General features: G+C 76.6%; 54 protein-coding genes (1 of these 54 running past the window's edge). 34 read left to right on the top strand and 20 right to left on the bottom strand.

From position 1 onward, the window contains the following. Together ACRYMN_RS09465 and whiG are read left to right on the top strand one after the other, a co-directional pair. Positions 1-420: the 3' portion of a tyrosine-type recombinase/integrase gene (locus ACRYMN_RS09465; protein WP_432494364.1), read on the top strand. It extends 570 nt beyond the left edge of the window; only the last 420 of its 990 coding nucleotides appear in the window; its start codon lies off the left edge, out of view; it ends in the stop codon at positions 418-420. 110 nt (positions 421-530) lie between these two features. Continuing rightward, positions 531-1,397: an RNA polymerase sigma factor WhiG gene (gene whiG, locus ACRYMN_RS09460; protein WP_432494362.1), complete on the top strand. Its 867-nt coding sequence runs from the start codon at positions 531-533 to the stop codon at positions 1,395-1,397. Between the two features lie 34 nt (positions 1,398-1,431). On the opposite strand, the gene ACRYMN_RS09455 is transcribed toward whiG, so the two are convergent. Beyond that, on the bottom strand, positions 1,432-2,007 hold the full coding sequence (locus tag ACRYMN_RS09455) for a peptidoglycan DD-metalloendopeptidase family protein (RefSeq protein ID WP_432494311.1): 576 nt from the start codon (positions 2,005-2,007) through the stop codon (positions 1,432-1,434). Between the two features lie 177 nt (positions 2,008-2,184). Between ACRYMN_RS09455 and ACRYMN_RS09450 the strand changes: the two genes are divergently transcribed. After that, complete coding sequence (locus ACRYMN_RS09450; RefSeq protein WP_432494309.1) at positions 2,185-3,009, top strand: GPP34 family phosphoprotein; 825 nt, start codon at positions 2,185-2,187, stop codon at positions 3,007-3,009. Between the two features lie 59 nt (positions 3,010-3,068). Here the strand turns inward: ACRYMN_RS09450 and ACRYMN_RS09445 are convergent, their stop codons facing one another. Both ACRYMN_RS09445 and ACRYMN_RS09440 read right to left on the bottom strand, forming a co-directional pair. Next, entirely contained in the window at positions 3,069-3,458 is a 390-nt protein-coding gene (locus ACRYMN_RS09445; protein ID WP_432494307.1) for a TraR/DksA family transcriptional regulator, read from the bottom strand. Beyond that, complete coding sequence (locus ACRYMN_RS09440; RefSeq protein ID WP_432494360.1) at positions 3,455-4,621, bottom strand: pyridoxal phosphate-dependent aminotransferase; 1,167 nt, start codon at positions 4,619-4,621, stop codon at positions 3,455-3,457. Before ACRYMN_RS09440 ends, ACRYMN_RS09445 begins: the two co-directional genes overlap by 4 nt. A 263-nt stretch (positions 4,622-4,884) precedes the next feature. Between ACRYMN_RS09440 and rpsB the strand changes: the two genes are divergently transcribed. The 7 genes from rpsB (at position 4,885) to ACRYMN_RS09405 (ending at position 11,066) form a co-directional block, all read left to right on the top strand. Continuing rightward, positions 4,885-5,820, top strand: a complete 936-nt coding sequence (gene rpsB / locus ACRYMN_RS09435) for a 30S ribosomal protein S2 (RefSeq protein ID WP_432494305.1) — start codon at positions 4,885-4,887, stop codon at positions 5,818-5,820. A 94-nt stretch (positions 5,821-5,914) separates the two neighbouring features. Next, entirely contained in the window at positions 5,915-6,742 is an 828-nt protein-coding gene (gene tsf, locus ACRYMN_RS09430; protein WP_432494303.1) for a translation elongation factor Ts, read from the top strand. A 193-nt stretch (positions 6,743-6,935) separates the two neighbouring features. Next, positions 6,936-7,682: a UMP kinase gene (gene pyrH / locus ACRYMN_RS09425; protein WP_432494358.1), complete on the top strand. Its 747-nt coding sequence runs from the start codon at positions 6,936-6,938 to the stop codon at positions 7,680-7,682. Between the two features lie 77 nt (positions 7,683-7,759). Continuing rightward, positions 7,760-8,317, top strand: coding sequence for a ribosome recycling factor (frr, locus tag ACRYMN_RS09420; protein WP_432494301.1), 558 nt, complete (start codon positions 7,760-7,762; stop codon positions 8,315-8,317). Next, positions 8,314-9,183: a phosphatidate cytidylyltransferase gene (locus tag ACRYMN_RS09415; protein ID WP_432494299.1), complete on the top strand. Its 870-nt coding sequence runs from the start codon at positions 8,314-8,316 to the stop codon at positions 9,181-9,183. The genes frr and ACRYMN_RS09415 overlap by 4 nt, the downstream gene beginning before the upstream one ends. A gap of 175 nt (positions 9,184-9,358) precedes the next feature. After that, entirely contained in the window at positions 9,359-10,462 is a 1,104-nt protein-coding gene (rlmN, locus tag ACRYMN_RS09410; RefSeq protein ID WP_432494356.1) for a dual-specificity RNA methyltransferase RlmN, read from the top strand. A gap of 22 nt (positions 10,463-10,484) precedes the next feature. Beyond that, entirely contained in the window at positions 10,485-11,066 is a 582-nt protein-coding gene (locus ACRYMN_RS09405) for a DivIVA domain-containing protein (RefSeq protein WP_432494297.1), read from the top strand. A 61-nt stretch (positions 11,067-11,127) separates the two neighbouring features. Here ACRYMN_RS09405 and ACRYMN_RS09400 read toward each other — a convergent pair whose 3' ends face one another. After that, positions 11,128-11,529, bottom strand: a complete 402-nt coding sequence (locus ACRYMN_RS09400) for a pyridoxamine 5'-phosphate oxidase family protein (RefSeq protein WP_432494295.1) — start codon at positions 11,527-11,529, stop codon at positions 11,128-11,130. Positions 11,530-11,562: 33 nt separating this feature from the next. Beyond that, entirely contained in the window at positions 11,563-12,690 is a 1,128-nt protein-coding gene (locus ACRYMN_RS09395; protein ID WP_432494293.1) for a trypsin-like serine peptidase, read from the bottom strand. Positions 12,691-12,798: 108 nt separating this feature from the next. Between ACRYMN_RS09395 and dxr the strand changes: the two genes are divergently transcribed. The 5 genes from dxr (at position 12,799) to ACRYMN_RS09370 (ending at position 19,647) form a co-directional block, all read left to right on the top strand. After that, positions 12,799-14,064 (top strand): 1-deoxy-D-xylulose-5-phosphate reductoisomerase, encoded by a 1,266-nt coding sequence (dxr, locus tag ACRYMN_RS09390; RefSeq protein ID WP_432494291.1) that lies wholly within the window; start codon positions 12,799-12,801, stop codon positions 14,062-14,064. Beyond that, entirely contained in the window at positions 14,061-15,392 is a 1,332-nt protein-coding gene (locus tag ACRYMN_RS09385; RefSeq protein WP_432494289.1) for a M50 family metallopeptidase, read from the top strand. The genes dxr and ACRYMN_RS09385 overlap by 4 nt, the downstream gene beginning before the upstream one ends. A gap of 152 nt (positions 15,393-15,544) precedes the next feature. Then, positions 15,545-16,705 carry a flavodoxin-dependent (E)-4-hydroxy-3-methylbut-2-enyl-diphosphate synthase gene (gene ispG, locus ACRYMN_RS09380; RefSeq protein ID WP_432494287.1) on the top strand — a complete coding sequence of 387 codons (1,161 nt, stop codon included), beginning with the start codon at positions 15,545-15,547 and terminating at the stop codon, positions 16,703-16,705. Positions 16,706-16,812: 107 nt separating this feature from the next. After that, positions 16,813-17,706 carry a GNAT family N-acetyltransferase gene (locus tag ACRYMN_RS09375; protein ID WP_432494285.1) on the top strand — a complete coding sequence of 298 codons (894 nt, stop codon included), beginning with the start codon at positions 16,813-16,815 and terminating at the stop codon, positions 17,704-17,706. Positions 17,707-17,886: 180 nt separating this feature from the next. Further along, on the top strand, positions 17,887-19,647 hold the full coding sequence (locus ACRYMN_RS09370; protein WP_432494283.1) for a proline--tRNA ligase: 1,761 nt from the start codon (positions 17,887-17,889) through the stop codon (positions 19,645-19,647). Positions 19,648-19,686: 39 nt separating this feature from the next. On the opposite strand, the gene ACRYMN_RS09365 is transcribed toward ACRYMN_RS09370, so the two are convergent. Together ACRYMN_RS09365 and ACRYMN_RS09360 are read right to left on the bottom strand one after the other, a co-directional pair. Then, a complete protein-coding gene (locus ACRYMN_RS09365) occupies positions 19,687-20,568 on the bottom strand; it encodes an endonuclease/exonuclease/phosphatase family protein (protein ID WP_432494281.1) in 882 nt (293 codons plus the stop codon). A 46-nt stretch (positions 20,569-20,614) separates the two neighbouring features. Next, entirely contained in the window at positions 20,615-21,799 is a 1,185-nt protein-coding gene (locus ACRYMN_RS09360) for a DUF4439 domain-containing protein (RefSeq protein ID WP_432494279.1), read from the bottom strand. 144 nt (positions 21,800-21,943) lie between these two features. Here ACRYMN_RS09360 and rimP point away from each other — a divergent pair, with 144 nt between their 5' ends. The 7 genes from rimP to truB all read left to right on the top strand — a co-directional run bounded on the left by rimP (position 21,944) and on the right by truB (position 29,423). Then, positions 21,944-22,597, top strand: a complete 654-nt coding sequence (rimP, locus tag ACRYMN_RS09355) for a ribosome maturation factor RimP (RefSeq protein ID WP_432494277.1) — start codon at positions 21,944-21,946, stop codon at positions 22,595-22,597. Next, positions 22,594-23,595, top strand: a complete 1,002-nt coding sequence (gene nusA, locus ACRYMN_RS09350) for a transcription termination factor NusA (RefSeq protein WP_432494275.1) — start codon at positions 22,594-22,596, stop codon at positions 23,593-23,595. Before rimP ends, nusA begins: the two co-directional genes overlap by 4 nt. A gap of 133 nt (positions 23,596-23,728) precedes the next feature. Then, positions 23,729-24,058 (top strand): YlxR family protein, encoded by a 330-nt coding sequence (locus ACRYMN_RS09345; protein ID WP_432494273.1) that lies wholly within the window; start codon positions 23,729-23,731, stop codon positions 24,056-24,058. 90 nt (positions 24,059-24,148) lie between these two features. Continuing rightward, positions 24,149-27,313, top strand: a complete 3,165-nt coding sequence (gene infB / locus ACRYMN_RS09340; RefSeq protein ID WP_432494271.1) for a translation initiation factor IF-2 — start codon at positions 24,149-24,151, stop codon at positions 27,311-27,313. A 104-nt stretch (positions 27,314-27,417) separates the two neighbouring features. Beyond that, complete coding sequence (locus ACRYMN_RS09335) at positions 27,418-27,711, top strand: DUF503 domain-containing protein (protein WP_432494354.1); 294 nt, start codon at positions 27,418-27,420, stop codon at positions 27,709-27,711. Between the two features lie 22 nt (positions 27,712-27,733). Continuing rightward, on the top strand, positions 27,734-28,297 hold the full coding sequence (rbfA, locus tag ACRYMN_RS09330) for a 30S ribosome-binding factor RbfA (protein ID WP_432494270.1): 564 nt from the start codon (positions 27,734-27,736) through the stop codon (positions 28,295-28,297). 175 nt (positions 28,298-28,472) lie between these two features. After that, positions 28,473-29,423 carry a tRNA pseudouridine(55) synthase TruB gene (truB, locus tag ACRYMN_RS09325; protein WP_432494268.1) on the top strand — a complete coding sequence of 317 codons (951 nt, stop codon included), beginning with the start codon at positions 28,473-28,475 and terminating at the stop codon, positions 29,421-29,423. 10 nt (positions 29,424-29,433) lie between these two features. Here the strand turns inward: truB and ACRYMN_RS09320 are convergent, their stop codons facing one another. Genes ACRYMN_RS09320 through ACRYMN_RS09310 form a run of 3 tightly spaced genes read right to left on the bottom strand, consistent with a single transcriptional unit; the run spans position 29,434 to position 32,145 of the window. Beyond that, positions 29,434-30,207 (bottom strand): SDR family NAD(P)-dependent oxidoreductase, encoded by a 774-nt coding sequence (locus ACRYMN_RS09320; protein ID WP_432494266.1) that lies wholly within the window; start codon positions 30,205-30,207, stop codon positions 29,434-29,436. Then, complete coding sequence (locus tag ACRYMN_RS09315) at positions 30,204-31,277, bottom strand: NAD(P)-dependent alcohol dehydrogenase (RefSeq protein WP_432494264.1); 1,074 nt, start codon at positions 31,275-31,277, stop codon at positions 30,204-30,206. Before ACRYMN_RS09315 ends, ACRYMN_RS09320 begins: the two co-directional genes overlap by 4 nt. Before the next feature lie 52 nt (positions 31,278-31,329). Then, a complete protein-coding gene (locus ACRYMN_RS09310) occupies positions 31,330-32,145 on the bottom strand; it encodes a GolD/DthD family dehydrogenase (RefSeq protein WP_432494262.1) in 816 nt (271 codons plus the stop codon). Positions 32,146-32,235: 90 nt separating this feature from the next. Here ACRYMN_RS09310 and ACRYMN_RS09305 point away from each other — a divergent pair, with 90 nt between their 5' ends. Beyond that, positions 32,236-33,156 carry a sugar-binding transcriptional regulator gene (locus tag ACRYMN_RS09305; protein WP_432494260.1) on the top strand — a complete coding sequence of 307 codons (921 nt, stop codon included), beginning with the start codon at positions 32,236-32,238 and terminating at the stop codon, positions 33,154-33,156. 45 nt (positions 33,157-33,201) lie between these two features. Here ACRYMN_RS09305 and pgi read toward each other — a convergent pair whose 3' ends face one another. After that, a complete protein-coding gene (pgi, locus tag ACRYMN_RS09300) occupies positions 33,202-34,884 on the bottom strand; it encodes a glucose-6-phosphate isomerase (RefSeq protein ID WP_432494258.1) in 1,683 nt (560 codons plus the stop codon). A gap of 165 nt (positions 34,885-35,049) precedes the next feature. Here pgi and ACRYMN_RS09295 point away from each other — a divergent pair, with 165 nt between their 5' ends. From ACRYMN_RS09295 to ACRYMN_RS09270, 6 genes are all read left to right on the top strand, one after another. Next, entirely contained in the window at positions 35,050-36,003 is a 954-nt protein-coding gene (locus tag ACRYMN_RS09295; protein WP_432494256.1) for a bifunctional riboflavin kinase/FAD synthetase, read from the top strand. 138 nt (positions 36,004-36,141) lie between these two features. Next, positions 36,142-36,411 carry a 30S ribosomal protein S15 gene (gene rpsO, locus ACRYMN_RS09290; RefSeq protein ID WP_432494352.1) on the top strand — a complete coding sequence of 90 codons (270 nt, stop codon included), beginning with the start codon at positions 36,142-36,144 and terminating at the stop codon, positions 36,409-36,411. Between the two features lie 286 nt (positions 36,412-36,697). Beyond that, positions 36,698-38,956: a polyribonucleotide nucleotidyltransferase gene (locus ACRYMN_RS09285; RefSeq protein WP_432494254.1), complete on the top strand. Its 2,259-nt coding sequence runs from the start codon at positions 36,698-36,700 to the stop codon at positions 38,954-38,956. Between the two features lies 1 nt (position 38,957). Beyond that, entirely contained in the window at positions 38,958-40,334 is a 1,377-nt protein-coding gene (locus tag ACRYMN_RS09280) for a M16 family metallopeptidase (RefSeq protein WP_432494252.1), read from the top strand. Continuing rightward, complete coding sequence (gene dapB / locus ACRYMN_RS09275) at positions 40,331-41,095, top strand: 4-hydroxy-tetrahydrodipicolinate reductase (RefSeq protein WP_432494250.1); 765 nt, start codon at positions 40,331-40,333, stop codon at positions 41,093-41,095. The genes ACRYMN_RS09280 and dapB overlap by 4 nt, the downstream gene beginning before the upstream one ends. 16 nt (positions 41,096-41,111) lie before the next feature. Next, positions 41,112-41,555, top strand: a complete 444-nt coding sequence (locus ACRYMN_RS09270; RefSeq protein WP_432494247.1) for a hypothetical protein — start codon at positions 41,112-41,114, stop codon at positions 41,553-41,555. A gap of 88 nt (positions 41,556-41,643) precedes the next feature. Here ACRYMN_RS09270 and ACRYMN_RS09265 read toward each other — a convergent pair whose 3' ends face one another. The 7 genes from ACRYMN_RS09265 to ACRYMN_RS09235 form a co-directional block, all read right to left on the bottom strand. Then, a complete protein-coding gene (locus tag ACRYMN_RS09265; protein ID WP_432494245.1) occupies positions 41,644-44,004 on the bottom strand; it encodes a glycoside hydrolase family 65 protein in 2,361 nt (786 codons plus the stop codon). Beyond that, positions 44,001-44,747 carry an HAD family hydrolase gene (locus ACRYMN_RS09260; RefSeq protein ID WP_432494243.1) on the bottom strand — a complete coding sequence of 249 codons (747 nt, stop codon included), beginning with the start codon at positions 44,745-44,747 and terminating at the stop codon, positions 44,001-44,003. Before ACRYMN_RS09260 ends, ACRYMN_RS09265 begins: the two co-directional genes overlap by 4 nt. Positions 44,748-44,905: 158 nt before the next feature. Then, entirely contained in the window at positions 44,906-45,607 is a 702-nt protein-coding gene (locus ACRYMN_RS09255) for an alpha/beta hydrolase (RefSeq protein WP_432494241.1), read from the bottom strand. Positions 45,608-45,642: 35 nt separating this feature from the next. Beyond that, positions 45,643-46,860 carry a zinc-dependent alcohol dehydrogenase gene (locus tag ACRYMN_RS09250; RefSeq protein ID WP_432494239.1) on the bottom strand — a complete coding sequence of 406 codons (1,218 nt, stop codon included), beginning with the start codon at positions 46,858-46,860 and terminating at the stop codon, positions 45,643-45,645. Between the two features lie 41 nt (positions 46,861-46,901). Beyond that, positions 46,902-48,041, bottom strand: a complete 1,140-nt coding sequence (locus ACRYMN_RS09245) for an L-dopachrome tautomerase-related protein (protein WP_432494237.1) — start codon at positions 48,039-48,041, stop codon at positions 46,902-46,904. After that, positions 48,038-49,186 (bottom strand): glutathione-independent formaldehyde dehydrogenase, encoded by a 1,149-nt coding sequence (locus tag ACRYMN_RS09240; RefSeq protein ID WP_432494235.1) that lies wholly within the window; start codon positions 49,184-49,186, stop codon positions 48,038-48,040. Before ACRYMN_RS09240 ends, ACRYMN_RS09245 begins: the two co-directional genes overlap by 4 nt. A 72-nt stretch (positions 49,187-49,258) precedes the next feature. Further along, positions 49,259-49,672 (bottom strand): TIGR03618 family F420-dependent PPOX class oxidoreductase, encoded by a 414-nt coding sequence (locus ACRYMN_RS09235; RefSeq protein WP_432494233.1) that lies wholly within the window; start codon positions 49,670-49,672, stop codon positions 49,259-49,261. Positions 49,673-49,833: 161 nt separating this feature from the next. On the opposite strand from ACRYMN_RS09235, the gene ACRYMN_RS09230 reads away from it, so the two are divergent. Beyond that, the gene (locus ACRYMN_RS09230; protein ID WP_432494231.1) at positions 49,834-50,283 is read left to right on the top strand and encodes a phage holin family protein; all 450 of its coding nucleotides are present in this window, start codon (positions 49,834-49,836) and stop codon (positions 50,281-50,283) included. Positions 50,284-50,426: 143 nt separating this feature from the next. On the opposite strand, the gene ACRYMN_RS09225 is transcribed toward ACRYMN_RS09230, so the two are convergent. Then, positions 50,427-51,620 (bottom strand): TIGR03557 family F420-dependent LLM class oxidoreductase, encoded by a 1,194-nt coding sequence (locus tag ACRYMN_RS09225; RefSeq protein ID WP_432494229.1) that lies wholly within the window; start codon positions 51,618-51,620, stop codon positions 50,427-50,429. A 245-nt stretch (positions 51,621-51,865) separates the two neighbouring features. On the opposite strand from ACRYMN_RS09225, the gene ACRYMN_RS09220 reads away from it, so the two are divergent. Genes ACRYMN_RS09220 through ACRYMN_RS09210 form a run of 3 tightly spaced genes read left to right on the top strand, consistent with a single transcriptional unit; the run spans position 51,866 to position 55,879 of the window. Beyond that, on the top strand, positions 51,866-53,437 hold the full coding sequence (locus ACRYMN_RS09220; RefSeq protein WP_432494227.1) for a DUF8728 domain-containing protein: 1,572 nt from the start codon (positions 51,866-51,868) through the stop codon (positions 53,435-53,437). After that, positions 53,434-54,630, top strand: a complete 1,197-nt coding sequence (locus tag ACRYMN_RS09215; protein ID WP_432494225.1) for a glycosyltransferase 87 family protein — start codon at positions 53,434-53,436, stop codon at positions 54,628-54,630. Before ACRYMN_RS09220 ends, ACRYMN_RS09215 begins: the two co-directional genes overlap by 4 nt. 52 nt (positions 54,631-54,682) lie before the next feature. Continuing rightward, positions 54,683-55,879 (top strand): phosphatase PAP2 family protein, encoded by a 1,197-nt coding sequence (locus tag ACRYMN_RS09210; RefSeq protein ID WP_432494223.1) that lies wholly within the window; start codon positions 54,683-54,685, stop codon positions 55,877-55,879. 64 nt (positions 55,880-55,943) lie between these two features. Here the strand turns inward: ACRYMN_RS09210 and ACRYMN_RS09205 are convergent, their stop codons facing one another. Beyond that, positions 55,944-57,065: a S1C family serine protease gene (locus tag ACRYMN_RS09205; RefSeq protein ID WP_432494221.1), complete on the bottom strand. Its 1,122-nt coding sequence runs from the start codon at positions 57,063-57,065 to the stop codon at positions 55,944-55,946. 164 nt (positions 57,066-57,229) lie between these two features. On the opposite strand from ACRYMN_RS09205, the gene ACRYMN_RS09200 reads away from it, so the two are divergent. Next, positions 57,230-57,526: a DUF6343 family protein gene (locus ACRYMN_RS09200; protein ID WP_432494219.1), complete on the top strand. Its 297-nt coding sequence runs from the start codon at positions 57,230-57,232 to the stop codon at positions 57,524-57,526. Positions 57,527-57,671: the final 145 nt, after the last annotated feature.

Genomic DNA, 57,671 nt, shown 5'->3' with positions numbered 1-57,671 from the left:
GACGTCGACCCCGGCCAGCGCACGGTGCGGGTGCTGGGCAAGGGCGGGCGCGAGCGCGTGGTGCCCTACGGCCTGCCGGCCCAGGACGCGCTGGAGCGCTGGCTGGCGCTGGGCCGCCCGCTGCTGGCCGGGCAGCGCTCGGGGCGGGCGCTGCTGCTGGGCCGGCGCGGGGCGCGCGCGGACCAGCGGCAGGTGCGCGAGGCGGTGGCGCGGCTGGCCGCGCGGGTGCCCGGGGCCCCGGCAACCTCCCCGCACGGCCTGCGGCACGCGGCGGCCACGCACATGCTCGACGGGGGAGCCGACCTCCGTAGCGTTCAGGAGTTGCTCGGTCACGCTACGCTGACGACGACGCAGATCTACACGCACGTCTCCGTGGAGCGGTTGCGGAGATCGCACCGTCAGGCCCACCCGCGGGCCTGACGCACCGGGGGGAGGATGCGGTGGACGCACCATCGGGGCGCGAGCGCGCGGCGACCGCGCCGTCGCAGGGCGGCGTGCAGGTGGTCACCGACGACGCGGCGCCGGGGACGGTGAGCACCGAGGAGGTCCGCGAGGAGGTCCGCCCGGCCGGCCGCCCGCAGGCCAACGCCCGCTTCACCAGCCGCAAGGGCCCGGCCACCCCCGAGCAGGAGGAGGCCGAGGCGCGCCTGCGCGCCATGTGGGAGGAGTTCAAGGCGGGCGCCGACCCGCTGCTGCGCGAGAAGCTGATCATGCACTACTCGCCGCTTGTGAAGTACGTCGCCGGCCGCGTCGGGGTGGGCCTGCCGCCCAACATCGAGCAGGCCGACCTCGTCTCCTACGGCATCTTCGGCCTCATCGACGCCATCGAGAAGTTCGACATCGAGCGCGCCATCAAGTTCGAGACGTACGCCATCTCCCGCATCCGCGGCGCCATCATCGACGAGCTGCGGGCCATCGACTGGATCCCCCGCTCGGTGCGCAGCAAGGCGCGCGAGGTCGAGCGCACCTACGCCGCCCTCGAGGGCGAGCTGCACCGCACCCCCACCGAGGCCGAGGTCGCCGAGCGCATGGGCATCCCGCTCTCGGACCTGCACCACATCTTCAGCCAGGTCTCCTACGTCAACGTCGTGGCGCTGGACGAGCTGCTGAGCGTCTCGGGGGAGAAGGGCGACAAGCTCTCCCTCGTCGACACCCTGGAGGACACCCGCGCCGAGGACCCCGTCGCGGCCTTCGAGGGCGAGGAGACGAAGTTCCTGCTGGCCAGGGCGATCAACCAGCTGCCCGAGCGGGAGAAGATCGTCGTCACGCTCTACTACTACGAGGGCCTGACCCTGGCCGAGATCGGCCGGGTGCTCGGGGTGACCGAGTCGCGCATCTGCCAGATGCACACCAAGGCCGTCCTGCAGCTGCGCGGCAAGCTCAGCGACGTGCGCTGAGGCCTGGGCCGCCGGGCCGCCGGGCCGGGGCCGTTCACCGCGCCCCGCCCGGCGGCAGCAGCACCGGCGGCTCCGCCGCGCCCAGCAGCGCCAGCGGGTCGACGTAGTCCTCGCCGCGGCGCGCCCCCAGGTGCAGGCAGGCCCGCCGACCGCAGTGCCCGCCGTCGGCCACCGCCGCGACTACCTCGCCGGCGGCCACCCGCGCCCCGGCCGGCCGCCCCGCCACGACCGGCTCGAGCGTCGAGCGCAGGCCCCCGGCGTGCTCGAGGACCACGACCCCGCGCCCGGCGACCGGGCCGGCGAAGACCACGACACCCGCCGCCGGAGCCAGCACCGCCTGCCCGGCGCTCGCGGCCAGGTCCACGCCGCGGTGGCCGGGCGCGTAGCGCTCCACCTCGTCGTAGCCGCGCAGCAGCGCCGGGTGCGGGTGCAGCGGCCACGACCACGCCGCGGCCGGTGCCCCGACGGCGGCCGCGGCGGCGGCCACCGCGACGGGCCTCGCCGGGGCGGTGGTGGCGGGGGCCGACGGGCCCGCGGCGGCCAGGGCCGCGACGCCCGCGGCGGCCAGGGCCACGACGGGGACGGCGACGGGCGGGGGTCCGGGGGGCACGTGCCGACGGTGCCCGCCCGCGGGCGCGGCCCGCACCGCGACGGCGCCCGCCGGTGGACGGCGCCCCCGCCCCCCGGCCTGTGGGCACGGCGGCGCCCGCACCCCGGCGTCCGCACCCGGCGCCCGCACCCGGCGCCTGCCCCGACGCCGCGCGCCGTCCCGGCCTACGCTCGGAGCGTGCCCGCCGCCGCGTCCGAGCCCGGTCCCGAGCCCGGTCCCGAGATCCGCGCGGCCCCCTGGGCGGTACCCCGGGACGAGGCCCCTGTCGCCGGTGGCGCCGGTGGTGCCGACGCCGCGCGGCCGGTCGCGGACCCGGGGGCCCTGCCGGCGCGGGTGCTGCTCGTGGCCCTCGGCGAGCGGGCCCGCTACCGCACCCGCGGCCCCGTCGACCTCGTGCTCGCCGGTGCGCTGCTGTGCGAGGAGGCCGCGCAGGGCCGGGTGCCGCCGCCGTCCACCGGCCGCCCCGGGGGCCCGCCCGCCGCCGTGGCGCACCAGCGGCTGCTCGAGCTGCGTGCCGCCACCGCGTTCGCCGAGGTGACCGGCCCGCTGCTCGCGGCCGGGGTGGTGGAGCCGTGCGAGCACCGCGTGCTGCGGCTGTTCACCCGCAGGGGCCTGCGCGCCGTCGACGGGGCGAGCGCCGCCCGCGAGCGCGACGCCGTCCTCGCCGCGCTGCGGCCCGGCGCGCGCCCGGCGCCGCGCGACGCGGTCCTCGCGCTGCTGTGCGCGGTCTCGGGCGTCGCGAGCTCCCTGGCGCCGCCGCCGGTGCAGCGCGCGGCCCGCGCCGAGCTGGCCGCCCACCTCAACGACCTGCACCTGCTGCTGGCCCCCCGCGTCGCCGAGGTGGTGCGGGCCACCCGCGACGCCCACCGCGCCCGGCGCGGCGACGGCCCCGGCGGTGCAGACCTCGTGCCCGCCGACGGCGGCGACGGCTACGGCGACGGGGGCGGGGGCGACGCCGGGGGCGGTGGCGGTGGCGACGGCGGGGGAGGGGGCGGCGACTGACCGCTGCGGCGACCGGCCGCTGCGGCGACCGGCCGCGCCGGCGACGGCCCGGCGGTCCCTCAGCGGCGCGCCGGCCGCTGCCCCGCCGGGCCCCGCGGGCCCGCCGCGGCGCAGGCGAGGCACGTGGTGGCCCACGGCCGGGCGGCCAGGCGCTCGGCGGCGATCGGGCGCCCGCAGCGCTCGCAGCGCCCGAAGCCGGGCTCGTCGAGGCGCCGCAGGGCGTCGCAGAGCTGCGCCACCCGCTCGCGCACCTGCTCGAGGACGGCGGCGACCTGAGCCCGCTCGAACGCCGTCGTCGCGCCCTCGGGGTCGTGCTCGTCGTCGGCGGTGCCCTCGGCGGCGACCTCGAGGGCGCTGGCGAGCTCGCGCTCCAGGGCGGCGGCGCGGGCGCGGGCCCCGGCCCGCTCGGCCTCCAGCAGCGGGCGCAGCCCGTCGTGCGGACCGCTCACCGCGGCCGCAGGGCCCGCAGCCGCTCGCACGCCTCGTGCAGCACGGCGTCGGACTTGCAGAAGGTGAAGCGCACCAGCGGGCGCGCCGCGGCGGCCGCGGGCCCGTCCGGGGTGCAGAACGCCGACACCGGCACGCCCACGACGCCGGCCAGCTGCGGCAGCGCCCGGCACAGCTCGGTGCCGTCCTCGAAGCCCAGCGGACGCGGGTCGGCCACGACGAAGTAGGTGCCCTCGGGGGTGCCGGTGGCGAAGCCCGCCGCGGACAGCCCCTCGCGCAGCAGGTCGCGGCGGCGCTGCAGGTCCGCGGCCAGCTCGCGGTGGAAGTCGTCGCCGAGGTCGAGGGCGCGCGCCACGGCCGGCTGGAAGGGCGCGCCGCCGCTGTAGGTGAGGAACTGCTTGACGGTGCGCGCGGCGGAGACCAGCTCGGCGGGGCCGGTGACCCAGCCGATCTTCCAGCCGGTCACCGAGAACGTCTTGCCGGCCGAGGAGATCGTCAGGGTGCGCTCGGCCATGCCCGGCAGGGTGGCGATCGGCACGTGCCGGGCGCCGTCGAAGACGAGGTGCTCGTAGACCTCGTCGGTGACGACCACGGCGTCGTGCTCGAGCGCCAGGTCCGCCACGAGCTGCAGCTCCTCGACGGTCAGCACGGTGCCGGTGGGGTTGTGCGGGGAGTTGAGCAGCACGACGCGGGTGCGCGGGGAGAACGCCGCGCGCAGCGCCGCCCCGTCCAGGGCGAAGCGGCCGGAGCCGTCGGCGGCCGGGCGCAGCGCCGCCGAGCGCTGCCGGGCGCCGGACAGCGCGACCACCGCCGCGTAGGAGTCGTAGGCCGGCTCGAGCACGACGACCTCGTCGCCGGGCCCGGCCAGCGCGAGCACGGCCGCGGCGACGCCCTCGGTGGCGCCGGCGGTGACCAGCACCTGCGAGGCGGGGTCCAGCTCCAGGCCGTAGCAGCGCCGCTGGTGCCGGGCGACGGCCTCCAGCAGCGCGGGCACGCCCGCGCCGGGCGGGTACTGGTTGTGCCCGGTGCGGATCGCCTCGGCGGCGTCGGCCAGCAGCGAGGCCGGGCCGTCGGTGTCCGGGAAGCCCTGGCCCAGGTTCACCGCCCCGGTGCGCTGCGCCAGCGCCGTCATCTCGGCGAAGACGGTGGGCCCGAAGCCGCGCATCCGCTCCACGACGCGACCGCGGTCGAGACTGGTGCTCACGACCCGTAGACTACGGGGGCACGTCGTGCGCGTCCGGCCCGTGGGCCGGTGCGCTCACCGTGACACCGCGCCCCCGCACGCCGCGTCGCGCGGAGCCACCCCTCCCGGTCCGCCGTCTCCCGGCGGTCGGGGTGCGCTGCCGGGGGCCAGGCGCGCCGGACCGGCCGGTCCGGCGCGGAGAACCGATCGGCCCCCCACCGGGGCCGGCACGAGGAGGACCACCCATGGCCGTCGTGACGATGCGCCAGCTGCTCGAGTCCGGTGTGCACTTCGGCCACCAGACCCGTCGCTGGAACCCGAAGATGAAGCGCTTCCTGTTCACGGAGCGCAACGGCATCTACATCATCGACCTGCAGCAGTCGCTGTCCTTCATCGACCGCGCCTACGACTTCGTCAAGGAGACCGTCGCCCACGGCGGCTCGATCCTCTTCATCGGCACGAAGAAGCAGGCGCAGGAGCCCATCGCCGAGCAGGCCCGCCGCGTGGGCATGCCGTTCGTCAACCAGCGCTGGCTCGGCGGCATGCTGACCAACTTCTCCACCGTCTCCAAGCGCATCGCGCGCCTGCGCGAGCTCGAGGAGGTCGACTTCGACGACGTGGCCGGCTCCGGCCTGACGAAGAAGGAGCTCCTGGTCCTGCGCCGGGAGAAGGAGAAGCTGGACAAGACCCTCGGCGGCATCCGCGACATGGCGAAGGTCCCCTCCGCCGTGTGGATCGTGGACACCAACAAGGAGCACCTCGCCGTCGACGAGGCGAAGAAGCTCGGCATCCCGGTCGTGGCGATCCTGGACTCCAACTGCGACCCGGACGACGTGGACTACCGCATCCCCGGCAACGACGACGCGATCCGCTCGGTCACGCTGCTGACCCGCGTCATCGCCGACGCCGTGGCCGAGGGCCTGCAGGTGCGCCACGGTGGCGGCCCGTCCGCCGACGCCGAGCCGCTGGCCGCCTGGGAGCAGGACCTGCTCGCCGGCAGCGAGAACCTGCAGTCCGGCGGCTCCGAGAGCATCGCCACCGGCGAGGGCTCGGACCGCCCCGAGGCCGCCGCGGCGGCCGCCGCCACCGGCCAGGACGCCGAGGCCGTGGCGCTCTCGGGCGACGAGCCCACCGAGGCCGAGGCCCCCTCGCAGACGGTCGGCGCCTCCACCCAGGCCTGAGCGCGCACGCCCCGGGCCGCCAGCGGCCCGGGGCGTCGCTGCGCCCGGACCACCCACCCCGATTTCGTCCGACACCCCAGGAGGAGAGGGACCGATGGCTGCGTACACCGCCGCTGACGTCAAGGCGCTGCGCGAGAAGACCGGCGCGGGCATGCTCGACTGCAAGAACGCGCTCGTGGAGTCCGGCGGAGACGTCGAGAAGGCCATCGAGCTGCTGCGCATCAAGGGGCAGAAGGGCGTGGCCAAGCGCGCCGACCGCGACGCCTCCAACGGACTGGTGGCCGTGCACACCGAGGGTGGCCTCGGCGTGATGGTGCAGCTCAACTGCGAGACCGACTTCGTCGCCAAGAGCGAGGGCTTCGTCGCCCTGTCGCGGCAGATCCTCGACCAGGCCGTGGCCGTCGGCGCGAGCGACGCCGAGTCGCTGCTGGCCTCCGAGCTCGACGGCCGCACCGTGCAGCAGCTGCTCGACGAGGCCAACGCCACCATGGGCGAGAAGATCCTCGTCCCGCGCGTCGCCCGCCTGGAGGGCGCCCACGTCTCGTCGTACCTGCACCGCACCGCGACGGACCTGCCGCCGACCATCGGCGTGCTCGTCGCCCTGGACGCGGCGAACGACGAGGTCGGCAAGGACGTGGCGATGCACGCCGCGGCGATGAGCCCGACGTACCTCACCCGCGAGGACGTGCCCGCCGAGACGGTCGAGAGCGAGCGCCGCATCGCCGAGGAGACCGCCCGCGAGGAGAACAAGCCCGAGGCCGCCATGGCCAAGATCGTCGAGGGCCGGGTGAACAGCTTCTTCAAGGACAACGTCCTGCTGGAGCAGCCGTTCGCCAAGGACCCCAAGACGACCATCAGCAAGCTGCTGGCCGGGGCCGGGGTGCACGTCACCGCCTTCGCGCGCTTCCGCGCCGGCGCCTGACGCCAGGCACCGCCACGGGGCGGGTGGACCTCGGTCCGCCCGCCCCGTCCGCGCGTCCGGGGCACCTGGCACCCCGTCCGGACGAGCGGCGCGCCCGCACCGGAGACCCCGCGCGCCCCGGTGCGGCACACTGCCCGAGGACCCCCGCCCCGCCGAAGAGGAGAACCGCGTGCCCGACACCACCGAGCCGAGCCTGACCGTCGACCTGGAGGCCGGCACGGTCGAGGCCGCCCCCGCCTACCGCCGCGTGCTGCTGAAGCTGTCGGGGGAGTTCTTCGGCAACGGCTCCGTCGGGGTGGACCCCGACGTCATCGCCCAGGTGGCCCGCGAGATCGCCGCCGGCGTCAAGCTCGGCGTGCAGGTCGCCATCGTCGTCGGCGGCGGCAACTTCTTCCGCGGTGCGGAGCTGTCCCAGCGCGGCATGGAGCGCAGCCGCGCCGACTACATGGGCATGCTCGGCACGGTGATGAACGCCCTCGCCCTGCAGGACTTCCTGGAGCAGGCCGGCGTGGACACCCGCGTGCAGACCGCCATCACCATGGGCCAGGTCGCCGAGCCGTACATCCCGCGCCGCGCCATCCGCCACATGGAGAAGAACCGCGTGGTCATCTTCGGCGCTGGCGCCGGCATGCCGTACTTCTCCACCGACACCGTCGCCGCCCAGCGCGCCCTGGAGGTGCGCGCCGACGCCGTGCTCATGGCCAAGAACGGCGTCGACGGCGTCTACACCGGCGACCCGCGCCGCGACCCGGACGCCGTCAAGATCGACACCATCAGCTACGCGGAGGCGCTGCGCCGGGGCCTGCGGGTGGTCGACACGACCGCCTTCAGCCTGTGCATGGACAACGGCCTGCCCATGGTCGTCTTCGGCATGGAGGGCCAGGGCGTGGCGCGCGCGCTGCGAGGTGAGAGGATCGGCACGCAGGTGACCGCCGGCTGAGCCGCGCCGGGCCCGGGAGAGGGCCCGCCGCTCACCGCGGCCGCCCCGACGCGCCGGAGCAGGACGAAGGGACCACCGTGATCGACGACACCCTCCTCGAGGCCGAGGAGAAGATGAGCAAGGCGATCGACGTCGCCAAGGAGGACTTCGGCGCCATCCGCACCGGCCGGGCCAACGCCGCGATGTTCCACAAGATCCTCGTGGACTACTACGGCGCCCCGACCCCGCTGCAGCAGCTGGCCTCCTTCCAGATCCCCGAGGCGCGCTCGGTGCTCATCACGCCGTTCGACCGCAGCGCCATGGGAGAGATCGAGAAGGCCCTGCGCAACTCCGACCTCGGGGTCAACCCGGGCAACGACGGCCAGGTCATCCGCGTGTCCCTGCCGCAGCTGACCGAGGAGCGGCGCAAGGACTACATCAAGCTCGCCCGCACCAAGGCCGAGGACGCGCGCGTCTCGCTGCGCAACGTGCGCCGCCGCGCCAAGGAGGAGCTGGACCGCATCGTCAAGGACGGCGAGGCCGGCGAGGACGAGGTCGCGCGCGCCGAGAAGGACCTCGAGGCCACGACGAAGAAGTACGTCGAGGCCGTCGACGACCTGCTGAAGAACAAGGAAGCGGAACTGCTGGCGGTGTGAACGCCACCGCACCCACCACCGGCCCGGCGCGCACCCGCCGCGCCGGGCGCGACCTGCCCGCCGCCGTCGGCGTGGGCCTCGCGCTCGGCGCGGTGCTGCTGCTGAGCCTGTTCGTGCGGCCGGAGGCCTTCGTGGTCCTGGCCTGCGCCGCCGTGCTGTGGGGCACGGTGGAGGTCTCGCGCGCCTTCCGCGCCCAGCACCTGCGCGTGCCGGTCGTCCCGCCCGCGGTCGGCACGCTGGCGATGCTGCCCGGCGCCTACCTCGGCGGTCCCGAGACGCTGCTCGTCGCCTACGCCCTGACGGTCTTCGCCGTCCTGGTGTGGCGCCTGCTCGCCACCGGCGGCGACCACGGCACCCCCGTGGGCGTGCCGGCGGTGCGCGACGTGGCCGGCGGCGTCTTCGTCGTCTCCTACGGCCCGCTGCTGGCCTCCTTCGCGGTGCTCATGCTCGCCGCCACCGACGGGCCGCGGCGGGTGCTGCTGTTCGTGGTGCTGGCCGTGGCCAGCGACATCGGCGGCTACGCCACGGGGGTGCTGTGGGGCAGGCACCCCATGGCCCCCTCCGTGAGCCCGAAGAAGTCCTGGGAGGGCACCGCGGGCTCGCTGGCCACCGGCGCCGCGCTGGGGGCGGTGTGCCTGCCGCTGCTGCTGGGCGGTCCCTGGTGGGGCGGGCTGCTGCTGGGGCTGGTCACCGTCGCGGTGGCGGTCCTGGGCGACCTGTCGGAGTCCATGCTCAAGCGCGACCTGGGCATCAAGGACATGGGGGACCTGCTGCCCGGCCACGGCGGCGTCATGGACCGCCTGGACTCCCTGCTGCCCACCGCGCCCGTGGTGCACCTGCTGCTGCTCGCCCTGATCGGCCCCTGACCCCGCCCGGCGGCGGGGCGGGGCCGCTCGCGCGCCTTACCATGGGAGCACCATGCCCACTACCCCCGCCCCCGCCGCCGCGGCGGACGCCCCCCTGGACTTCAGCGAGGACTTCACCCGCGGCGCCGAGCGCCGCCCGCTGCCCCTGGCCCCCGCCGGCCCCGGCGCGCTGGTGATGTCCGCCCCCCGCCGGGGCAAGCCGCCGCGCCACTTCAGCGACCTGGAGCCGGCCGAGCGCGGCCCGGCGCTGGCCGAGCTGGGGGAGAAGCCGTTCCGCGCCCGCCAGCTGGCCGTGCAGTGGTTCGAGCGCCTCGAGGACGACCCCGAGCGCATGACGGACCTGCCGGCCGCGAGCCGCCGGCGCATCGCCGACGCGCTGCTGCCCACGCTGCTGACGCCGGTGCGCACCCTGACCGCCGACGGCGGCACCACCGTCAAGACGCTGTGGCGCCTGCACGACGGCGCGCTCGTGGAGTCGGTGCTCATGCGCTACCGCAACCGCGACACCCTGTGCGTCTCCAGCCAGGCCGGCTGCGGCATGAACTGCCCGTTCTGCGCGACCGGGCAGGCGGGGCTGACCCGCAACCTGTCCACCGCGGAGATCGTCGAGCAGGTCTTGGCGGCCTCGCGCGCCCTGGCGCGCGGGGAGGTCGCCGGCGGGCCCGGCCGCGTGTCCAACGTCGTCTTCATGGGCATGGGCGAGGCGCTGGCCAACTACCGCTCGGCCGTGGCCGCGGTGCGCCGCCTGACCGCCCCCGCCCCGGACGGGGTGGGCATCTCCGCGCGCGGGCTGACCATGTCGACCGTGGGCCTGGTGCCGGCGATCGACAAGTTCGCCGCCGAGGGGGTCCCGGCGACGCTGGCGCTGAGCCTGCACGCCCCCGACGACGAGCTGCGCGACGAGCTCGTGCCGGTCAACCGCCGCTGGAAGGTCGCCGAGGCGCTGGACGCGGCCCGCCGCTACTTCGAGGCCACCGGGCGGCGCGTGAGCATCGAGTACGCGCTCATCCGCGACGTCAACGACCAGGCGTGGCGCGCCGACCGCCTCGGCAAGCTGCTCAACGCCCGCGGGCGCGGCTGGGTGCACGTCAACCCCATCCCGCTGAACCCCACGCCCGGCTCGAAGTGGACCGCCAGTGACCCCGCCGTCGAGCGCGCCTTCGTCGCCGCCCTGGAGGCGCGCGGCGTGCCCACCACCGTGCGCGACACCCGCGGCAGCGACATCGACGGCGCCTGCGGTCAGCTGGCCGCCGTGGCGCCCGAGCAGCCGCGCGCGTGAGCACCCGCCGCGGGGAGGGCCGGTGACGCAGGAGCTGGAGCAGCACGACGCGGCGGCCCTGCTGGCGCGCCCGCCGCGCACCGGCCGGCTGCGCCGCGGCTACCGCACCTCCGACGTCGACGCCTTCCTCGAGCACGCCGAGCGGGCCGTGCCGGTGCACCGCCTGACCTCCGCGCAGGTGCGCGCGGTCGGCTTCGGCACCCGCTTCGGCGGCTACGACGTCGACGCCACCGACGCGGCCCTGGGTGCGCTGGAGGACCACCTGGCGCGCGCCGAGCGGGTGCGCGCGCTGGCCGGCGGCGCGCAGCGGCAGTGGGCCGAGCGCCACGCCGCGCTCAGCGCGGCGGTGCACGGGCGGCTGGACGAGCCGGACGGCGAGCGCTTCCCGCGCGCCCGCGGCCTGCGCCGCGGCTACCGCCCCGCCGACGTCGACGCCCTGTGCGCGCTGCTCGCCGAGCACTTCGCCGGGCGGGCGGCGGTCGGCGGCGAGGACGTGCGCGCGGCGCTGTTCCGCCCGCGGCGCGGGCGGCGCGGCTACCGCGAGGCGCCCGTGGACGCCTTCCTCGACCGGGTCGTGGAGCTGCTCGTCGCGCACGGCGCCTGACGCGACAGCCCGCGCGCCGGCCCGCGCGCCGGCCCGCGCGCCGGCGTCCGGGGCGCGGGCCTCAGTCCCACAGCGGCACCGAGCCGAGCACCCGGTCCACGGCGATCGCCACGACGACGCGCCGCGGGTTCGGCCGCGGCGTGCGGTAGCGCTGCGCGTAGCGCTGCTCGGCGTCGGCGACCTCGTCGGGGCCGGTGAGCAGGCGCGCCGGGCCCTCCAGCGCCAGCCAGCGGCGCCCGTCGACCTGGGCCACCACCGCGCGCGAGCCGGCGCGCACGTGCGCGGCCTTGCGGGAGGTGGCCGAGGTGATCACCCGCACGGTCGCGTCGGCGGCCTCGAAGGTGAAGCCGACGGGCACCACGTGCGGGGAGCCGTCCGCGCGCAGCGTCGTCAGGGTCGCCAGGTGCCGCTCGCGTAGGAACTCCAGCGCGGCGTCGGGCAGCTCGTGCGGGTCCAGGGCCACCCCCCGACCCTACGGGCCGCCCGCGGGCCGGTCTCAGGGCACCGGCACGGCGGCGGCCCGCTCGAAGACCTCGCGCTCGACGGCGCCCAGGCGCGGGCCGTACAGGCGCTCGGGGGCGTGCCCGTAGCTGAAGCTGACCACCGAGGTGACGGTGCCCGTGCCGGCGACGGGGTCGAAGCGCGAGAGCCACGGCCCGCCGCTGGAGCCGCTGGCCATGTCGCACAGCGTGCCCTGGTCGGTGGTGCCGCCCTCGTCGGGGAAGCGCCAGCCGGTGCAGTGCTGCAGCGTCGTGCCGTCGCTGCCCGGCCCGGCGGCGGGGTAGCCGAAGACGGTCACGCGCTCGAGCGGGGCGTCGAAGGCGAGCTCGAAGGCGCCGGCGCGGTCGGCCAGCGCGGCGCCGTCCTGGCGGCCCACCACCACGAAGCCGACGTCGTGGTTGAGCGCGGCCGGGGTGTTCTGGTCCTCCTCGCGCCACTGGGCGGTGGTGAACGTGCGCACCGCGCTCCACCTGCCCAGCGGCGTGGCCGCCCCGTCCAGCCCCGGCAGGTAGACCACGTTGGTGGAGTCGCGGCCGCCGTCGGTCAGGCAGTGCCCGGCGGTGACGAGCACGCTGGCGTTGCCGGCGCGCACGCTGCTCGCGGAGCACTCGTAGGGCGTGCCGCCCTGGGTGAACAGCAGCCTGCCCACCTTTGGGCGCACGGCCGCCCCGCCCCGCCAGGGCGCGGAGACGCTCACCGCCGCGCCGGTGACCTCCCCGGCCGTGCTGCGCTCGCGGCGCGGGACGACCGGGGTGCCGGCGGCGGCGCGCGGCTGCACGGCGCCGCCGCCCGCAGCGGGCTCCTGGGCCGGCTGCTCCACCGGCTGCTCCACCGGCTGCTGCGCGCCCTCGCCGGCGACGGGCCGGGGCGCGGGTGCGGGGCGGGCGGCGGCGATGCGCTCGGGCGTCCAGTACGCCAGGGCGGCCGACTGCGCCGCGGCGTCGAGGCGGGCGACCTCGGAGACCTGCGAGACCTGCGAGAGCCCCGGGGCCGAGGCCCCCCGGAGCGCCTGCGCGGAGCCGGTGCCGGAGGGCGCGGCGCCGGCGGGCGCGGCCGCGCCGGTGAGCGCCGCCAGGGCGGCGACGGCCAGGCCGGCGGTGCGGCGGCGGTGGGTGGCGGGCATGTGGACGTCCTCCCGGGGAGCGGTGCGCTGCGGCCATCCTGGCCGATGCGCGCCCCCGCCGTCGCCACCCGGGCCCGCCGCGGGCGGCGGCGAGGCCAGAATGGCCCGGTGAGCACCCACGCGCCGCACCCCGCTCCCGCCCCGGGCACCGCCGTGCCCGCCGCCGCCGGCGTGCCGTCCGGCGGGGTGCGCGAGGTGGTGCTGCTGGGCAGCACGGGCTCGGTGGGCACCCAGGCGCTCGACGTCGTGGCCGCGGCCCCGGGGCGCTTCCGCGTGGTGGCGCTGGCCGCCGGGGGCGCCGACGTCGACGCGCTGGCCCGCCAGGCCGTCGAGCACGCGGTGGAGCTGGTGGCCGTGGCGCGCCCGGGGGCGGCCGCGCCGCTGCGCGAGGCGCTGGCGGCGCGGGCGCGCGCGGCCGGCCGGCCCGGCTGGTCCCCGCGCGTGCTGGCCGGCCCCGACGCCGCCGCCGAGGCGGCCGCGCACCCGTGCGACGTGGTGCTCAACGGCATGACCGGCTCGGTGGGGCTGGGCCCGACGCTGGCCGCGCTGACCGCCGGGCGCACCCTGGCGCTGGCGAACAAGGAGTCCCTCGTGGCCGGCGGGCCGCTGGTCACCCGCGCCGCCGCGCCCGGTCAGGTGGTGCCGGTGGACTCCGAGCACTCCGCGCTGGCGCAGTGCCTGCGCGGCGGGGCCGCCGGGGAGGTCGCGCGCCTGGTGCTCACCGCCAGCGGCGGGCCCTTCCGCGGCCGGCGCCGCGAGGAGCTGACCTCGGTGACCCCCGAGCAGGCCCTGGCGCACCCCACCTGGTCGATGGGCCCGGTCGTGACCACCAACTCCGCCACGCTGGTCAACAAGGGCCTGGAGGTCATCGAGGCCGCGCTGCTCTTCGGGGTGCCCTACGAGCGCATCGACGTCGTCGTGCACCCGCAGTCGGTGGTGCACTCGATGGTGGAGTTCGCCGACGGCTCCACGCTGGCGCAGTGCTCCCCGCCGGACATGCGCCTGCCCATCGCGCTGGGGCTGGCCTGGCCCGAGCGCGTGCCCGGTGCGGTCGCGCCGGTGGACTTCGGCCGCGCGGCGAGCTGGACGTTCGAGCCGCTGGACGCCACCGCCTTCCCCGCGGTGGACCTGGCCCGCGAGGCCGGCCGGCGCGGCTCGACCGTGCCCGCGGTGCTCAACGCCGCCAACGAGGAGTGCGTCGCGGCCTTCCACGCCGGCCGGCTGCCGTTCCTGGGCATCGTCGACACCGTCGCGCGCGTGGTGGGCGAGCACGCACCGGGGGGCGACCCGCGCGACGTGGCCGACGTGCTGGCCGCCGAGGGCTGGGCCCGCGCGCGGGCGAGGGAGCTGACGGCGGCGGGGGCGCGCGCGTGAGCGAGGTCCTGCTGTGGGTCGTGGGGATCCTCGTCGCGGCCCTCGGCGTGGCGCTGTCCATCGCGCTGCACGAGGTGGGCCACCTGCTGCCGGCCAAGCGCTTCGGCGTGAAGGTGACGCAGTACATGGTCGGCTTCGGGCCCACCCTGTTCTCCCGGCGCCGGGGTGAGACCGAGTACGGCCTCAAGGCGGTCCCGCTGGGCGGCTACGTGCGCATGGTCGGGATGTTCCCCCCGCAGCCGGGCGACGCGCCGGGCCGGGTGCGGGCGAGCTCGACGGGGCGCTGGGCGCTGATGGCCGAGGAGGCGCGCGCGGCGAGCTTCGTGGAGGTCGGCCCCGGCGACGAGCGGCGCACCTTCTACCGCCTCCCGGTCGCGAAGCGCATCGCGATCATGTTCGGCGGGCCGTTCGTCAACCTCGTCCTGGCGCTGCTGCTGACCGCCGTGGCCGCCAGCGGCATCGGCGCGCCCGGCCTGGTGCCCACCGTCTCCACGGTCTCGCGGTGCGTGCTGCCGGCCGCGACGACGGCCACCGAGTGCCGCCCGCAGGACCCGCCCGCCCCGGGCGCGGCCGCGGGCCTGCGCCCCGGCGACGTCGTGCTCTCCTTCGACGGCGAGCCGGTCACGAGCTGGGAGCAGCTCTCCGACGCCATCCGCACCTCCGGCGGGCGCACGGTGCAGCTCGTCGTCGAGCGCGAGGGGCGGCGCGTGCCGCTGAGCGCCACCCCGGTGCTCACGCAGCGCGCCGTGCTGGATGAGCGCACCGGCGAGCCCACCGGGCGCGTGGAGGAGGTCGGCTTCCTGGGCGTCTCGCCCAGCGTGGCGGTGGTGCGCCTCCCGCTGGCGCAGGTGCCCGGCGTGGTCGCCGAGCAGGTCGAGGGCGTGGCGGGCATCGTGCTGCGGCTGCCGCAGCGGCTGGTGGACGTCGCCCAGGCCGCGTTCGGCAGCGAGGCGCGCGACCCGAACGGGCCCATCGGCGTCGTCGGCATCGGCCGCCTGGCCGGCGAGCTCAACGCCCGCCCGGCCATCGTGCCCGGCGACGAGCTGGCCGAGCGGGCCTCGCGGCTGATCTCGCTGCTCGCCGGGCTGAACGTGGCGCTGTTCGTCTTCAACATGGTCCCGCTGCTGCCGTTCGACGGCGGGCACATCGCCGGCGCGCTGTGGGAGGTCCTCAAGAAGGCGCTGTTCCGCCTGCGCGGGCGCCCCGACCCCGGTCCGGTGGACGTGGCCAAGGCGATGCCGCTGGCCTACGGCGTCTCGCTGGTGCTCATCGGGATGAGCGCGCTGCTGCTGTACGCCGACATCGTCCGCCCCGTCACCCTGGGCTGAGCCGCCCCGTCCGGCTCCCGGCCCGCGCCCGGCCCGCCCGGCGACCGCTGCCGGTGCTCCCGCGGTGCGCCGTCGGTGAACACCCGGTGGCGCGCCGGTGCGCACCGCCACCCGTGGTCGTGCCCGCCGCCGCGCGGGGCGATACTGCTGCCGTGACTGTGAGCCTCGGTCTGCCGACCCTGCCCCCGCCCGTCCTGGCCCCGCGCCGCAAGACGCGCAAGATCAAGGTGGGGTCGGTCGAGGTCGGCGGCGACGCGCCCATCTCGGTGCAGTCGATGACGACGACGCCGACGACGAACATCAACGCCACCCTGCAGCAGATCGCCGAGCTGACCGCGACCGGCTGCGACATCGTCCGCGTGGCCTGCCCCACCGGCGAGGACGCCGAGGCGCTGCCGATCATCGCGAGGAAGTCGCAGATCCCGGTCATCGCCGACATCCACTTCCAGCCCAAGTACGTCTTCGCGGCGATCGAGGCCGGGTGCGCGGCCGTGCGCGTGAACCCCGGCAACATCCGCAGGTTCGACGACCAGGTCAAGGAGATCGCCCAGGCGGCCAAGGACGCCGGCGTCTCGATCCGCATCGGCGTCAACGCCGGCTCCCTGGACCCGCGCCTGCTGGCCAAGCACGGCAAGGCCACCCCCGAGGCGCTGGTGGAGTCCGCGGTGTGGGAGGCCTCGCTGTTCGAGGAGCACGACTTCCACGACTTCAAGATCTCCGTCAAGCACAACGACCCGGTCGTCATGGTGCGCGCCTACGAGCTGCTCTCCGAGCGTGGCGACTGGCCGCTGCACCTGGGCGTCACCGAGGCCGGCCCCGCCTTCCAGGGCACCATCAAGTCCGCCACCGCCTTCGGCGCGCTGCTGAGCAAGGGCATCGGCGACACCATCCGCGTGTCGCTGTCCGCCCCGCCGGCGGAGGAGGTCAAGGTCGGCATCCAGATCCTGCAGTCGCTCAACCTGCGCCCGCGCAAGCTGGAGATCGTCTCGTGCCCCTCGTGCGGGCGCGCGCAGGTGGACGTCTACTCCCTGGCCGACGCCGTCACCGAGGGCTTGCAGGGCATGAGCGTGCCGCTGCGCGTGGCCGTCATGGGCTGCGTCGTCAACGGCCCCGGCGAGGCCCGCGAGGCCGACCTGGGCGTGGCCTCCGGCAACGGCAAGGGCCAGATCTTCGTCAAGGGCGAGGTCGTCAAGACCGTGCCCGAGCACGCCATCGTCGAGACGCTCATCGCGGAGGCCGAGCGCCTGGCCGCCGAGATGGGCGAGCCGGTGGACGAGGCCGCCGCCGGCGGGCCCACCGTCACCGTCGGCTGAGCCGCCCACCGGGGCCGCCGGGGCCGCCGGGGCCGTGGCGCGGCCGTGGCGGGGCCCGCCGCGGGGGCCGCGTGGACGGTCCGCCGCTCAGGCGACAGGATGCCGGGGTGCACCCGACCCCGTCCGCGGCCACGTCCACCGGTCCCGCCGGGCCCGCGGGCCTGCGCGTCCTGACCGGCTCGGACGCGGCCGCCCTGCTGCGGCTGTGCGACCGCGACCCGGTGGCCAACCTCTTCGTCTCCGCCCGGGTGCTGGGCCTGCTGGCCCGGCCCGGCACCGACCTCGGCGGGCAGGTGTGGGGCTGGTTCGAGCACGGTGAGCTCGTCTCGGCCTGCTGGGCCGGGGCCAACCTCGTGCCGGTGGAGGCCACCCCCGCCGCGCTGGACGCCTTCGCCGCGCACGCGCGCGCGCAGGGCCGGCGCTGCTCGTCGCTGGTGGGCCCGGCCGAGGCGGTCCTGGGGCTGTGGCAGCGCCTGGAGCCGCACTGGCGCGGGGTGCGCGAGGTGCGCGCGCGCCAGCCGCTCATGGTCTGCGACGGCGAGCCGGAGGTGCCCGCCGACCCGGCGGTGCGCCGGGCCACGCTGCGCGAGCTGGACCTGGTGGTGCCCGCCTGCGTGGCCATGTTCACCGAGGAGATCGGCTACGCCCCCGCCCCGCCCGACGGCGGCGGCGCCTACCGCGCCCGCGTGGCCGAGCTGGTCTCCACCGGGCGCTCCTTCGTGCGCGTGGACCGCGGCCCCTCGGGCCCGGAGGTCGTCTTCAAGGCCGAGCTGGGGGCCGTGGCGCCGAAGGTGGTGCAGGTGCAGGGCGTGTGGGTGCCCCCGCACCGGCGCGGCGAGGGCCTGGCCTCGCCGGGCATGGCCGCCGTGGTGCGCGCCGCGCGCGCCGACGGCGTGGAGGTCGTCTCCCTGTACGTCAACGACTACAACACCCGCGCCATGGCGGCCTACCGCCGCGTGGGCTTCCGCGAGGTCGGCACCTTCGCGACCGTCCTGTTCTGAGCCGGCCGGGGTGAGCAGCGTCGCGACGGGCCCGGCGAGGCCCGTGCACGAGGGCCAGGGCGGTGGCGCGGGCGTCGCGGGTGCGGGCGCAGCGGGCTCCTGCCGTCGGGACGAGGGGGTGCTCGTCGTGGTGACCCCGCTCCGGCGCGGGACCCACCGGTGCGCGGATAGGCTCTCGGGGTGCTCATGCGGATGTCGACGCTGTTCTTGCGGACCCTGCGGGAGGACCCGGTCGAGGCCGAGGTCGCCAGCCACAAGCTGCTGGTGCGGGCCGGCTACGTCCGCCGGGCGGCCCCCGGCATCTACACGTGGCTGCCGCTGGGCCTGAGGGTGCTGCGCCGCGTCGAGGCGGTCGTGCGCGAGGAGATGGACGCCGCCGGCTTCCAGGAGGTGCACTTCCCGGCGCTGCTGCCGCGCGAGCCCTACGAGGCGACCGGCCGCTGGAGCGAGTACGGCGACGGCATGTTCCGCTTGAAGGACCGCAAGGGCGCGGACTACCTGCTGGCGCCCACCCACGAGGAGATGTTCACCCTCCTGGTGAAGGACCTGTACTCCTCGTACAAGGACCTGCCGCTGTCGATCTACCAGATCCAGACGAAGTACCGCGACGAGGCCCGCCCGCGCGCCGGGATCCTGCGCGGGCGCGAGTTCGTCATGAAGGACTCCTACAGCTTCGACGTCGACGACGCGGGCCTGGAGGTCTCCTACGAGAAGCACCGCGAGGCCTACGTGCGCGTCTTCACGCGCCTGGGGCTGGACTTCGTCGTCGTCTCCGCCGTCTCCGGCGCCATGGGCGGCTCGCGCAGCGAGGAGTTCCTGCACCCCACCGCCATCGGCGAGGACACCTTCGTGCGCTCGCCCGGCGGGTACGCCGCCAACGTCGAGGCCGTCACCACGCCGGTGCCGCCGGCGCTGCCCCTCGACGACGCCCCGGCCGCGCACGTGGAGGACACCCCCGACAGCCCCACCATCGAGACGCTGGTGGCCGCGGCCAACGCCGCGCACCCGCGCCCGGACCGGGCCTGGACGGCGGCGGACACCCTGAAGAACGTCCTCGTCGTGCTGCGCCACCCCGACGGCACCCGCGAGCCGCTGGCCGTGGGCCTGCCCGGCGACCGCGAGGTGGACCTCAAGCGGCTGGAGGCCTCGCTGGCCCCGGCGGAGCTGGAGCCCTTCGGCGAGGCCGACTTCGCCGCGCACCCGGCGCTGGTCAAGGGCTACATCGGCCCCGGCGCCCTCGGCGAGGCCTCCGCCTCGGGGATCCGCTACCTGCTGGACCCGCGCGTGGTGAGCGGCACCCGCTGGATCACCGGCGCCGACGAGCCCGGCAAGCACGTCTTCGACCTCGTCGCCGGGCGCGACTTCACCGGCGACGGCTCCGTCGAGGCCGCCGAGGTGCGCGCCGGCGACCCCGCCCCCGACGGCTCCGGCCCGCTGGAGCTGGCCCGCGGCATCGAGATCGGGCACATCTTCGCGCTGGGCCGCCGCTACGCCGAGGCGCTGGACCTGAAGGTCCTCGACGAGAACGGCAAGCAGGTCGTGGTGACGATGGGCTCGTACGGCATCGGCGTCACCCGCGCCCTGGCCGCCGTCGCCGAGGGCAACCACGACGAGAAGGGCCTGGTGTGGCCGCGCGGCCTGGGCCCCGCCGACGTGCACGTCGTCGCCACCGGCAAGGACGCGGAGGTGTTCACCACCGCCGAGCGCCTCGCCTCGCAGCTGCACGCCGAGGGCGTCGAGGTCCTGCTCGACGACCGCCCGAAGGTCTCGCCGGGGGTGAAGTTCAAGGACGCCGAGCTGATCGGCGTGCCGACGATCCTCGTGGTCGGCAAGGGCCTGGCCGAGGGCGTCGTGGAGCTGCGCGACCGCCGCAGCGGCGAGGCGCGCCAGGTGCAGCTGGCCGAGGCCGTGCCCGCGGCCCTGGCCGCCGTGCGCGGCTGAGCCCGGCGGCGCCGCGCGCGGTCCCGGCCCGCGCGGCGCTCAGGGTTCCAGGTCCACCAGCACCGCGGCGTGGTCGGAGGCCCACACCCCGCCCACCGGCTCGGCGGCGACCACGCGCGCCGAGCGCACGGCGCCCTCGCCGGTGAACGGGGTCAGCCCGACGAGCACGTGGTCGATGCGCGCGCTGGGCTGGTGCACGCGCGCCACCCACGGGTTGCGCCGGTCCCACGTCAGCCCCGGGTCCTGCGGGTGCGCGAAGCGCCAGGCGTCCAGCAGCACGAAGCCCTCCACCGGCCCGGCGGTCTCGTAGCCGCGCGCCAGCCGCAGCTCGTCGGAGGTCTCCACCGCGTTGAAGTCCCCGGTCAGCACCGGGGGGTAGTGCTCGCCGCGGCGCGCGCCGGCGGCGACGAACGGCACCAGCTCGCGCACCTGCGCCACGCGCACCGCCGACTCGGCGGGCGAGGAGTTCAGGTGCGTGGTGGTGAACGGCAGCGGGCGCCGGGGCGCGTCGACGAGCACCTGCAGCGCGGTGCGCCCCTCGTCCTCGTGCCCGCCGGCGGGCAGCGCGCGGGTGCGCCGCTCCAGCAGCGGGTACCTGCTGAGCACGGCGTTGCCGAAGTCCACGGTGCCGGCGTGCGGGTCGTGCGGGGACAGGCGCCGCTGCCAGCGCTCGGGGCGCGGGGAGGGCGACCAGGCGGCGACCATGCCCAGGCGCTCGGCCAGCCAGTGCGCGAGGTTCTCCCCGTCGGGCCCGCCGGTGGCCCACACCTCCTGCAGGCCCACCACGTCGGGGCGGTGCTCGGCGAGCACGGCCAGGATCGCCTCGCGCCGCGCGCGCCAGTCGCCGAAGCGCCACCACACGTTCCACGTCATGATCCGCAGCGGGGGGTCCGCCGCCCGGGGTGCCTGGGGTGCGCTCATCTCGCCGCCCAGTCTCCCAGCCGCCCGTGCGGCCGCCAGCGCGGGCTCAGCGCGCGGGCGTCGCGGTGGGCGCGGCAGCCGCGGTGGTCGCGGACGCCGTGGTGGTCGCGGACGCCGTGGTCACCGGCAGCCCGTCCTCGCCGAGCTCGGGCAGCCCCGGGAACGCCGTCGTCGCACCGCCCCAGGACCGCGCGGCGCGCGCGGCGCGCACCACGCCGGCGGCCGCCAGGCCCCGCTCGGCGCGGGAGGCCGCGGCCAGGTCGGCGTAGACGGCGGCCAGCCGCTCCTCCACGCCGGCGGCCAGCAGCAGCGCCGCCCCGGGCGCGCCCGCCTCGGCCGCGTAGCCGGCGCGCGCGCCCACGGGCTCGGCGCCGCGCGCGCGCAGCACGTCGGCGACGTCGTCGCGGGCGGTGCGGTGCGCCGCCAGGGCCGCCAGCGCCCGGGCGCGCTGCTCACCGGGCAGGCGCCCGGCCACGAGCCCGAAGGCCCACACGGCCGCGTGCTCGCCGGCCAGCACCGCCTGGAGCGCCGCCTCGGTGCCGTCGCCCTCACCGTCGCCCTCACCGTCGCCCTCACCGCCGCCCTCGCCGGCGCTCGCGGCGGGGGGCGGGGCGGGGGGCGGGGGCACCGCCGGCGCCGGCAGGGCGGCGGCCGTCGCCGCGCCGTCGAGCAGCAGCGCGCGCGAGGCGCCCAGCGCGCACAGCAGCCGCGACGTGCCGGCGCCCGTGCCGGGGTCCGCGGCGCTCGCCAGCGCCCGGCCGGCGGTGGCGGTGAGCTCGTCCACCAGCGCACCGGCGCCGCCCGCGCCGCCCGCGCCGCCCGCGCCGCCCGTGGTCGGGTCCGGCACGAGGGTGGCGCTCACCCCCGCGGCCGGGTCCTCGCCCAGGGCGCGCAGGTGGGCGCTGCACACGTCGACGACCGCCGAGGCGGCCTGCTGCACGACGGCGCTCGCGCCGGCGGCCGGGTCGGCGGGACCGGCCGGGGCGGTGCCCGTTCCGGCCAGCGGCAGCGCCAGGCCCAGCAGGCGGCGCGCGTCGGCCACGGCCCCCTCGCGCGCGGTGTCGTCCGGGCCGCGCCGCGGCGCCGGGGTCTCCTCCGGGCCGCTCACCCAGCGCACCCCGCACCCGGCCGGGGCGGTCGCGGCCAGCGCGGCCAGGGCGGCCAGCGCGGTGCGGCGGCGCAGGTCCCGCCCCGCCGGGGCGCCGGGAGCGGGACGGGGGAGCGCGCGCACCCGGGGATGGTGCCACGCGCGTGGTCGGGCGACCGCGGCGCACCGCGATACCCTGGGCAGTCGTCGTGGCGAGCGGCGGGCGGGCCCGCGGGGCGCCGCCCGCCGCTCGTGCGCGCAGAGCTCGAGAGCAGGGGAGGGGCGGTCGTGCCGTCGCTGGACGAGGCCGTGGCCGGTGCGCTGGAGGCCGTCTTCGCCGACGAGAGCCGCTCGGCCGGCCTGGTGCTGGAGGCGGTCTCGGTGGCCGCGGCCGGTCGCCGCCGGGTGGTGCGGGTGGTGGTCGACCTCGCGGGCGACGAACCCGGCGAGGTGGACCTGGAGGCCGTCTCGACCGTCTCCACGGCCGTCTCCGAGGCGCTGGACGCCTCCGACGTGCTGGGCTCGACGCCCTACACCCTGGAGGTCACCTCCCCGGGCGTGGAGCGCCCGCTGACCACCCCGCGGCACTGGGCGCGGGCCACCGGCCGCCTCGTGCGCGCGGTGCTCGCGGACGGCACGGCCCTGCTGGGGCGCGTGCGCTCCGTGGACGCCGACGGCGTGCTGCTGACGCTGGAGCCGCAGCCGGTCAAGGGCCGCCCCCCGCGCGCCGCGGACGTCGGCGCGCCGCGCGAGGTGCCCTTCGCGCAGCTGGTGCGCGGCGAGGTGCAGGTGGAGTTCCGCCGCGCCGACGGCCCCGACGCGGACGGCCCCGACGCGGACGACGACCCCGAGGACGTCGACGACGCCGCGGACGACGGGCTGGACGACGAGCTGGACGAGCTGGACGAGCTGGACGACGCGGGACGCGAGGGCGAGCAGTGAACATCGACATGGCGGCGCTCCGGCTGCTGGAGCGCGAGCGGGAGATCCCGTTCGAGGCGCTCGTGCGCGCGATCGAGCAGGCGCTGCTCATCGCCTACCACCACACGGAGGGCTCGCAGCCGCACGCGCGCGTGGAGCTGGACCGCTCCACCGGCGAGGTGCGGGTGCTGGCGGCCGAGCGCGACGCCGAGGGCGCGGTGGTGCGCGAGCACGACGACACCCCCGCCGGCTTCGGGCGCGTCGCGGCCACCACGGCCCGGCAGGTGATCCTGCAGCGCCTGCGCGACGCGGCCGACGAGCAGGTCCTGGGCGAGTTCGCCGGCACGGAGGGCGACATCGTCTCCGGGGTCGTGCAGCAGGGCCGCGACCCGCGCGTGGTGCAGGTCGACCTCGGCGCCCTGGAGGGCGTGCTGCCGCCGGCGGAGCAGGTGCCGGGGGAGGAGTACCGCCACGGCAGCCGGCTGCGCTGCTACGTGGTCAGCGTCAAGCGCGGCCCCAAGGGCCCGCAGGTGGTGCTCTCGCGCTCGCACCCCAACCTCGTGCGGCGCCTGTTCGCGCTGGAGGTGCCCGAGGTCGCCGACGGCACCGTGCAGATCACCGCGCTCTCGCGCGAGGCGGGGCACCGCACCAAGGTGGCGGTGCGCGCCACGCGGGCGGGCGTGAACGCCAAGGGCGCCTGCATCGGGCCGATGGGCCAGCGCGTGCGGGCCGTGATGGCCGAGCTGCGCGGCGAGAAGATCGACATCGTCGACCACAGCGACGACCCGGCGCGGTTCGTGGCCAGCGCGCTGTCCCCGGCGCGGGTGACCTCCGTGGAGGTCGTCGACGCCGAGGCGCGCTCGGCGCGGGTCGTGGTCCCCGACTACCAGCTGTCCCTGGCCATCGGCAAGGAGGGGCAGAACGCCCGCCTGGCCGCGAAGCTGACCGGCTGGCGCATCGACATCCACCCCGACACCGAGCAGCCGCCGGGCGAGCGGGCGGGCGCCGGGCCGCGCTGAGGCGCGGCGCCGCGGGCACGGGCGGGCGGGGCGGGCGCCCGCGACCCGCCCGAGCGCGGGGCAGCGCTACACTGTCCCCATCGCTACACTCGTCGAGTCCGGTCGTCCTGCCCGGCGCCCCTCCACCTCCGCCGTGCCCCCCGCCTCACGCAGCGCGGGTCGGGAACAGGCGCGGACGTGCGTGGGTTGCCGACAGCGGGGCTCCCGGTCCGCGTTGCTGAGGGTCGTCGCCGCCGGTGACGGGGACGTGCTCCTCGTCGACGAGCGACGCCGGCTCCCCGGCAGGGGCGCGTGGGTGCACCACAGCACCGCGTGCCTGGACCAGGCGGAGAAGCGCCGGGCCTTCCCCCGGGCGCTGCGCCGCCCCGGTCCCCTCGACACCTCCGCTCTGCGCTCCTTCCTGGAGCGGTCGAGCGGGGCGGTCACCACCACCACCACCGATGAGAGCGGGTCGAACAGCTGATGAGCACCCGATGAGCTCGTGCAGATGAACCCCGACGACTGACGACGGTCCGCGCCCGGTAGTGGTGTCCCGGACCGAGACAGGAGAGATGTGGCAAAGGTCCGGGTCTACGAACTCGCCAAGGAGTTCGGAGTCGAGAGCAAGGTCGTGCTGGCCACGCTCAAGGAGATGGGCGAGTTCGTCCGGTCGGCGAGCTCGACCGTCGAGCCGCCGGTCATCCGCCGGCTGAAGGACAGGTTCCCCGCGGACGGCGCCGGCAGCGGCGCGCGTCCCACCCCGGCGGCGAAGCCGGGTCCCCGCCTGCCGCAGGGCGCCCGGCCGGGACCGGTGCGTCCCGCCGCCCCCGCCCCCGCCCCCGCTGCGCCGGCCCCCGCGCCCGCCCCCGCCGCGCCCGCGGCCGGCGGTGCCCCCTCGGCGCCGTCCGCCCCCGTGCCCGGCCCCGCCCCGGCGCGCCCGGTCACGCCGGCGCCCGCCCCGGCGGCCCCGTCGGTCCCGGCGGCTGCGGCCACCCCCGCCTTCCAGGCCCCCGACGCCCCGACCGCGCCGCAGCAGCGGCCCGCGGCCGGCGGTGCCGCGCGCCCGGTGCCCGGCGGCGTGCGCCCGTCCACCCCGCCCGCCGGCGGTGGTCCCGGTGCCGCCGCGCGCCCGGGTGCCCGTCCGGGCGGTCCCGCGGCCCCCGGCGCCCGTCCCGGCGCTCCCGGGGCCCCCGGCGGGCCCGGGGCGCGCCGTCCCGGCCCGCCCGAGCGCGCCGAGCGCCCCCTGCCCGGCGGTGAGCGCCCCCGCGGCGAGCGCCCCGAGCGCGGTGACCGGCCCGAGCGCGGCGAGCGCCCGGCCGCCGGTGCCGGTCGTCCCGGCGCCCCCGGGGCCGGCCGCCCCGGCGCGCCCGGCGGTGCCGGCCGTCCCGGCGCCCCGCGCCCGGGCAACAACCCGTTCGCGACGAGCCAGGGCATGCCCCGCCCGCAGGGCGGTCCGCGCCCGGGCAACAACCCGTTCGCGAACAGCCAGGGCATGCCGCGCCCGCAGGGCGGTCCCCGTCCGGGTGCCCCCGGCCCCGGCGGCCCGCGCCCGGGCGCTCCCGGCCCCGGCGGTCCCCGTCCCGGCGGCCCGCGCCCGAACCCCGGCATGATGCCGGCGCGCCCGACGGTCGGCCGTCCGGGTGCTCCCGCCGGTCGTCCCGGCGCTCCCGGCCGCGGCGGTCCCGGCGGCGGGCGCGGCGGCTTCGGCGGCCGTCCCGGTGGCGGCACCGGTGGTCCCGGTGGCACCGGTGGCGGCGGCTTCGCCGGCCGTCCGGGTGGTCCCGGCCGCGGTGGCCGCGGCGGCACGCAGGGCGCCTTCGGGCGCGCCGGCGGCCGTCCGGTGCGCGGTCGCAAGTCCAAGCGCGCCAAGCGCCAGGAGTACGAGGCGATGCAGGCCCCCTCGGTCGGGGGCGTGCAGGTCCCGCGCGGGGACGGCTCGACGGTCGTGCGCATCCGCCGCGGCGCCTCGCTGACGGACTTCGCCGAGCGCATCGACGCGAACCCCGCGTCGCTGGTCACGGTGCTGTTCCACCTCGGTGAGATGGCCACCGCCACGCAGTCGCTGGACGAGGACACCTTCCAGCTGCTGGGCGGCGAGCTCGGCTACGTCGTCGAGGTCGTCTCCCCGGAGGACGAGGAGCGCGAGCTGCTCGCCGGGTTCTCGATCGACCTGGACGCCGAGCTGGAGGCCGAGGGCGACGACGAGCTCGAGGCGCGCCCGCCGGTCGTCACCGTCATGGGTCACGTCGACCACGGCAAGACGAAGCTGCTGGACGCCATCCGCTCCACCGACGTGGTGGCCAAGGAGGCCGGCGGCATCACCCAGACCATCGGCGCCTACCAGGTCACCAAGGAGCACGAGGGCGTCGAGCGGGCCATCACCTTCATCGACACCCCGGGTCACGAGGCCTTCACGGCCATGCGCGCCCGCGGTGCGAAGGTGACCGACATCGCGATCCTCGTGGTCGCGGCGGACGACGGCGTGATGCCCCAGACCATCGAGGCGCTCAACCACGCCCAGGCGGCGGACGTGCCGATCGTGGTCGCGGTCAACAAGGTCGACAAGGAGGGCGCGAACCCGGCGAAGGTCCGGCAGCAGCTCACCGAGTACAACCTGGTGGCCGAGGAGTACGGCGGCGACACGATGTTCGTCGACGTCTCCGCGCGCCAGGGCACGGGCCTGGACGACCTGCTCGAGGCGGTCCTGCTCACCGCGGACGCGGCGCTGGACCTGCGGGCGAACCCCCACAAGGACGCCCGCGGCGTGGCGATCGAGGCCAACCTCGACAAGGGCCGCGGCCCCGTCGCCACGGTGCTGGTGCAGTCCGGCACCCTGCGCGTCGGCGACGCCATCGTGGCGGGCACCGGTCACGGCCGCGTGCGCGCCATGCTCGACGAGCACGGCAACCAGCTCGCGGAGGCGACCCCGTCGCGCCCGGTGCAGGTGCTGGGCCTGACGTCGGTGCCGGGTGCGGGCGACACGTTCCTCGTGGCCCCCGACGACCGCACCGCGCGCCAGATCGCCGAGAAGCGCGACGCCGCCGAGCGCAGCGCCATGCTGGCGAAGTCCCGCAAGCGCATCAGCCTGGAGGACTTCACCAAGGCGCTGGAGCAGGGCAAGGTCGAGACCCTCAACCTCATCCTCAAGGGTGACGGGGCCGGGTCCGTCGAGGCCCTCGAGGACGCGCTGCTCAAGATCGACGTGGGCGAGGAGGTCGAGCTGCGCGTCATCGACCGCGGCGTCGGCGCCATCACGAAGAACAACGTGAACCTCGCCGTCGCGTCGAACGCGATCATCCTGGGCTTCAGCGTGCGTCCCGAGGCCCAGACCCGCGAGTACGCCGAGCGCGAGGGCGTCGACATCCGGTACTACTCGGTCATCTACCAGGCGATCGAGGACGTCGAGAACGCCCTGCGGGGCATGCTCAAGCCGGAGTTCGAGGAGGTCCAGCTCGGGACGGCGGAGATCCGCGAGATCTTCCGCTCCTCGAAGTTCGGCAACATCGCCGGCTGCCTCGTCCGGTCGGGCGTGATCCGGCGCAACACCAAGGCGCGCGTGCTGCGCAACGGTGTCGTGCACGGCGACAACCTGACCATCGAGTCGCTGCGACGGTTCAAGGACGACGCGACCGAGGTCCGCGAGGGCTTCGAGTGCGGCATCGGCCTGGGCTCGTACAACGACCTCCAGGTCGACGACGTCATCGAGACGTTCGAGATGCGGGAGAAGCCGCGCGGCTGACGCGGTGACCACGGCCGGGGCAGGACCTCCCTCCTGCCCCGGCCGTTCCCGTCCGCACCCGCGGACGGGTGGACGGCGCCGCGGGGGAGGCCGCACCCCCCGACGTGTTCACAGGCACCCTGACGTTCGACCTGCTCCTCGGCGACGTGCACTCCCTCAAGGGCAAGCGCAGCCTGGTGCGGCCCCTGGTCGCCGAGCTGCGCCGCTCCTTCGACGTGGCCGCCGCCGAGACCGGCTCCCTCGACCTGCACCGTCGCGCCGAGGTGGCGGTGGCCGTCGTCGCGCCCGACGGCGCCCGCTGCACCGACGTGCTGGACCGCTGCGAGCGCCTCGTGGCGGCCCACCCCGAGTTCCAGATCCTCTCCACCCGGCGGCAGTTCCTGTCGTCGGACGACTGAGCACCTCCAGGAGGGAAGTCCCGTGGCGGACCCCACCCGCGCCCGCAAGCTCGCCGACCGCATCAAGGTCGTCGTCGCCGAGGCGCTCGAGAAGCGCGTGAAGGACCCCCGGCTGGGGTTCGTCACCATCACCGACGCTCGGGTCACCAACGACCTGCAGCACGCGACGCTGTACTACACCGTCCTCGGCACCGACGAGGAGCGCGTGGGCACGAAGGCGGCGCTGGAGAGCGCCAGGGGCGTGCTGCGCGCCGAGGTCGGCCGGCGCACCGGCGTGCGCCTGACCCCGACGCTGACCTTCACCGCCGACGAGGTCCCCGAGACGGCCACCCAGATCGAGGACCTGCTGCGGGCCGCGGCCGAGCAGGACGCGCGCGTGGCCGCGCTGGCCGCCTCGGCGCAGCCGGCGGGCGAGGCCGACCCCTACAAGCGCCCCGTCGAGGACGACTTCGACGAGGACGACGACCTCGAGGACGACGAGGACGACGAGGAGGGCGACGGCCTCGACGCGGACCACCTCGAGGAGGACGAGGACGACCTCGACGAGGACGAGGACGACGCGCTCGGCGGGCACCCCGTCGCCTGAGCCGCGCAGCCGCCCGCGCACGGCCGCGACCGGTGCCCGCGCCCCCGCACGCCGCGGGAGCGCGGGCACCGGTGCGTTCGGGCCCGGGTGCCCGGTCGGGCGCCGGTGCGGCCGTCGCCTACGGTGGGCCCCTCCCGCGGGCGTCGCGGGAGCACGCGCAGCGGACGGAGCGGGCATGGCGACGGTGGACGGGGCGCGCCCGGAGGTGGGCGACGGGGTCCTCGTCGTCGACAAGCCGGCCGGCTGGACCAGCCACGACGTGGTGGGCCGCTGCCGGCGGCTGCTGGGCACCCGCCGCGTGGGGCACGCCGGCACGCTGGACCCGGCCGCGACGGGGGTGCTGGTCCTGGGCGCCAACCGCGGCACGAAGTTCCTCACGCACCTGGTGGCGCACGACAAGGCGTACACCGCCACGGTGCGCCTGGGCCTGGCCACGACCACCGACGACGCCCAGGGCGAGGCGCTGGGCGAGCCGGCCGACGCCACGGGTCTGGGGGAGCCGGCCGTGGCCGCGGCCGTGGCGGCCCTGACGGGCGCGCTGCTGCAGGTGCCCAGCTCGGTCAGCGCCATCAAGGTGGCCGGCGAGCGCTCCTACGCGCGGGTGCGCGCCGGGAAGGCGGTCGAGCTGCCCCCCCGGCCGGTGACCGTCTCGCGCTTCGCGGTGCTGGGGCGGCACGAGCGCGCCCCGTTCGTGGACCTCGACGTGGAGGTGGAGGTCTCCAGCGGCACGTACGTGCGCGCGCTGGCGCGCGACCTGGGCGCCGCGCTGGGCGTGGGCGGGCACCTGACGGCGCTGCGCCGCACCCGCTCGGGCCCCTTCACCCTGGCCGAGGCGCGCACCCTGGAGCAGGTCGAGGCGGCTCCGGCGGTGGTGCCGCTGGCCGAGGTGGCCCGCCGGCTGTTCCCCGTGCGCGACCTCGACGACGCCGAGACCGCCACCGTGCGCCACGGCGGGTTCCTCACCCCGCGCGGGGCCGGTGCGCCGGGCGAGCCGGGTGGGCCGGGCGGGCCGGGCGCCGGTGAGGGCCCCGTCGCGGCGTTCGCGCCGGACGGGACCCTCGTGGCGCTGCTGCGCGAGACCGCGCGCGGCACCCGCCCCGTGCTGGTGCTCACCCCCGCCGGGTGAGCCGCGCACCTCAGAACAGCGTGTAGCCGCCGTCGGTGACGACGACGGCGCCGGTGGAGAAGCTCGCCGCGTCCGAGGCGAGGTAGACCACGCTGGCGGCGATCTCGTCGGGGGTGGCGTAGCGCTGCATGGGCGCGTCCTCGATCCACATGCGCCGGAACCGCGGCTCGTCGACGGGCGCCATGTCCGTCTTGACGTAGCCCGGCGCCAGGGCGTTGACGCGGATGCCCAGCGGCGCCCACTCCGCGGCCAGCGACTTCGTCAGCTGGTGCACCGCCGCCTTCGAGGCGTTGTAGACCGGCTGCATCTGCGGTCGGTTGACGATGTGCGCGCTGATGGAGCCGATGTTGACGATGCTGCCGCCGCCGTGCTCGGCCATCCACCGCGCGGCGACCTGGCTGGGCAGCCACACGCCCTTGAGGTTGGTGGTGATGACGTCGTCGTACTCCTCGTCGGTCACCTCCAGCGCGGGCCGGTGCACGCACGTGCCCGCGTTGTTCACCAGGACGTGCAGCCCGCCCAGCTCCTCGGTGGTGCGCGCGAGGGCGGCCTCCACCTCGGCGCGGTCGGTGACGTCCGCGCGCAGCCCCAGCGCCCGCCGCCCGGTCGAGGCGGCGATCTCCTGCGCCGCCGCGACCGAGCGCGCCTCGTCGCGGGCGGCGACGACCACGTCGGCGCCGGCCTCGGCCAGCGCCTGCGCGAAGGCGCGGCCCAGCCCGCGGTAGCCGCCGGTGACGAGGGCGACCTTCCCCTCGAGGGAGAACCTGTCCAGCACGCCGCTCACGCGTCCTCCTGCCCGGTGGGCTCGACCCGCTCGGTGGGGTTGACCACGACGACGGCCTTCATGCTCAGCGGGTCGGAGTCGGCGTTGAGCGCGTCCTCGACCTGCTCCAGCGGGTAGCGGGCGGTGACCATCTCGTCCAGGTGCACCGCGCCGGAGGTGAACAGCGCGATGCCGCGCGGCCAGGTGTCCACGTAGCGGAAGACGCCCGTGACGGTGATCTCGCGGCTGGCGATGAACGTGACCGGCAGCGCCATCTCGTCGGCGCCCAGGCCCACGAGCACCGCCGCCCCGCCCGGGCGCAGGGCCCGCAGGCCGGACTGCACCGCCGGCGTGGCGCCGGAGCAGTCCACGAACGCGTCGGCCCCCAGGGCGGCGATCTCGTCGGCGTCCTCCACGGGGTGCAGGGCGCGGGTGGCGCCGAAGGACGTGATGCGCTCGCGGCGCGAGTCGACGAAGTCGGTGACGACGACGTCGGCGGCCCCGCGCGCGCGCACCGCCTGCGCCACCATCGCCCCGATGGGCCCGGCCCCGGCGACGAGCACGCGGTCGCCGGGGGTGGTGCCGGCCTTGTGCGCGGCCCACAGGCCGACCGAGAACGGCTCGAGCAGCGCGGCCGCGTCGTCGGACATCGCGTCCGGCACGACGTACGCCATGTCGGACGGGGCGGTGACGTAGTCGCAGAACGTGCCGTCCACCGGCGGGGTGGCGTAGAAGACCATGTTCGGGCACAGGTTCATCCGGCCGGACTTGCACGCCCGGCAGCGCCGGCACGGCACCTGCGGGTCGATCGCCACGCGCTCGCCCACGCGCGCACCGGGCACGCCGCGGCCGACGGCGACGACCTGCCCGGAGACCTCGTGGCCGAGCACGAGGGGCTGTTCGACGACGAAGTCGCCGATGCGCCCCTCCTTGTAGTAGTGCACGTCCGAGCCGCACACGCCCACGGACGCGACGCGCACGAGCACCTCGCCGTCGCCGGGCTCGGGGACGGGCCGCTCCTGCAGCTCGATGACGCCCTTCTCGACCAGCACGCTCGCGCGCATGGTCGACGGGACGGCGGTGGTGCTCATGCCTGGTCCTCCTCCGTTGGGGTCCGGGTCGCCGGCGGGGACGCCGGCCGCGTCAGCGGATCGTGTACCCGCCGTCGACGACGAGGTCGGTGCCGTTGACCATGTCCGAGGCGCCCGACGCCAGGAACAGCGCGGCGCCGGCGATCTCGCGGGGCAGCGCGAAGCGCCCGGTGGGGATGGCGGCCCTGGCCGCGTCGCCCTTCGGCCCGCTCCACGCCTTGCGGCCCAGGTCGGTGAGCACCACGGTCGGCGAGATCGAGTTGGCGGTGACGCCGCGGCCGGCCCACTCCGAGGCCAGCACGCGCGTGAGCCCGACGACCCCGGCCTTGGACGCGCAGTACGCGGCGTGCCCGTCGAGGGCCACGGAGGCGGCCTGCGAGGCCATGGTGATGACCTTGCCGTGACCGCGCTCGAGCATCCCGCGCCCGACCTCGCGCGCGGTCAGGAACGTGCCGGTGAGGTTGATGGCGAGGGTGCGCGTGAACGCCGCCGGCTCCAGCTCCTCGGCCGGGGCCAGGTCCACGATGCCCGCGCAGGTGACCAGCACGTCGATGCCGCCGGTGGCCGCGAGCGCGTCGGCGGTGAAGCGCGCGGTGGCGGCCGGGTTGGACACGTCGCCGGCCAGGCCCAGGGCCCCGCCGCCGAGCTCGGCGGCGCGGCGCTCGGCGGCCGCCCCGTCCAGGTCGACGACGACCACGCGCGCGCCCCGCTCGGCGAAGACGCCGCCGATGGCGCTGCCGATGCCGGAGGCACCACCGGTGATCAGCGCCACGCGCCCGTCGAGGCGGAAGCCGAGGTCGACGTCCTCGTCCCGCGGGCCGGGGTCCTGCCCGGCGTCGTCCGCGGTGGTCCCTGCTGCGCTGCTCATGACCGTCCCTCTCCCGCTCCGTCGCGTGGTGACGAACTGCATGCTTCGAAGTCCTTGCACATCCGTCAACCTCACTGCTCACATGAGCACGTGGGACCGGAGGAACTCGCGGAGACCGTGGCCATCGCGCGCCGCCACTACGTCGACGGCGTCTCGCGCGTCGACATCGCCGCCGAGCGCGGCCTCTCGCGCTTCAAGGTGGGCCGGGTCCTGCGCACGGCGCTGGAGCGCGGCATCGTGCGCGTGGAGGTGCGCGCGCCCGCCGGGGTGGACCACGAGGTCTCCGAGCGGCTGCGCCTGCGCTACGGGCTGCGCCGCGCCCTGGCGGTGCAGACGCCCGACGAGTCCTCGGTGCGCGCGGAGCTCGGTCAGGTCGCCGGGGAGCTGCTGCGCGAGGTCGTCGGTCCCGACGACCTGCTCGGCGTCGACTGCGGGCGCACCCTGCGCAGCACGACCGGGCACCTGGCCGGCATCGCCGCCTGCGACCTCGTGCAGATCACCGGCATGGGCGGTGCGCTCGGCGACACCGGGCCGGACATCACGCGGGCCGTCAGCGAGCTGACCGGCGCGCGCGTGCACTCGCTGTTCGCGCCGATCGTCGTGCCCGACGCGCGCACCGCGCGCACGCTGCTGCAGGCACCCGCCATCCGCGCCACGCTGGCGGCGTGCTCGCGCGTGACGCGCGCCGTCGTGGCCGTCGGCGCGTGGGACCCGCGGCTGTCGCAGATCCCCGCGCTCATCGGAGCCGAGCAGACGCGCCGCTTCGCCGCCGAGGGCGTGGTGGGGGAGACCGGTGGGCTGCTCGTGGACGCCGAGGGCCGGCGCGTGCGCGGGCTGGACGACCGGCGCATCGCGCTGACGGAGGAGCAGCTGCGCGCCGTGCCCGACGTCATCGCCGTGGCCGGCGGCTCCGGCAAGACCCTGGCGGTGCACGCGGTGCTGCGCTCGGGGATGGTCTCCTCGATCGTCACCGACGTGCACCTGGCGCGCAGGCTGCTCGCGCGGGCCTGACACGCCGCGCCCGGCCCGGCGGCGGTGGCCGCCGGGCCGCCCGCCTCAGCGGCGCCGCTCCAGGTAGTACCGGATCAGCGCGGCGGTGGAGGGGTCCTGCGCCTCCAGCGCCGCGGTGTCCCCGGTCAGCGCCGGGGCGATCTCCACCGCGAGCTTCTTGCCGAGCTCGACGCCCCACTGGTCGAAGCTGTCGATGCCCCACACGGCGCCCTGCACGAACGTGACGTGCTCGTACAGCGCGATGAGCTGGCCGAGCACCGACGGGGTCAGGTCCGGCGCCACGATCGAGGTGGTGGGCCGGTCGCCGGAGAAGACCCGCGCGGGCACGACCTCCTCGGCGGTGCCCTCGGCGCGCACCTCCTCGGCGGTCTTGCCGAACGCCAGCGCCTTCGTCTGGGCGAAGAAGTTCGCCAGGAACAGCGCGTGCACGTCGGTGTCGCCGTCGCGCAGCGGGTGCGCGGGGTTGGCGAACGCCAGGAAGTCCGCGGGCACCAGGCGGGTGCCCTGGTGGATGAGCTGGTAGAAGGCGTGCTGGCCGTTGGTGCCCGGCTCGCCCCAGAACACCTCGCCGGTGCCGGTGGTCACCGGCGAGCCGTCGTAGCGCACCGACTTGCCGTTGGACTCCATCGTCAGCTGCTGCAGGTACGCCGGGAAGCGGTGCAGCAGCTGCGAGTACGGCAGCACCGCGTGGGTGTGCGCGTCGCAGTGGTCCACGTAGTAGACGTTGAGCAGGCCCATGAGCAGCGGCACGTTGCGCTCGGGCTCGGCGGTGCGGAAGTGCTCGTCGACGGCGTGGAAGCCGGCGAGGAACTCGCGGAAGCGCTCGGCCCCGATCGCGACGGCCAGGGAGGTGCCGATGGCCGAGTCCACCGAGTAGCGCCCGCCCACCCAGTCCCAGAACCCGAACGCGTTGGCCGGGTCGATGCCGAAGGCCTCCACCTTCTCCAGCGCGGTGGACACGGCCACGAAGTGCTTGGCGACGGCGCCGCGGCGGGCCTCGTCGTCGTCGGCCAGCGCGCCGGCGGCGGCCAGGCGCTCCCACAGCCAGGTGCGCGCCAGGCGCGCGTTGGTCAGCGTCTCCAGCGTGCCGAACGTCTTGGAGGCGACGATGAACAGCGTCGTCTCCGGGTCCAGGTCCGCCGTGGTGCTCGCCACGTCGGTGGGGTCGATGTTGGAGACGAAGCGGCACCGCAGGCCCTGCTGCACGTACGGCTGCAGCGCCTCGTACGCCATGACCGGGCCCAGGTCGGAGCCGCCGATGCCGATGTTGACGACCGTGGTGATGCGCTTGCCCGTCACGCCCGTCCAGGCGCCCGAGCGCACCTGCTCGGCGAAGCCGAGGAACTTCTCCAGCTCGCGCTGCACGTCGGCGTCGACGTCCTGCCCGTCGACCACGAGCGGCGGCTGCGCGCCCGCGGGCCGGCGCAGCGCGGTGTGCAGCACGGCGCGGTCCTCGGTGACGTTGATGTGCTCGCCGGCGAACATCGCGTCGCGCCGGGCCAGCACGCCGGTCTCCTCGGCCAGCTGCAGCAGCAGGCGCACCGTCTCGTCGGTGACGAGGTTCTTCGACAGGTCCACGTGCAGGTCGGCCGCGTCGAACGTCAGCCGCTGCGCGCGCTGCGGGTCCGCGGCGAACCAGCCGCGCAGGTCGGGGGTGGTGCCGGCGCGGTGCGCGGCCAGGGCCGCCCACGCGCTCGTCGTCGTCGGGTCGACAGGTCCTGCGTCCACGTGTGCGCCTCCAGCTCGTGCCCCGGGCCTCGGCCCCGGTCCTCCGGTCTCGTGCCGCACGAGACGTTAGCCACGTCGCCGCGCCGACGCGCGGGCGGCCACCCCGCCGCGCCGCCCGCCGCCCCGCCGACCGCGGCGGCAGCGGGCTGCTGGCACAGTGTCCGCGTGCAGCGGTGGGACGGCCTGGCAGACGTGGACCCCGGCTCCGGGCCGTCGGTGGTCACCGTCGGCAACTTCGACGGCGTGCACCGCGGGCACGCGGCGGTGCTGGAGCGGGTGGTGCGCGCCGCGCGCGGGCGCGGCGCGGCCGCGGTGGCGGTGACCTTCGACCCGCACCCGCTGCAGGTGCTGGTGCCCGAGCGCGCGCCGGGTCTGCTCACCGGCCTGGAGCACCGCCTGGAGCTGCTGGCCGCCTCGGGCCTGGACGCGGTGCTCGTGCTGCCCTTCACCCGCGAGCTGGCCTCCTGGACGCCCGAGCGCTTCGTCGAGGACGTCTTCGTGCGCGCCCTGGGCGCCGTGGAGGTCGTCGTGGGCCACGACGTGCGCTTCGGGCGCGCCAACAGCGGCGACCTGGGCACCCTGCGCGAGCTGGGCGCCCGGTACGGCTTCGACGTCACCGCCCTGGACGACCTCGGCGACGGCGGCGGGGCCGGCGCCGCGCCGCGCTGGTCCTCCACCGCGGTGCGCGCCGCCCTGGCCGCCGGCGACGTCGAGCGCGCCGCGCGGGTGCTGGGCCACCCGCACCGCGTGACGGCCACGGTCGTGCACGGCGACCACCGCGGCCGCGAGCTGGGCTACCCCACGGCCAACCTCTCGCCGCAGGACGCCGAGGGGCTGGTGCCCGCCGACGGCGTCTACGCCGGCTGGCTGCACCGCCCCTCCGGGGAGCGGCTGCCCGCCGCGGTCTCGGTGGGCACCAACCCCACCTTCGACGGCCTGGAGCGCCGGGTGGAGGCGCACTGCGTGGACAGCGTCGGCCTGGACCTGTACGGCGAGCGGGTGGGCGTGGACTTCGTGCACCGGCTGCGGCCCACGCTGCGCTTCGAGGGCGTCGAGGCGCTCGTGGCGCAGATGGCGCTGGACGTGCAGCGCTGCCGGGAGCTGCTGGGCCTCGTCTGAGCGCAGCGCCCCGGGCCCGCGCGCGCGGGCCGCGCGGGGTCGGCTGGTAGCCTGGACGAGCCGTTCGACCGGCCGCGGACACAGAGAGCCCGGGTGGATCAGCCCCGGAGCACCGCGCAACGAGACCTGGAGAGCACCGTGCCCCTCGACGCCGAGACCAAGAAGAAGATCATGGCCGAGTACGCCACCGCCGAGGGCGACACCGGCTCGCCCGAGGTGCAGGTGGCCATGCTCACCCAGCGCATCCGCGACCTGACGGAGCACCTGAAGACGCACCAGCACGACCACCACAGCCGCCGCGGGCTGCTGCTGCTGGTCGGCCAGCGCCGCCGCCTCCTGCAGTACGTGGCCAAGAAGGACATCAACCGCTACCGCTCGCTCATCGAGCGGCTCGGCATCCGCCGCTGAGGCGACGCGGGGACGGCCCTGCCGGGCCGTCCCCGCTGCTCGTGCGCGCCGCGGCCCCCGACACCCCGGGGCGCCGCTGCCGCGCACGAGGGCCCGACTCCGGGCAGACTCGGGGTGCTGACCGCAGCGCCCCGGTGCCGCACCGCGCAGCGTCGTGCCGGTCCTCGGTAGTGGCCCCCGGGCGCCCCGCGCCCGTGGGCCTCGATCGAAGGCCGGACCGGCGGGGCAGCCCCCGCCGGGCACGCGCCGGTGCGGCACACCGCACCGATCGACGAGGAGGGAACCCGTGGAGGGTCCTGAGATCACCGCCGCCGAAGCCGTCATCGACAACGGCTCGTTCGGCACCCGCACCGTGCGCTTCGAGACCGGCCGCCTGGCCCGCCAGGCCGCCGGCTCCGCCGCCGTCTACCTCGACGGCGAGTCCTTCCTGCTGAGCGCGACGACCGCCGGCCGCTCCCCGAAGGACCAGTTCGACTTCTTCCCCCTGACGGTGGACGTCGAGGAGCGCAGCTACGCCGCCGGCAAGATCCCCGGCTCGTTCTTCCGCCGCGAGGGCCGCCCCTCGACCGAGGCGATCCTGGCGTGCCGCCTGATCGACCGCCCGCTGCGCCCCAGCTTCGTCAAGGGCCTGCGCAACGAGGTCCAGGTCGTCGTCACCGTCATGGCGCTGCACCCCGACGACGCCTACGACGTCGTGGCCATCAACGCCGCCTCGATGTCCACCCAGCTGGCGGGCCTGCCCTTCTCCGGCCCGGTCGGCGGCGTGCGCATCGCCCTGATCGACGGCCAGTGGGTCGCCTTCCCGCGCTACTCCGAGGTCGAGCGCGCCGTCTTCGACATGGTCGTCGCCGGCCGCGTCGTCACCGCCGCGGACGGCTCCGAGGACGTCGCGATCATGATGGTCGAGGCCGAGGCCACCGAGGGCTCGTGGAACCTCGTCAAGGAGCAGGGCGCCACCGCCCCCACCGAGGAGGTCGTCGCGCAGGGCCTGGAGGCCGCCAAGCCGCACATCGCCGCCCTCGTCAAGGCGCAGGCGCAGGTGGCCGCCGCGGCCGCCAAGCCGACCGCCGAGTTCCCGCTCTTCCCCGACTACGCCGACGACGTCTACGCCGCCGTCGAGCAGGCCGCCTCCGGCGACCTGGCCGGCGCGCTGGCCATCGGCGGCAAGCAGGAGCGCGAGAACCGCGTCGACGAGATCAAGGCGCAGGTGCGCGACGCGCTCGCCGAGCGGTTCGCCGGCCGCGAGAAGGAGGTCTCCGCGGCCTACCGGGCGGTGCAGAAGAAGCTCATCCGCCAGCGCATCCTCACCGAGCAGGTCCGCATCGACGGGCGCGGCCTGGCCGACATCCGCACGCTGTCCGCGGAGGTCGAGGTCCTGCCCCGCGTCCACGGCTCGGCGCTGTTCGAGCGCGGCGAGACCCAGATCCTGGGCGTGACCACGCTGAACATGCTGCGCATGGAGCAGCAGCTGGACACGCTCTCGCCGGTCACGCGCAAGCGCTACATGCACAACTACAACTTCCCGCCGTACTCCACCGGTGAGACCGGTCGCGTGGGCTCGCCCAAGCGCCGCGAGATCGGCCACGGCGCCCTGGCCGAGCGCGCGCTCGTGCCGGTCCTGCCGGCCCGCGAGGAGTTCCCCTACGCGATCCGCCAGGTCTCCGAGGCGCTGGGCTCCAACGGCTCCACGTCCATGGGCTCGGTGTGCGCCTCGACCCTGTCGCTGCTCAACGCGGGCGTGCCGCTGCGCGCGCCCGTCGCCGGCATCGCCATGGGCCTGGTCTCCGACACCGTCGACGGCGAGACCCGCTACGCGGCGCTGACCGACATCCTGGGCGCGGAGGACGCCTTCGGCGACATGGACTTCAAGGTCGCCGGCACCCGGGAGTTCGTCACCGCCATCCAGCTGGACACCAAGCTCGACGGCATCCCCGCCTCGGTGCTCGCCGGCGCGCTGACCCAGGCCCGCGACGCGCGCCTGCACATCCTCGACGTCATGGCCGAGGCCATCGACGCGCCCGACGAGATGTCGCCCACCGCGCCGCGCATCATCACGGTGAAGGTGCCGGTCGACAAGATCGGCGAGGTCATCGGGCCCAAGGGCAAGATGATCAACCAGATCCAGGAGGACACCGGCGCCGACATCTCCATCGAGGACGACGGCACGGTGTTCATCGGGGCCGTCGACGGCCCCTCGGCGGAGGCGGCCCGCGCAGCGGTCAACGCCATCGCCAACCCGACGATGCCCGAGGTCGGCGAGCGCTACCTCGGCACCGTCGTCAAGACGACCACCTTCGGCGCGTTCGTCTCGCTGCTGCCCGGCAAGGACGGCCTGCTGCACATCTCGCAGCTGCGCAAGCTCGCCGGCGGCAAGCGCGTGGACAACGTCGAGGACGTCGTCTCCGTGGGCCAGAAGGTTCAGGTGGAGATCGCCGAGATCGACCCGCGCGGCAAGCTCTCGCTCGTGCCCGTCGTGGCCGACGAGGAGGCCGCGGACGCCGCCGCCGACGCGGCCCCCGCGGACGCCGCGACGGCCGACGCCTGACGTGCCGGCCCACCACGAGGTGCCCGCCCCCGTCGTCCTCCCCACGGAGGCGGCGGGGTCGGCGCCGGTCACGACCACCCTGTCCGAGGCGGACGGGGCGCTGGTGCGCCGCACGGTGCTGCCGTGCGGCGCGCGGGTGCTCACCGAGGCGATGCCCGGGCAGCGCTCGGCCAGCATCGGCTGCTGGGTCGGCGTCGGCTCGCGCGACGAGACCAGCGGGCACTTCGGCTCCACGCACTTCCTGGAGCACCTGCTCTTCAAGGGCACCGAGCGCCGCGACGCGATGGACATCGCCACCGCGTTCGACGCCGTCGGCGGCGAGGCCAACGCCGCCACCGGCAAGGAGCACACGACGTACTACGCGCGCGTGCTCGACACCGACCTGCCGATGGCGATCGACGTGGTGACCGACATGGTCACCTCCGCCGTGCTCGACGACGACGACTTCAGCTCCGAGCGCGAGGTCATCCTCGAGGAGCTGGCGATGAACGACGACGACCCCGGCGACGTCGCCCACGAGCGCTTCGCCGAGCTCGTCCTGGGCCAGCACCCCCTGGCCCGCCCCATCGGCGGCACCGCCGAGACCATCCGCGCCGTGGGCCGCGACGACGTGTGGGCGCACTACCGCGAGCACTACCGCCCCGCCACGCTCGTCTTCACCGCCGCCGGCGGCCTGGACCACGACGAGGTCGTCGAGGCGGTGCAGCGCGAGCTCTCCCGCGCCGCCGGCGACCTGCACGACGCCGCCCCGGCCCCGCGCCGGGTCAGCGGGGAGGTCTCCGGCGGCCTGGAGCGCGGGCGCGCCCTGGTCGTCGAGCGCGCCACCGAGCAGGCGCACGTGCTGCTGGGCACCACCGGCATCACCGCCACCGACGAGCGCCGCTTCACCCTCAGCGTGCTCAACGCCGTCCTCGGCGGCGGCATGAGCAGCCGCCTGTTCCAGGAGGTGCGCGAGAAGCGCGGGCTGGCGTACTCGGTGTACTCCTTCAACGCCAACTACGCCGACTCCGGCTACGTCGGCCTGTACGCCGGGTGCTCCCCGGCCAAGGCCGGGCAGGTCGCCGAGCTCATGCTCGCCGAGCTGGCCGGCCTGGCGCAGGCGCCGCTGGAGGCGGAGGAGCTGCAGCGCGGCATCGGCCAGCTCGCCGGCGGCACGGTGCTGGGCCTGGAGGACTCCGGCTCGCGCATGAACCGCCTGGGCAAGTCCGAGCTCGTGCACGGGCAGTTCCTCGACGTCGACGGCGTCCTGGCCCGGCTGCGCGCGGTCACCGCCGAGGACGTGCAGGCCGTGGCCGCGGACCTGCTCGAGCGCCCGCGCTCGATCACCGTGGTGGGCCCCTTCACCGACGACGCCGCGTTCCGCGCGGTGGTGCGGTGAGCACGGGGAGCGCTCCCGACGCGCCGCTGCGCGTGGCCGTCACCGGTGCGCGCGGCCGGATGGGCTCGCAGGCCTGCGCGGCGCTGGAGGCCGCGCCCGACCTGCGGCTGGTGGCGGCCCTGGGCCGCGGCGACGACCTCGCCGCCGCCGCGGGCGCCGACGTGCTGGTGGACCTGACCGTCCCCGGGGCGGTGATGGGCAACGTCGAGCGCGCCTTGGCCATGGGCCTGCACGTGGTCACCGGCACCACCGGCTTCACCGACGAGCGCGTCGCGCAGGTCGAGGCGTGGCAGTGCGCCTCGGGGCGCAACGTGCTCATCGCCACGAACTTCGGCCTCGGCGCCGTGCTCGTCATGCAGTTCGCCAAGCGGGCGGCGCGCTACTTCGAGTCCGTCGAGGTGGTCGAGCTGCACCACCCCGGCAAGGTCGACGCCCCCTCGGGGTCGGCGGTGCGCACGGCCCGGCTGATCGCGCAGGCGCGCGCCGAGGCCGGCCTGGGCCCCTCCCCGGACGCCACGGAGCAGTCGCTGCCCGGTGCGCGCGGCGCCGTCGTGGACGGCGTGCACGTGCACGCGGTGCGCATGCGCGGGATGACCGCGCACCAGGAGGTCGTCCTGGGCGGGCCGGGGGAGACGCTGACGCTGCGCGACGACACCTACGACCGCGCCGCGTACATGCCCGGCCTGCTGCTGGGCGTGCGCCAGGTCGCCTCGCGCCCCGGCGTCACCGTGGGCCTCGAGCACTACCTCGACCTGGCCTGACCGGCGGGGGGCCGGGGTGCGCACCAAGGTCGTCGCGGCGGTGGCCAGCGCCGCCCTGCTCTTCTACTTCGTCCTGCTCGGGCGCCTGGGCGTGGACCTCATCGGCACCGGGCAGTGGGCCGGGGTCCTCATCGGGGCCGCGGTGCTCGTGCTGCCGCTGCTGGGCGCGTGGGCGGTGCTGCGCGAGCTGCGCTTCGGCCGCGCCACCGAGCGCCTCGGGCGCGAGCTCGCCGAGCGCGGCGAGCTGCCCGTCGACGACCTCGACCGCACCGCCACCGGCCGCGTCGACCGCGCCGCCGGGCAGCGGCTCTTCGAGACCAGCCGCGCCGAGGTCGAGGCCGCCCCGCGCGACGCGGGCGCCTGGTACCGCCTGGCGCTGGCCTACGACGCCGCCGGCGACCGCCGACGCGCGCGCGCCGCGGCCCGCCACGCCGTCGCGCTGCACGCCGGGCGGCGCTGAGCCCAGCGGACCGCGCGCCAGCGCCCAGCGCCCGCCGCGCCCCGCCGGGTGCCGGCGCCCGGCGGGGCGCGGCGGGGCGCGGCGGGGCTCAGCTGACCGCGGGGGCGCGGTGCGCCGGCTCGCGCCCCGGCGGCTGCTGCGGGCGCGGCAGCAGCGGGGTGCGCCGGCGCACCGGGCGGCGCACCGGCGCGCCGGTGGAGACGGTCACGTGCTCGCCGGCGTGACGCAGCCGCACCGAGGCCCCCGGGCCGTCGTGCACCTCGTACTCCACCTCGTCGTGGTGCACGGTCACCCGCAGGGTACAGCCGTGCCAGCGCACCGAGAAGCGCAGCCGCGAGATGCCGTGCGGCAGGGCCGGGTCCAGCGTCAGCTCCCCGGAGGTGTCGCGCAGCCCCCCGAAGCCCTGCACCAGGGCCATCCAGGTGCCGGCCAGCGAGGCGATGTGCAGGCCGTCGGCGGTGTTGTGGTGCAGGTCGCGCAGGTCCACGCTGGCGGCCTCGTACGTGTAGTCGTGCGCCAGGTCCAGGTGCCCGACCCGGGCGGCGAGGACGGCCTGCACGCACGCCGACAGCGAGGAGTCGCGCACGGTGCGCCGCTCGTAGTAGTCGACGTCGCGGGCGATGTCCTCCTCGCTGAAGCGGTCGCCGAACCAGAACAGCGCCATGCCCAGGTCGGCCTGCTTGCACACCTGCCGGCGGTACAGGTCGAAGTACGGCGCGTGCAGCATCAGCGGGTAGTCGCGCCGGTGCGCGAAGTCCCACTCGGGCAGGCGCGTGAACCCCTCGTGCTGCTGGTGCACGCGCAGCCGCTCGTCGTAGGGCACGTGCACCGCCTTGGCCGCGTCCACCCACGTGGCCGCCTCCTCCAGGTCCACGCCCAGGTCGCGGGCACGGTCCTGCTGCCGGCGCACCGCGGCGGCGGCCGCGGAGAGGTTGTGCGCGGCGGCGAGGTTGGTGAAGACGTTGTCGTCGACCACGGCGCTGTACTCGTCCGGGCCCGTCACGCCCGCGACGTGCCAGGCGCCGTCGGCGTCGTGGTGGCCCAGCGACATCCACAGCCGCGCGGTCTCCACGAGCAGGTCCAGCCCGCCGTCCTGCTCCAGGGAGTCGTCGCCGGTGACCACCCGGTAGCGCTCCACGGCGGCGGCGACGTCGGCGTTGACGTGGAAGGCCGCCGTGCCGGCCGGCCAGTAGCCCGAGCACTCCTCGCCGCGGATGGTGCGCCACGGGAACGCCGCCCCGCGCAGACCCAGCTCCTTCGCGCGCGAGCGGGCGTGGTCGACGGTGGACCAGCGCCAGCGCAGCGCGTCGCGCGCGGCGTCGGGGGCGGTGTACGTCAGCACCGGCAGCACGTACGCCTCGGTGTCCCAGAAGATGTGCCCGTCGTAGCCCGGCCCGGTCAGCCCCTTGCCGGGGATGCCGCGGCCCTCGCTGCGCGCCCCGGCCTGCAGGACGTGGAAGAGCGCGAAGCGCACCGCCTGCTGCACCTCGGCGTCGCCGTCGACCTGCACGTCGGCGGCGTCCCAGAACCGGTCGAGGTACTGGCGCTGCTCGCGCAGCAGCCCCTCCCAGCCGGTGTAGCGCGCACCGCTGAGGGCGCCGGCGACCTGGTCGCGCAGCGCGGGGTGCGAGCGCTGCGCCGACCAGCCGTAGGCCAGGTGCTTGACCAGGCGCACCGGCCGGCCCGGCTCGGCGGTGACGACGAACGTGCTGCGGGCCCAGTCCTCGGAGGTGCGCGTCTCGTGCGTCACGCGCCCGTCGGCCTCCAGGACGTGGTCCATGCCGGCGGCCATCTGCAGCCCGCTGGAGCGGGTGCGGTGCACGAGCGTGGCGGAGGTGCCCTCGGAGTCGCGCTCGACGGCCACCAGCGGGGAGGTCAGCGCCGCCGCCACGCGCGGGTCCGCCCGCTGCGCCGGCATCGCCTCGTTGGCCACCAGCTCCGACTGCAGCGTCAGGCGCGCGGGCTCGCCGACGGCCTCCACGACGTACTCCACCGCGGCGACGGCGCGCTGCACGAAGGAGACCAGCCGCGTCGAGCGCACCCGCACGCGCTTGCCGGCCGGCGAGACCCACTCGGCGCTGCGGGTCAGGGTGCCCGCGCGCAGGTCGAGGACGCGCTCGTGCGAGACCAGCTCCCCGTAGCGCACGTCGAACGGCTCGTCGTCGACGAACAGGCGGACCAGCTTGCCGTTGGTGACGTTGACGACCGCCTGCCCGACCTCGGGGTAGCCGTACCCGGCCTCGGCGTAGGGCAGCGGGCGGTCCTCGTAGAAGGAGTTCAGGTAGGTGCCCGGCATGCCGTGCGGCTCGCCCTCGTCGAGGTTGCCGCGCAGGCCGATGTGCCCGTTGGACAGCGCGAACACCGACTCCGTCTGCCCCAGCAGGGTCAGGTCCAGGCCGGTCTCGCGCACGTGCCACGGCTCGACGGGGAAGGTGCCCGGCCCGATCACCGGGCCCCCTCCAGCAGCTCGGCCAGGTCGCCCACCACGACGTCGGCGCCGTGCTCGCGCAGCGCGTCCGCGTGCCCGACGCGGTCGACGCCGACGACGAACCCGAACCGCCCAGCGCGCCCGGCCGCCACCCCGGAGAGCGCGTCCTCGAACACCGCCGCGCGCTCCGGCGGCACGCCGAGCAGGCGCGCGCCCTCCAGGAAGGTGTCGGGGGCGGGTTTGCCCGCCAGCCCCAGCTGCGTGAGGGTCAGCCCGTCCACGCGCTCCTCGACGAGCTCGGCCAGCCCCGTCACCTCCAGCACCTGGCGGGTGTTGGCGCTGGAGGAGACCACCGCCCGGCGCAGCCCGGCGTCGCGCGCGGCCTGCAGGTAGCGCCGCGAGCCCTCGTACACCTCCACCCCGTCGGTGGCCAGGCGCTGCAGCAGGTCGGCGTTCTTGCCGTTGCCCAGCCCCTGCACCGTCGGCGCGCCCGGCGGGTCGTCGGCCGACCCCTCCGGCAGCACCACGCCGCGGCTGGCGAGGAAGTCGCGCACGCCCGCGGCGCGCGGCTTGCCGTCCACGTACGTGCGGTAGTCCGCGTCCGGGTCGAACGGCACGAACGCCTCCCCGGTGCGCTCGGCGCGCTCGCGCAGGAAGCGGTCGAACATCGACGTCCAGGCGGCGTTGTGCACCGCCGCGGTGTTCGTCAGGACCCCGTCCAGGTCGAACAACAGGGCCGTGACCCCTTCGGGCAGTCCCAGCACGCGCGCCGTCCCTTCGACGTGTCGGTGCCCCGGCGGGTGCGCCGCGGCGCGCCCGAGCCTAGGCGCGGGTGGGCCCGGGCGCAGGGCGGCGCGGGCGCGCGCCACCCGCGTGTCGCGCGTGCGGCGGGCCGGCGCGGGTGGGCGCGGGCGGCCGGGGCTCAGCCGCGGGCCCGCGCCGGCGGGCCGCCCAGCCACCAGCCCAGCGCCCGCTCCAGCACGGCGGCGGGCACCTCGTGCCCGCCGGTGAACTCCACGTCCTGCACCTCGTGGCCGGCGCGGCGCAGCCGGGGCACGAGGACCCGGCTGGTGCGCTCGATCGGCAGCACCCGGTCGGCGGTGCCGTGCGCGACGAAGCAGCGCGGGCGCGCCGCGCCGGCGCCGTCGACGGCGAAGCCGGGGGAGAAGGCCGTGACGGCCTCGACGGCCGCGGGGTTGGCCAGCCCCACGGTCAGGGCGTAGGAGGCGCCGTCGGAGAACCCCCCCAGGCACAGCCGCGCCGGGTCCACCGGCAGCAGGGCCGCCACCTCGGCCAGGCCCCGGCGCACCACCGCCACGTCCGGCCCCGGCGCGCCGACCACCAGGTCCCAGGAGTAGTCGCTCGAGGCCGGGGCCAGCACGGCGACGCCGCGCCGCTCGGCGGCCGCGCCGACCAGGGCCAGGGACTGCTGCGGGTCCCCGCGCGAGCCGTGGAAGAACACGAGCAGCGGCACCGCCGCGCCGGCGGCCGCCGCGGTGGGCACCGCGAGCAGCGCCGGGCGGGCGGCGAGGTCCAGCGCCGTCGTGCCCGCCCGCAGCAGCGGCCGCTGCGGGCCCGCGGCGTCGTGCAGCGGCGTGCCGACGTCGAAGGGGGTGGTGCTCACGCGGGCTCCTCCCGTCCTGCGCACGACGCGGGGCGTCACCCGCCGGGCGTCAGCACCGTCTTGACCCACCCGGGCTCGCGCCGGTCGAAGCGCTGGTAGGCCTCCAGGGCGTCCTGCGCCAGCGGCGCCTCCTGCGTGACGACGGTGGAGGGGTCCACCAGGCCGGAGGCGACCAGGTCCAGCAGCGGCGGGAGGTAGCGGCGGTGCTCGCAGTTGCCCATCTTCAGCACGAGGTTCTTGTTCATCGCCTGCCCGATGGGGAAGCTGTTCATCGTCGGCGGGTACACGCCGACGATCCCCACGGTGCCGGCCTTGGCGATGGCCTGCACGTACCACTGCGCGGCCTGCGAGGGCGAGTCCCCCGGCTTCCAGGTGCCGCCCTGCTGGTCGGTCTCGGGGGCGTTGCCGGCCACCTCGGCGGCGAACTGCTCGGCCTGCTGCTCCGAGGCCTGCGCGGCCGGGCCGCTCCCCGGGCGTTCGGACTCCACCCCGACGGCGTCGATGACGCGGTCCGGGCCGGCGCCGCCGGTGATCTCCTGCAGGACGGCGACGGGGTCCTCGGCGTTGAAGTCGACCGCCTCGGCGCCCAGGCGCCGCGCGGCGTCGAGCCGCGAGGCGATCCCGTCGACGACGACCACCCGGCCCGCGCCCTGCCGGAACGCGGAGAGGACCGCGAACAGGCCCACCGGACCGGCGCCGAAGACCGCGACGGTGTTCCCGTCGCCGACCTCGGCGAGCTTCGCCCCGAACCAGGCGGTGGGGAAGATGTCCGAGATCGTGATGGCCTGGTCGTCGGTGACGGAGTCGGGCACCTTGACGGGTCCGACGTGCGCGAACGGCACGCGCACGTACTCCGCCTGCATGCCGTCCAGGCCCCCGGCGGCCTCGGGACCGCCGAAGAACGTCGTGCCGGCGGTCTTGCCGTTCGGGTTGGCGTTGTCGCACTGCGAGTAGTACCCGGCGCGGCAGTACGAGCACGACCCGCACGCCACGGTGGAGGGCACCACCACGCGGTCGCCGGGGCGCAGGTTGCGCACCCCCGGGCCGACCTCCTCCACGACGCCGACGGCCTCGTGGCCGAGGACCGTGCCCTCGCGCATGCCGCTCATGGTGCCGCGCACGAAGTGCAGGTCGGTGCCGCAGATGGCGCTGGTGGTGATCCGCACGACGGCGTCGTACGGGTCCTGGATCCCCGGGTCGGGCACCTCGTCGAGCCGGATGTCGCCGACCCCGTGCCACACGATCGCCTTCACGTCTCGTCTCCTCCTCGTGGTCCCCGGTCCTCGCGGCGCGCTCAGCGCAGCCGCACGGGCCCGGCGTCGATGCGGGTGCGGAACAGGGCGTAGGGCTTGCGCCGCAGGTCCTGCCCGCCCTGGTAGGTGGGCTGGCGGTGCAGCTGGTTCGCGGTGACGTACAGCCAGCCGTCGGCGACGGACAGGGTGTCCGTCCACAGCAGCCGCGGGTCGTGCACGAGCGTCTCGAAGGAACCGTCCGGCAGCCGGCGCAGCACCGCGTCCTGCTCGTACGCGGTCAGGTACAGCCGCCCGGCGTCGTCGGTCTCCAGCCCGTCGGAGCCGGTGCCCTTGTCGCCCTCGTCGACGACGGCGGCCGCCACGGCCTCGTCGTCCAGGGACGTGTCGCGCAGCGCCGCCGTGGGGACGCTGTACCAGCGCCGCGAGGCCAGCGGGCAGTAGAACAGCCGCTCGCCGTCGGCGGAGATCGCGATGCCGTCGGCGCCCATCGACACCGGCTGGGTGGAGCCGTCCTCGGAGCGCTGCAGGAACGGGCGGCCCTCCACCACGGGGCGGAACGTCGACAGCGGCTCGGCCTTCGTGGAGGGGTGCTCGTGCAGGCGCCGCCACGCCCGGCCGCTGGCCAGGTCCACCACGATCAGGCCGTTGGGGCCCTTGTCCGAGGAGTCGGTGATGTACGCCGTGCCGGCCTCGCCGGCGCGCAGGTCGAAGCGCACGTCGTTGAGGTACGTGCTCTCCAGCACCACGTCGGGGCTGAAGGTGACGACCTGCTCTACCGCGCCCGTCGCCAGGTCGAAGCGCACCAGCTTCGGCCCGCCCGGCTTCACGGGAGCGAACATCGGGCTGCCGGTGTCCAGCGCCCACAGCCGGTCGGCGGGGTCCACGACCACGCTCTGCACCGAGACCAGCGCCCCCTCGTCGTCGTCGCCGTCGGGGCTGTTCCACGCCTCGTCGGGGAAGGGGACCTCCCGGCCGTCGACGAGCTCGGCCACGGTGGCCGGGACATCGTCGCCCCACTTCGGGTAGCAGACGAAGACCCGGCCGGTGCGCGAGACGGTCACGCCGGTGGGCATGGGGCCGTGGAAGGCGTGCACCAGCTCCAGCTCGCCCACCGGCTCGTCGACGGGCGGTGCCCCGCCGGCGCGCTCGCCGGCGGGGTCGCCGTCCGCGGCGTCGGTCACGAGGCCTGCCCGGGGTGCAGCAGCACCTTCGTCCAGCCGTCCTCGCGGGCGTCGAACTTCGCGTACCCCTCGGGCGCCTGGTCCAGGCCCAGCTCGTGGGAGACGATGAAACCCGGGGTGGCGCGGCCGGCGACGATGAGGTCGCGCAGCTGGCGGTTGTAGCGCATGACGGGCGCCTGGCCGGTGCCCATGGACTGCCCCTTGGTGAAGAAGGTGCCGTAGTCCCAGCCGATCCGGCCCTCCTTGGCGCCCTCGGTGGCCGCACCCGGGTCCTGGGGCATGTACACGCCCACGACGCCGATGCCGCCGGTGCTGCGGACCACCTTCACGAGGTTGTCCAGCACCAGTTCCGGGTGCTCGTCGCCGGACGGGTCGTGCGCCTGGTACCCGACGGCCTCCACGCCGCGGTCCACGCCGCGACCGCCCGTCGCCTCGGTGATCTGCTCGACGGGGTCGGAGGCGGAGAAGTCCACCGGGATCGCCCCGATCTGCTCCGCGAGCTTCAGGCGGTCGGCCTCCTTGTCCACGACGAAGACCCGCGCGGCCCCCTTGATCAGGGCGCTGTGCGCGGCCATGAGCCCGACGGGGCCGGCGCCGAAGACGGCGACGTCGTCGCCGGGGACCATCCCGGACAGCTCCACCCCGTGCCAGCCGGTGGGGAAGATGTCCGAGAGCATCGTGAAGTCGTTCTCGTGCTCGGTGCCCTCGGGCAGGTGCAGCAGGTTGAAGTCGGCGTGCGGCACGCGCAGGAACTCCGCCTGCCCACCGTCGTAGGGCCCCATGTTCGCGTAGCCGTAGGCCGCGCCGTCCATGCCCTCGATCGGGTTCATCGTCAGGCAGAACGAGGTCCACCCGTGCACGCAGTTGCGGCACGAGCCGCACGCGATGTTGAAGGGCACCGAGACGCGGTCGCCGACCTTCAGCCGGCTGACGCCGGAGCCGACGGCCTCGACGACGCCCATGTTCTCGTGGCCGAGGACCTTGCCCTCCTCCACGCTGGTGCGGCCCTCGTACATGTGCAGGTCCGACCCGCAGATGTTCGTCGTGGTGATGCGGACCACGGCGTCCGTGGGGGTCTCCACGCGCGCGTCGGGGACCTCCTCGACGGTCACGCTCTTCGGGCCCCGGTAGACGACAGCCTTCACGGTTCTCCTCCTCCTGGAAGTTCCTGGTCCTGCTGTTCGGTGCTGGTGCTGCTGCTGGTGAGCGGGTGGAGCTCAGCCGGAGACCGTCTGGCGCTCGGGGACGATGAACACCGTGACCCGCTCGGTCTTGATCTGCTCCGGCGGGTACGGCTGGCCCTCGTACTTCTGCGACAGCACGTCGATGCGGTCGCGCGCGGCCTGCCCGCGCTCCACCTCGCCCACCCGGCCGCGCACCTCGGCGTAGCGGTAGGCGTTCTGCTCGTCACGGATGGCGAGCGTCACGCGGGCGTCGCGCTCGAGGTTGTGGAACTTCTGCCGGTGGTCCTCGGTGTTGACGTACAGCCTGCCGCCGTCGACGCCGACCCAGATGTACTGCGTCTGGATGCGCCCGCTGGGCAGCAGGGTGGAGATGGCGGCGAAGTTCCGCCCGCCCGCCAGCTCCTCGGTCGTCGGGTGCAGATCCGGTCCGTCCTGGGTGTCGGCCACGACCGGCCCCTACCCGGGATCCGGGAAGTCATGCGCACAACCACCCGCTGTCCGCTGCCCGCCGCGTGGACGCGGCTCCGGCCCGTCCCGACCGGCGGGCGGTGCCGGGCGCGCGTACGGTCGGCCCGTCAGGAGGACTGCGCACACCCCGGAGGACGACGATGACCGAGCAACCGCGCACGGCGGGGCAGCTGGTGGACGACCTGACCTCGGACACGGTGCAGCTGGTGCGGGCGGAGGTCGAACGGGCCCGCCGGGAGCTGCTCGACAAGGCGAGGGAGGCGGGCAGGGGTGCCGCCCTGCTCGGCGGCGCCGCCGTCCTGGGGGGCCTGGCGGCCGGCACGTCGGCGGCGTTCCTCGTGCGCACCCTGGGCAAGGTCCTGCCCGCGCCCAGCGCCGCGTTCGTCGCCACCGTCCTCTACGGCGGGGGAGCGGCCGCCCTGGGCGCGCTGGGCGTGGAGGAGCTGCGGCGCGTGGGTTCGCCGCTGCCGCAGGAGACGATCGCCAGCGTGCGCGAGGACGTGCGCGCGGCCCGTCCCGGGACGAACCCGGTCGCCCCCGGGACGACGGGGACGACGGGGGCGGGAACCGGCGCGGCGCCCGGCCTGTGAGGGCGCCCAGCCGCGCGTGACGGCTCCCGTGCGCGCCGTCCGGCGCCCCCCGGGTGCGCGACGCGGTGGGCGCGGCACCGCCGAGCGCCGGCAGGACGGCGCGGCGGGCGGGGGCCGTGCCCCCGCCCGCTCACGTGCGGGGCTCAGTACCGCAGGTTCGGCAGGACGTACCGGCCGTAGAACTCGATCACCGCCGACTGGTCCGGCTGCCCGGAGTGGATGAACGGCGTCACGCCCGCGTCGAGCAGCTCCTGCACGGCCGCGACGTGGTTCTCCGGGCCGCCCTTGGGCCACTCGGCGTACACCTGCTCCAGCGGCCACATCTCCTCGGCCTTGCGCTGGATCTCCACCGGGTTCGACTCGTAGAGCAGCGAGGGGTCCCACGGGTCGACGGTGAAGTGCCACAGCGAGGCCGCGTACTCGAGGTCCTGCTCGGTGACGTTGACGAACAGCTCGCCGAACTTCGGCAGCGCGGCGGGGTCCTTGCCCGCGTCCCGGGCGCCGCGCTCGAACTCCGCCACCAGCGCGGGGTCGGAGAAGTCCTTCGCGGCGCCGATCCAGCCGTCGCCGTAGCGGCCGGCGTTGTAGGCGCTGCGCGGGCCGCTGGCGGCCATGTGGATCGGGATCGGGGTCTCGGGCAGGTCGTAGAGCGTGAACTCCACGGTCTGGTAGTAGGTGCCGTCGAAGGTGGTGCGCTCGCCGGTCCACAGCTGCCGGATGAGCTGCACGGCCTCCACCAGGCGCGCCGCGCGCTCCTCGTAGGGCCCGAACTGCCCAGTGGACGCCTGCTCGTTGAGCGCCTCGCCGGTGCCCACGCCCAGGAACACCCGGCCCGGGGCCAGGACGCCGAGCGAGGCGAACGCCTGCGCGACCTCGCTGGGGTGGTGCCGGTAGGTGGGGCAGGTCACGCCGGTGCCGAACGTGGCGCGCTGCGTGGCCTGGCTCAGCAGCCCCTGCGTGATCCACGGGTGCATCGAGTGCTGCTGGTTGTCCTGCCACGGCTGGATGTGGTCGCTGGTCCACAGCAGCCCGAAGCCGGCCTCCTCGGCCTGCCGCCCCCAGCGCACCAGGTCCTGCGTGCGGAACTGCTCGTGCGAGAGCACGAAGCCCACCGGCGCCACCGGGGCGTCGGGCCGCTGCGGGCGCCCGCGCCACCCGCGACCGCGCGGGTCCGCCGCCGCGGTCCCGGCGCCCGTCGCGCCGAGCGCCGCGGCCGCCGCCCCGGCGGCCGCGGCGACCACCCCGCGCCGGCCCGGGCCCCGGCGCGCGGCGCCCTCGCCCGACCCGTCGTGCTCGTCGTGCTCGCCGTGCCCGTGCGTGCCCGTGTCGACGGCCATGTCCGCTCCCCGCTGCGTCGCGTCGTGAGGTGCTCGATCGCCCTCCCCCTGCCCGGCGCCGGCGGCGGCAAACGCGGCGCAGCCGACCGGTCCCTGACACGTGCGGCGGTGCTGGGCACGCTCGGTGCCGCACCGGCTCGACGGGCCGAGCGGCCGGGCGTGCGGCAGGCTGACGGCCGGCGACCGCCGGTGGCCAGGGAGCGCACCCGGTCTCCCCGCCGGTCGCGCGACCGGAGGAGGAACGCGTGACGACCACCGCGGTGCGCCCGCAGGCGCCCACCGCCCCGCCACCGCGGGTCCGCCCCGCGGCCGACCTGGTGGTGGCCGCCGCCTGCCTGGCGCACCTGTGGCTGTGCTGGCGCCTGCGCGGCTTCGTCACCGACGACTCGTGGATCAGCGTGCGCTACGCGGAGAACCTCGCCGCCGGGCACGGCTTCGTGTGGAACCCCGGCGGACCGGTCGTCGAGGGCGCCAGCAACCCGCTGCTCGTGGGCCTGGAGGCGCTGGCGGCGCTGGCCGGCCTGCCCGCCCTGGGTGCCGCCCGCGCCCTGGGGGTGGCCGCCGGGGTCGGCTGCGTGCTGCTGGTGGGCCTGCGCGGGCGCGCCGTGGTGGGCGCGGGCGCCGCCGCGGTGGCCGCCGTGCTGGTGGGCTGCAGCGCGCCCTTCGCGCTGTGGGCGGTCGGCGGCCTGGAAACCCTGCCGGTGGCCCTGGTGCTCACCGCCGCCGTGCTGGAGCTGGCCCGCCCCGACGGCGGGCGCGCCGCGGTGGCGGGCGCGCTGCTGGCGCTGCTGCCGTGGCTGCGCCCGGAGGGCCTGGCGCCGGCGCTGGCCCTGGTCGCCCTCGCCGAGGGCCCCGCCCTGGTGCACCGGCTGCGCTCCCGCGGCCCCCGCGGCCCCCGCGGCCCCCGCGGCCCCCGCAGACCCCGCAGCCCGCGTGGACCTCGGGTGCCCCGCCGCGCCGCGCACCGCGCGGCCTGGCTGCTGGGGGCACCGCTGGCCTCGCAGGCGCTGCTGGAGCTGGGCCGCCTGGCCGTCTTCGGGCACCTGCTGCCCAACTCCGTGGTCTACAAGTCCGGCACCGGCGAGGCCACGGCGGTGCTGGGGAAGTTCCTCGACCAGGGCTCCCTCGTGGTGGTCCTGGCCGTGGCCGGTGCGGTGCTGGCCGGCGGCCGCGCGCGCCTGGTGGCGGTGCCGCCGCTGGTGCTGGCCGCCGGCTCGGTCGGCACCCTCGACAGCGCCAACGGCTACAGCCGCTTCTTCCAGCCGGTCTGGCCGCTGCTGGCGCTGCTGGCCGGCGTGGCCGTGGCCGCGCTGCTCGCGGCCGCCGCCGGGCGGCGCGGGCGGCTGGCCGTGGCCGCCACCACCGCCGCGGCCGCCGGCGCGCTGCTGCTGGTGCCGCCCGGCGGCCTGGCGGCGGTGCAGGGCTGGGCCGCGCGCTACACCGGCTGCAAGGTGCAGGCCCGTGAGGCGATGGCCGCCTGGCTGCGCACCACCGCGCCGGGCACCGTCTTCGCCGTCTCCGACGCCGGGCTGGTGCCCGCGCGCGCCGGGCGCACCGCGGTGGACGACTTCCTGCTCAACGACCCGCTCATCCAGCGCACCGGCCCGCTGCCGCCCGCCGAGCGCGCCGAGGTCGTCCTGGAGCGCCGCCCCGACGTGCTCGTCCTCGTCAGCCGGGACCCGCGGCGCTTCGAGGCCGGGTACCCCACCGACGCCGAGCTGCACGAGCGCGCCACCGCGGCCGGGTACCGCCCGGTGCACGTGGCCCGCGGGGACGGCGCCTCGTGCCGCTACCACCTGACGGCGCTCGCCCGGTGAGCGCGGCGCCCGCGCCCGCCGCCCCCTCCGACCGGGCGGGCGGCGCCGGGCGGGGGGCGGGGCCCTGGCGCACCGCCGCGCTGGTGCTGTGGCCGCTCGCCCTCGCCTCGCTGGTGCACCTGGTGGTGGAGTCGGCCACCGGCGAGGCCGGCGACCTGCGCGTCCTGTGGCGCAGCGCCGCCTCCCTGGCCTCCGGCGGGCCGCTGTACGACCCCGGCCACGAGTACCTGTACCCCCCGGTCAGCGGCTGGGTGCTCGCGCCGCTGGGGCTGCTGCCCTTCCGCACCGCCTGCGCGGTGCTCAGCGCGCTGTCCGCGGCCGCCGTCGTCCTCGCGGTGCTCCTGCTGCTGCGCCAGGTGGGGGTGCGCCTGCGCACCCCCGCCGGCAGCGCCGTCGCGGCCGGCACGCTGCTGCTGCTGGTCACCAGCCGCCCCGTGCAGGGCCTGCTGCGCCTGGGCAACGTCGACCTGCTGCTGCTGCTGGTGCTCGCCGTGGCCACCGGCGCGCTCGTGCGCGGGCGCGACGTGCGCGCCGGGCTGCTGCTGGGCTGCGCGGTGGCCGTGAAGCCGGTCCTGCTGCCCGCGCTGGCCGCCCTGGTGCTCATCGGGCGCCTGCGCGGCGCGGCGGCGGGCGCGGCGGCGCTGGTCGCCCTCAGCGCGGTCGGCGTGCTGACGGTGCCCGACGCGGCGGTCTTCGCGCGCGACGTGCTCCCGCTGCTCCTGGACGGCAACCGGCCCGAGCTGGCCCCCTACGACCGCTCGGTGGACGGCGCCGTGGCCCAGCTGGGGCTGTCGCAGCCGCTGGGGCCGGTGCTGCGCGCCGCGGTGCTGGCGGGCGGCGTGTGGGTGGCCCGGCGCTGCCGGCACCGGCCCCTGGCGGGCCTGGAGGCGCTGCCCGTCGTGCTGGTCGCCTCCTTCGCGGCCTCCTCCTTCGCGTGGGCCAACTACGGCGCGTACCTGCTGCCGCTGCTGGTGACCGTGCGCCGCGCCGACTCCCTCGTGCGGGCGTGGCCGGCGTGGGTGGGGGTGTACCTGGCCACCACGACCGACGCCTGGCACGTGCAGCAGCTCGGTCAGCTGCCCGACGCGGTGCTGCGCGCGCTGCCGCTGTGGGGCTGGCTGCTGGTCCTGGGCACGTGCGCCGCCCGCCTGGCGCGCGGGGCCCGGCGCGCCGGGGGACCGCCCGCTGCCTGAGCGCCCGGGTCGTGGCACGATGCACGCCAGTCGAACCCCGGCTGACGAGAGCGTGAACGCAGAGGTGCCGATGCACGAGATCCGCCCCGTCTCCGGCGTGCCCGACGCCGCCGTGCCGCACCAGCTCGCCGCGCCGCCCCTGGCGCAGCGGCCGGTGGCGCGGCCGGCCGGGCGCCGCCGGCCCGGCGCGCGCCGCGCCGCCGCCGTGCCGTCGAGCGTGCCCTGGTGGGGCACGTGGGCGGTGCTCGTGGCCGTGGCGGTGGCGACCGGCGGTGCGGCCGTGGTCGCCTCGCTCGACGTCGGCATCCGCCTGCGCGACCCCGAGGGCTTCCTCGGGCCCAGCTACGTGCGCCTGCCCGTGCTGGCCGCCGGCTTCCTCCTGGTGGACCTGCTCCCGCGCCTGGCGCTGCGGCTGCGCGGCTGCGGCGGGGACCGCGCCGCCGCGGCCCGCGACCTGCTGCGCGAGCGCCTGGCCCCCGCCCGGCTCGGGCGCGTGCTGCTGGGGCTGCTGGCCTTCTACGTGACCTACGTCGGCTACCGGAACCTCAAGAGCTACCTGCCGGTGCTGCGCGAGGACCTGCACGACGCGCAGCTGCTGCGCCTGGACGAGGCGATGTCCCTGGGCGCGGACCCGGCCGACCTGCTGCACCGGGTGCTGGGCACCGGCGCCGCCGCGCACCTGCTCTCGGCCGTCTACCTGTTCTTCCTCTTCTTCGTGCCCTTCTCGCTGGCGTTCGCGCTGGTGTGGGTGCGCGACCCGCGCGACGGCTACTGGTACGTGACCGCGCTGGGCCTGAACTGGGCCCTGGGCACCGCGTCGTACTACCTGCTGCCCAGCCTGGGACCCGTCTACGCCGACCCGGCGCACTACGCGGACCTGCCCGCCACCGGGGTCTCCGACCTGCAGGAGAGCCTGATGCGCTCGCGGCTGCTGGTGCTGGCCGACCCGTACGGCACCGACCGCATCCACGGCATCGCCGCGTTCGCCTCGCTGCACGTGTCCATCGTGCTGACGGCCGCCCTGGTCGCCCAGGGCCTGCGGCTGTGGCGGGTGGTGCGCTGGTCGCTGTGGGCGTACACCGCGCTGACCGCGGTGGCCACGGTGTACTTCGGCTGGCACTACCTCGTCGACGTGCTCGCCGGCGCCGCCATCGCCGCGCTGGCGGTGTGGGGCGGTGCGCTGGGCACGCGCGCCTGGCGGCACCGCCCCGGCGCGCTGCCGCCGCGCGGGGTCCTGCGCCGGGGCTGACCCGCGCCCGGCCCACCCGTCCCGCTCCGGGCCGGGGTGGGCCCGGGTGGGCCGGGAGCCCCGCTCAGCTGGCCGGCAGCTCCCCGAGCACGACCCGCAGGGTCTGCTCGCCGCCGTCGCGGGTGAGCACGACCGGCACCTCCTGCCCGACCTCCAGGTCGGCCAGGACCGCGGACAGCTCCGCGGTGCTGCGCACCTCCTGCTCGGCCACCGACGTGATCACGTCCCCGGCGCGCAGACCGGCCGACGCGGCCGCCCCGCCCGGCTCGACCGAGACGACGCCGACCCCGGCGGGCTGCCCGGAGCGCCCAGCCACCGTCGTGACGGTCACGCCCAGCGCGGCGCGGTCGGTGTCGGTGACGCGCCCGTCGCGCACGAGCTGGACGGCGACCGACTCGGCGGTGTTGGAGGGGATGGCGAAGCCCAGGCCCGGGGCGGCGCCGCCCTGCTGGCCGTTGGTCGCCGCCAGGGTGGGGATGCCGATGACCTCCCCGTCGAGGTTGACCAGCGCCCCGCCGCTGTTGCCGGGGTTGATCGCCGCGGAGGTCTGGATGGTGCCCGGCAGCGTCGCGCCGGCCGGCACCGCCTCGCTGGGCGGCTCGGTGACGGTGCGCCCGGTGGCCGAGACGATGCCGTCGGTGACGCTGCTGGACAGGCCCAGCGGGTTGCCCATCGCCAGCACCAGCGTGCCGACCTCCACGGCGTCGGAGTCGCCCAGCGTGGCCGGCTGCAGGTCCGGAGCGCCCTGCACGCGCACCACGGCCAGGTCGTTCTGCGGGTAGGTGCCCACCAGGGTGGCCGGGTAGGAGGTGGGCGAGTTGGCGAACTGCACCTCGAACTCGGTGGCGGTGCCCACCACGTGGGCGTTGGTGACGATGTTGCCGTCCTCGTCGAGCACGACGCCGCTGCCCAGGCCGCTGCCGGTGCGGATCTCCACCACCGAGGGCAGCACCTGCGCGATGACGCGCTGGTAGGTCTCCTCCAGGGAGGCGGCCTCGCCGGGTGCGCCGCCCCCGCCGGCGGGCGCCGCGGAGGTCTCCGGCGAGCTGCTGGCCGCCGCCGGCGCGGTCCCCTCCCCGGAGGAGAGGGTGCACCCGCCCACCGCCAGCGGCACCGCGAGGGCCAGCGCCAGGGCGCTGCGCCGCCCGCGCAGCGGGTTCGCGGGGAGGGGGGACGTGCTGCTCACGGGAGCTCCTGTTCCGGGCCGGAGCACCGCCGCGCGGCACCGGCCCTGAAGTGCCGGGGCCCCATCGTGCGGCGCCCCGTGCCCGCCCGCCACTCAGCGCGACCGCCCACCGCCCGCCGCGGCGCGGGTGCATGCGGGTGCGCGCAGCGGGTACGGGGGAGCGCATGGACCCCCGCGACCACCGCTCGACGGCCCGCCCGCACGACCCCGGCGTGCCGCCCGAGCAGCCGCGCGGTCGCACCGGCACCGAGCCGCGCACCGCGCGCTCGCCGCTGGTGCTGCGCCTGGTGCTGGCCCTGTTCGGCCTCGTGGTGTGCGCGGTGCTCGGCGCGCTGTGGCTGAGCGCCTCCCCGCCGCCCGGCGGCACCCGCGGGCCGGGGTTCGTGCTCCTGGCGCTCGCGGCCCTCGCCGTGGTCGACGTCGCGGTCGTCACCGCCAGGCTGCGCCGCCGGCGCCGCTGACGGGCGCGCCACGGGGCCCGGCAGCGGGGGGGGGGGGGGGGGGGGGGGCGGGGGGGGGGGGGGGGGGGGGGGGGGGGGGGGGGGGGGGGGGGGGGGGGGGGGGGGGGGGGGGGGGGGGGGGGGGGGGGGGGGGGGGGGGGGGGGG

Origin of the sequence: Kineococcus gypseus, assembly GCF_050871305.1 — a bacterium.
Classification (GTDB): domain Bacteria; phylum Actinomycetota; class Actinomycetes; order Actinomycetales; family Kineococcaceae; genus Kineococcus; species Kineococcus gypseus.
This window is presented reverse-complemented; position numbering and strand designations above follow the sequence as displayed.

Coding starts and splice junctions, on each gene's coding strand:
- rpsB (WP_432494305.1), top strand. CDS start 4,885: ATGGCCGTCGTGACGATGCGCCAGCTGCTCGAGTCCGGTGTGCACTTC.
- truB (WP_432494268.1), top strand. CDS start 28,473: ATGGCGACGGTGGACGGGGCGCGCCCGGAGGTGGGCGACGGGGTCCTC.
- ACRYMN_RS09440 (WP_432494360.1), bottom strand. CDS start 4,621: ATGCGCGGCTTCGGGCCCACCGTCTTCGCCGAGATGACGGCGCTGGCG.
- tsf (WP_432494303.1), top strand. CDS start 5,915: ATGGCTGCGTACACCGCCGCTGACGTCAAGGCGCTGCGCGAGAAGACC.
- ACRYMN_RS09395 (WP_432494293.1), bottom strand. CDS start 12,690: ATGCCCGCCACCCACCGCCGCCGCACCGCCGGCCTGGCCGTCGCCGCC.
- rlmN (WP_432494356.1), top strand. CDS start 9,359: ATGTCCGCCCCCCGCCGGGGCAAGCCGCCGCGCCACTTCAGCGACCTG.
- ACRYMN_RS09230 (WP_432494231.1), top strand. CDS start 49,834: ATGACCGAGCAACCGCGCACGGCGGGGCAGCTGGTGGACGACCTGACC.
- ACRYMN_RS09225 (WP_432494229.1), bottom strand. CDS start 51,620: ATGGCCGTCGACACGGGCACGCACGGGCACGGCGAGCACGACGAGCAC.
- ACRYMN_RS09315 (WP_432494264.1), bottom strand. CDS start 31,277: ATGAGCACCACCGCCGTCCCGTCGACCATGCGCGCGAGCGTGCTGGTC.
- ACRYMN_RS09200 (WP_432494219.1), top strand. CDS start 57,230: ATGGACCCCCGCGACCACCGCTCGACGGCCCGCCCGCACGACCCCGGC.
- ACRYMN_RS09310 (WP_432494262.1), bottom strand. CDS start 32,145: ATGAGCAGCGCAGCAGGGACCACCGCGGACGACGCCGGGCAGGACCCC.
- ACRYMN_RS09365 (WP_432494281.1), bottom strand. CDS start 20,568: ATGAGCGCACCCCAGGCACCCCGGGCGGCGGACCCCCCGCTGCGGATC.